53 protein-coding genes and 1 pseudogene (1 of these 54 cut by a window edge) are annotated in these 55,840 nt (G+C 67.4%); 33 read left to right on the top strand and 21 right to left on the bottom strand.

The window, feature by feature from the left end; all coding sequences use genetic code 11:
• Positions 1–138 carry the 5' portion of a sigma-70 family RNA polymerase sigma factor gene (locus AC07XB_RS27810; protein WP_492370848.1) on the bottom strand. 381 nt of this gene lie to the left of the window's left edge, so 138 of the gene's 519 nt are visible here — the first part of the coding sequence; it begins with the start codon at positions 136–138; its stop codon lies beyond the left edge, outside the window.
• A 262-nt stretch (positions 139–400) separates the two neighbouring features.
• Here AC07XB_RS27810 and AC07XB_RS27805 point away from each other — a divergent pair, with 262 nt between their 5' ends.
• On the top strand, positions 401–1,402 hold the full coding sequence (locus AC07XB_RS27805) for a Bug family tripartite tricarboxylate transporter substrate binding protein (protein ID WP_492831544.1): 1,002 nt from the start codon (positions 401–403) through the stop codon (positions 1,400–1,402).
• Between the two features lie 118 nt (positions 1,403–1,520).
• Here the strand turns inward: AC07XB_RS27805 and AC07XB_RS27800 are convergent, their stop codons facing one another.
• On the bottom strand, positions 1,521–3,758 hold the full coding sequence (locus AC07XB_RS27800) for an NADP-dependent isocitrate dehydrogenase (RefSeq protein ID WP_477132391.1): 2,238 nt from the start codon (positions 3,756–3,758) through the stop codon (positions 1,521–1,523).
• A gap of 286 nt (positions 3,759–4,044) precedes the next feature.
• The gene (locus tag AC07XB_RS27795) at positions 4,045–4,263 is read right to left on the bottom strand and encodes a hypothetical protein (protein ID WP_492370850.1); all 219 of its coding nucleotides are present in this window, start codon (positions 4,261–4,263) and stop codon (positions 4,045–4,047) included.
• Positions 4,264–4,598: 335 nt separating this feature from the next.
• Between AC07XB_RS27795 and AC07XB_RS27790 the strand changes: the two genes are divergently transcribed.
• From AC07XB_RS27790 to AC07XB_RS27780, 3 genes are read left to right on the top strand one after another with little or no spacing between them, the layout of a single operon-like run.
• Positions 4,599–5,177: a DUF2760 domain-containing protein gene (locus AC07XB_RS27790; RefSeq protein ID WP_492831543.1), complete on the top strand. Its 579-nt coding sequence runs from the start codon at positions 4,599–4,601 to the stop codon at positions 5,175–5,177.
• Positions 5,174–7,021 (top strand): Hsp70 family protein, encoded by a 1,848-nt coding sequence (locus AC07XB_RS27785; RefSeq protein WP_492370852.1) that lies wholly within the window; start codon positions 5,174–5,176, stop codon positions 7,019–7,021. The genes AC07XB_RS27790 and AC07XB_RS27785 overlap by 4 nt, the downstream gene beginning before the upstream one ends.
• Positions 7,022–7,030: 9 nt before the next feature.
• Positions 7,031–9,832 carry an Hsp70 family protein gene (locus AC07XB_RS27780; RefSeq protein WP_492831542.1) on the top strand — a complete coding sequence of 934 codons (2,802 nt, stop codon included), beginning with the start codon at positions 7,031–7,033 and terminating at the stop codon, positions 9,830–9,832.
• Between the two features lie 28 nt (positions 9,833–9,860).
• On the opposite strand, the gene AC07XB_RS27775 is transcribed toward AC07XB_RS27780, so the two are convergent.
• Complete coding sequence (locus AC07XB_RS27775; protein WP_492370854.1) at positions 9,861–10,565, bottom strand: Crp/Fnr family transcriptional regulator; 705 nt, start codon at positions 10,563–10,565, stop codon at positions 9,861–9,863.
• A gap of 200 nt (positions 10,566–10,765) precedes the next feature.
• On the opposite strand from AC07XB_RS27775, the gene AC07XB_RS27770 reads away from it, so the two are divergent.
• The 4 genes from AC07XB_RS27770 (at position 10,766) to AC07XB_RS27755 (ending at position 14,576) form a co-directional block, all read left to right on the top strand.
• On the top strand, positions 10,766–11,524 hold the full coding sequence (locus tag AC07XB_RS27770) for a Coq4 family protein (RefSeq protein WP_492370960.1): 759 nt from the start codon (positions 10,766–10,768) through the stop codon (positions 11,522–11,524).
• 300 nt (positions 11,525–11,824) lie between these two features.
• Complete coding sequence (locus tag AC07XB_RS27765; RefSeq protein ID WP_043354992.1) at positions 11,825–12,256, top strand: HU family DNA-binding protein; 432 nt, start codon at positions 11,825–11,827, stop codon at positions 12,254–12,256.
• 94 nt (positions 12,257–12,350) lie between these two features.
• Positions 12,351–12,830, top strand: a complete 480-nt coding sequence (locus AC07XB_RS27760) for an SRPBCC family protein (protein ID WP_492370855.1) — start codon at positions 12,351–12,353, stop codon at positions 12,828–12,830.
• Between the two features lie 201 nt (positions 12,831–13,031).
• Positions 13,032–14,576: a methyl-accepting chemotaxis protein gene (locus AC07XB_RS27755; protein ID WP_253930815.1), complete on the top strand. Its 1,545-nt coding sequence runs from the start codon at positions 13,032–13,034 to the stop codon at positions 14,574–14,576.
• Between the two features lie 51 nt (positions 14,577–14,627).
• Here the strand turns inward: AC07XB_RS27755 and AC07XB_RS27750 are convergent, their stop codons facing one another.
• Positions 14,628–15,188 carry an NADPH-dependent FMN reductase gene (locus AC07XB_RS27750; RefSeq protein ID WP_492370856.1) on the bottom strand — a complete coding sequence of 187 codons (561 nt, stop codon included), beginning with the start codon at positions 15,186–15,188 and terminating at the stop codon, positions 14,628–14,630.
• 197 nt (positions 15,189–15,385) lie between these two features.
• On the opposite strand from AC07XB_RS27750, the gene AC07XB_RS27745 reads away from it, so the two are divergent.
• Positions 15,386–16,561, top strand: a complete 1,176-nt coding sequence (locus tag AC07XB_RS27745) for an ABC transporter substrate-binding protein (protein ID WP_492831541.1) — start codon at positions 15,386–15,388, stop codon at positions 16,559–16,561.
• On the opposite strand, the gene AC07XB_RS27740 is transcribed toward AC07XB_RS27745, so the two are convergent.
• The 8 genes and pseudogenes from AC07XB_RS27740 to AC07XB_RS27705 form a co-directional block, all read right to left on the bottom strand.
• The gene (locus tag AC07XB_RS27740) at positions 16,542–17,141 is read right to left on the bottom strand and encodes a DUF6869 domain-containing protein (protein WP_492370858.1); all 600 of its coding nucleotides are present in this window, start codon (positions 17,139–17,141) and stop codon (positions 16,542–16,544) included. The genes AC07XB_RS27745 and AC07XB_RS27740 overlap by 20 nt on opposite strands.
• Before the next feature lie 136 nt (positions 17,142–17,277).
• Positions 17,278–17,979 carry an ABC transporter ATP-binding protein gene (locus tag AC07XB_RS27735; protein ID WP_492807279.1) on the bottom strand — a complete coding sequence of 234 codons (702 nt, stop codon included), beginning with the start codon at positions 17,977–17,979 and terminating at the stop codon, positions 17,278–17,280.
• Positions 17,972–18,055 carry an ABC transporter ATP-binding protein C-terminal domain-containing protein gene (locus tag AC07XB_RS27730; RefSeq protein WP_416053253.1) on the bottom strand — a complete coding sequence of 28 codons (84 nt, stop codon included), beginning with the start codon at positions 18,053–18,055 and terminating at the stop codon, positions 17,972–17,974. Before AC07XB_RS27730 ends, AC07XB_RS27735 begins: the two co-directional genes overlap by 8 nt.
• Positions 18,056–18,211: 156 nt before the next feature.
• Positions 18,212–18,724: pseudogene (locus tag AC07XB_RS27725) on the bottom strand (ABC transporter ATP-binding protein); the annotation flags it as partial.
• A complete protein-coding gene (locus AC07XB_RS27720; RefSeq protein ID WP_492831540.1) occupies positions 18,721–19,737 on the bottom strand; it encodes a branched-chain amino acid ABC transporter permease in 1,017 nt (338 codons plus the stop codon). The gene AC07XB_RS27720 and the pseudogene AC07XB_RS27725, both read right to left, overlap by 4 nt.
• Positions 19,734–20,600, bottom strand: coding sequence for a branched-chain amino acid ABC transporter permease (locus tag AC07XB_RS27715; protein WP_492370861.1), 867 nt, complete (start codon positions 20,598–20,600; stop codon positions 19,734–19,736). The genes AC07XB_RS27720 and AC07XB_RS27715 overlap by 4 nt, the downstream gene beginning before the upstream one ends.
• 79 nt (positions 20,601–20,679) lie before the next feature.
• Positions 20,680–21,870 carry a 4-hydroxybenzoate 3-monooxygenase gene (gene pobA / locus AC07XB_RS27710; protein ID WP_492370862.1) on the bottom strand — a complete coding sequence of 397 codons (1,191 nt, stop codon included), beginning with the start codon at positions 21,868–21,870 and terminating at the stop codon, positions 20,680–20,682.
• 165 nt (positions 21,871–22,035) lie between these two features.
• Positions 22,036–22,500, bottom strand: a complete 465-nt coding sequence (locus AC07XB_RS27705) for a DUF3995 domain-containing protein (RefSeq protein WP_492831539.1) — start codon at positions 22,498–22,500, stop codon at positions 22,036–22,038.
• A 140-nt stretch (positions 22,501–22,640) separates the two neighbouring features.
• Between AC07XB_RS27705 and AC07XB_RS27700 the strand changes: the two genes are divergently transcribed.
• The 8 genes from AC07XB_RS27700 (at position 22,641) to AC07XB_RS27665 (ending at position 30,105) form a co-directional block, all read left to right on the top strand.
• A complete protein-coding gene (locus AC07XB_RS27700) occupies positions 22,641–23,576 on the top strand; it encodes an aldo/keto reductase (protein WP_492831538.1) in 936 nt (311 codons plus the stop codon).
• Positions 23,577–23,583: 7 nt separating this feature from the next.
• Complete coding sequence (locus AC07XB_RS27695) at positions 23,584–24,951, top strand: NTP/NDP exchange transporter (RefSeq protein ID WP_492370865.1); 1,368 nt, start codon at positions 23,584–23,586, stop codon at positions 24,949–24,951.
• Between the two features lie 126 nt (positions 24,952–25,077).
• Complete coding sequence (locus AC07XB_RS27690) at positions 25,078–25,356, top strand: hypothetical protein (protein ID WP_492370866.1); 279 nt, start codon at positions 25,078–25,080, stop codon at positions 25,354–25,356.
• A 124-nt stretch (positions 25,357–25,480) separates the two neighbouring features.
• Entirely contained in the window at positions 25,481–25,852 is a 372-nt protein-coding gene (locus AC07XB_RS27685) for a mechanosensitive ion channel protein MscS (protein ID WP_492370867.1), read from the top strand.
• Positions 25,853–26,286: 434 nt separating this feature from the next.
• Entirely contained in the window at positions 26,287–27,273 is a 987-nt protein-coding gene (locus AC07XB_RS27680) for a Bug family tripartite tricarboxylate transporter substrate binding protein (RefSeq protein WP_492832616.1), read from the top strand.
• Positions 27,274–27,314: 41 nt separating this feature from the next.
• Positions 27,315–28,667 (top strand): acyclic terpene utilization AtuA family protein, encoded by a 1,353-nt coding sequence (locus tag AC07XB_RS27675; RefSeq protein ID WP_492832614.1) that lies wholly within the window; start codon positions 27,315–27,317, stop codon positions 28,665–28,667.
• Positions 28,668–28,701: 34 nt separating this feature from the next.
• Positions 28,702–29,049 (top strand): AtuA-related protein, encoded by a 348-nt coding sequence (locus tag AC07XB_RS27670; RefSeq protein ID WP_492370870.1) that lies wholly within the window; start codon positions 28,702–28,704, stop codon positions 29,047–29,049.
• A gap of 81 nt (positions 29,050–29,130) precedes the next feature.
• Entirely contained in the window at positions 29,131–30,105 is a 975-nt protein-coding gene (locus AC07XB_RS27665; RefSeq protein ID WP_492832612.1) for a bifunctional helix-turn-helix transcriptional regulator/GNAT family N-acetyltransferase, read from the top strand.
• Positions 30,106–30,156: 51 nt separating this feature from the next.
• Here the strand turns inward: AC07XB_RS27665 and AC07XB_RS27660 are convergent, their stop codons facing one another.
• The gene (locus tag AC07XB_RS27660) at positions 30,157–30,903 is read right to left on the bottom strand and encodes a flagellar brake protein (RefSeq protein WP_492832610.1); all 747 of its coding nucleotides are present in this window, start codon (positions 30,901–30,903) and stop codon (positions 30,157–30,159) included.
• Between the two features lie 306 nt (positions 30,904–31,209).
• Here AC07XB_RS27660 and AC07XB_RS27655 point away from each other — a divergent pair, with 306 nt between their 5' ends.
• Positions 31,210–31,899 carry a flagellar brake protein gene (locus tag AC07XB_RS27655; RefSeq protein ID WP_492370872.1) on the top strand — a complete coding sequence of 230 codons (690 nt, stop codon included), beginning with the start codon at positions 31,210–31,212 and terminating at the stop codon, positions 31,897–31,899.
• Between the two features lie 21 nt (positions 31,900–31,920).
• The gene (locus AC07XB_RS27650) at positions 31,921–32,436 is read left to right on the top strand and encodes a hypothetical protein (RefSeq protein ID WP_492370873.1); all 516 of its coding nucleotides are present in this window, start codon (positions 31,921–31,923) and stop codon (positions 32,434–32,436) included.
• Between the two features lie 51 nt (positions 32,437–32,487).
• On the opposite strand, the gene AC07XB_RS27645 is transcribed toward AC07XB_RS27650, so the two are convergent.
• Positions 32,488–33,267, bottom strand: a complete 780-nt coding sequence (locus tag AC07XB_RS27645) for an IclR family transcriptional regulator (RefSeq protein ID WP_492807271.1) — start codon at positions 33,265–33,267, stop codon at positions 32,488–32,490.
• 326 nt (positions 33,268–33,593) lie between these two features.
• On the opposite strand from AC07XB_RS27645, the gene AC07XB_RS27640 reads away from it, so the two are divergent.
• The 4 genes from AC07XB_RS27640 (at position 33,594) to AC07XB_RS27625 (ending at position 36,688) form a co-directional block, all read left to right on the top strand.
• Positions 33,594–34,700, top strand: a complete 1,107-nt coding sequence (locus AC07XB_RS27640) for an S-(hydroxymethyl)glutathione dehydrogenase/class III alcohol dehydrogenase (RefSeq protein WP_253930794.1) — start codon at positions 33,594–33,596, stop codon at positions 34,698–34,700.
• 8 nt (positions 34,701–34,708) lie between these two features.
• On the top strand, positions 34,709–35,560 hold the full coding sequence (gene fghA, locus AC07XB_RS27635; RefSeq protein WP_492832608.1) for an S-formylglutathione hydrolase: 852 nt from the start codon (positions 34,709–34,711) through the stop codon (positions 35,558–35,560).
• A 54-nt stretch (positions 35,561–35,614) separates the two neighbouring features.
• Positions 35,615–36,160 carry a VOC family protein gene (locus tag AC07XB_RS27630; RefSeq protein ID WP_492832606.1) on the top strand — a complete coding sequence of 182 codons (546 nt, stop codon included), beginning with the start codon at positions 35,615–35,617 and terminating at the stop codon, positions 36,158–36,160.
• Positions 36,161–36,313: 153 nt separating this feature from the next.
• Positions 36,314–36,688: a hypothetical protein gene (locus AC07XB_RS27625; RefSeq protein WP_492370877.1), complete on the top strand. Its 375-nt coding sequence runs from the start codon at positions 36,314–36,316 to the stop codon at positions 36,686–36,688.
• Between the two features lie 7 nt (positions 36,689–36,695).
• Here the strand turns inward: AC07XB_RS27625 and AC07XB_RS27620 are convergent, their stop codons facing one another.
• Positions 36,696–37,694 carry a GlxA family transcriptional regulator gene (locus tag AC07XB_RS27620; RefSeq protein ID WP_253930791.1) on the bottom strand — a complete coding sequence of 333 codons (999 nt, stop codon included), beginning with the start codon at positions 37,692–37,694 and terminating at the stop codon, positions 36,696–36,698.
• A 209-nt stretch (positions 37,695–37,903) separates the two neighbouring features.
• Here AC07XB_RS27620 and AC07XB_RS27615 point away from each other — a divergent pair, with 209 nt between their 5' ends.
• The 7 genes from AC07XB_RS27615 (at position 37,904) to AC07XB_RS27585 (ending at position 45,330) form a co-directional block, all read left to right on the top strand.
• Positions 37,904–38,968: an ABC transporter substrate-binding protein gene (locus AC07XB_RS27615; RefSeq protein ID WP_492832604.1), complete on the top strand. Its 1,065-nt coding sequence runs from the start codon at positions 37,904–37,906 to the stop codon at positions 38,966–38,968.
• On the top strand, positions 38,949–39,983 hold the full coding sequence (locus tag AC07XB_RS27610; protein WP_492832602.1) for an ABC transporter permease: 1,035 nt from the start codon (positions 38,949–38,951) through the stop codon (positions 39,981–39,983). Before AC07XB_RS27615 ends, AC07XB_RS27610 begins: the two co-directional genes overlap by 20 nt.
• The gene (locus AC07XB_RS27605) at positions 39,977–40,807 is read left to right on the top strand and encodes an ABC transporter ATP-binding protein (protein ID WP_416052454.1); all 831 of its coding nucleotides are present in this window, start codon (positions 39,977–39,979) and stop codon (positions 40,805–40,807) included. The genes AC07XB_RS27610 and AC07XB_RS27605 overlap by 7 nt, the downstream gene beginning before the upstream one ends.
• 3 nt (positions 40,808–40,810) lie before the next feature.
• On the top strand, positions 40,811–41,755 hold the full coding sequence (locus tag AC07XB_RS27600; protein ID WP_492832600.1) for a substrate-binding periplasmic protein: 945 nt from the start codon (positions 40,811–40,813) through the stop codon (positions 41,753–41,755).
• A gap of 56 nt (positions 41,756–41,811) precedes the next feature.
• On the top strand, positions 41,812–43,113 hold the full coding sequence (locus tag AC07XB_RS27595; protein WP_492370880.1) for an acyl-CoA dehydrogenase family protein: 1,302 nt from the start codon (positions 41,812–41,814) through the stop codon (positions 43,111–43,113).
• A gap of 7 nt (positions 43,114–43,120) precedes the next feature.
• Positions 43,121–44,614 (top strand): FAD/NAD(P)-binding protein, encoded by a 1,494-nt coding sequence (locus tag AC07XB_RS27590; protein ID WP_492807263.1) that lies wholly within the window; start codon positions 43,121–43,123, stop codon positions 44,612–44,614.
• 254 nt (positions 44,615–44,868) lie between these two features.
• Positions 44,869–45,330, top strand: a complete 462-nt coding sequence (locus AC07XB_RS27585) for a hypothetical protein (protein ID WP_492807261.1) — start codon at positions 44,869–44,871, stop codon at positions 45,328–45,330.
• A 49-nt stretch (positions 45,331–45,379) separates the two neighbouring features.
• Here the strand turns inward: AC07XB_RS27585 and shc are convergent, their stop codons facing one another.
• The 4 genes from shc to AC07XB_RS27565 form a co-directional block, all read right to left on the bottom strand.
• Positions 45,380–47,293 (bottom strand): squalene--hopene cyclase, encoded by a 1,914-nt coding sequence (gene shc / locus AC07XB_RS27580; RefSeq protein WP_492832618.1) that lies wholly within the window; start codon positions 47,291–47,293, stop codon positions 45,380–45,382.
• Between the two features lie 128 nt (positions 47,294–47,421).
• Positions 47,422–47,997: a TetR/AcrR family transcriptional regulator gene (locus tag AC07XB_RS27575; RefSeq protein WP_492370884.1), complete on the bottom strand. Its 576-nt coding sequence runs from the start codon at positions 47,995–47,997 to the stop codon at positions 47,422–47,424.
• 186 nt (positions 47,998–48,183) lie between these two features.
• Complete coding sequence (locus tag AC07XB_RS27570) at positions 48,184–48,954, bottom strand: substrate-binding domain-containing protein (protein WP_492370961.1); 771 nt, start codon at positions 48,952–48,954, stop codon at positions 48,184–48,186.
• A 240-nt stretch (positions 48,955–49,194) separates the two neighbouring features.
• Positions 49,195–50,154, bottom strand: coding sequence for a LysR family transcriptional regulator (locus tag AC07XB_RS27565; protein WP_492370885.1), 960 nt, complete (start codon positions 50,152–50,154; stop codon positions 49,195–49,197).
• Positions 50,155–50,426: 272 nt separating this feature from the next.
• Between AC07XB_RS27565 and AC07XB_RS27560 the strand changes: the two genes are divergently transcribed.
• The gene (locus tag AC07XB_RS27560; protein WP_492370886.1) at positions 50,427–51,623 is read left to right on the top strand and encodes a GGDEF domain-containing protein; all 1,197 of its coding nucleotides are present in this window, start codon (positions 50,427–50,429) and stop codon (positions 51,621–51,623) included.
• A 4-nt stretch (positions 51,624–51,627) separates the two neighbouring features.
• Here the strand turns inward: AC07XB_RS27560 and AC07XB_RS27555 are convergent, their stop codons facing one another.
• On the bottom strand, positions 51,628–52,665 hold the full coding sequence (locus AC07XB_RS27555) for an AraC family transcriptional regulator (protein ID WP_492832597.1): 1,038 nt from the start codon (positions 52,663–52,665) through the stop codon (positions 51,628–51,630).
• 213 nt (positions 52,666–52,878) lie between these two features.
• Between AC07XB_RS27555 and AC07XB_RS27550 the strand changes: the two genes are divergently transcribed.
• Complete coding sequence (locus AC07XB_RS27550) at positions 52,879–54,012, top strand: acyl-CoA dehydrogenase family protein (protein WP_492832595.1); 1,134 nt, start codon at positions 52,879–52,881, stop codon at positions 54,010–54,012.
• A gap of 88 nt (positions 54,013–54,100) precedes the next feature.
• The gene (locus AC07XB_RS27545; protein WP_492832593.1) at positions 54,101–55,621 is read left to right on the top strand and encodes a CoA-acylating methylmalonate-semialdehyde dehydrogenase; all 1,521 of its coding nucleotides are present in this window, start codon (positions 54,101–54,103) and stop codon (positions 55,619–55,621) included.
• Positions 55,622–55,840 lie beyond the last annotated feature (219 nt).

The following is a 55,840-nucleotide window of genomic DNA, read 5'->3' as shown; positions in this document are numbered from 1 at the left end:
ATCCTGTGCCAGGTCGGCGGCGTCAAACGCGTTGCCAAGCTGACGCCGCAGCCAGCCCTGCAGCCAGCGATGGTGATCGCTGTAGAGGGCATGGACATGCTGCTGTGACTGCTGTAACGCGGATTCTGCGGCGGCCATCGCTTCCCTTGCGTAGTGAAGTGTCTGGCACGGCCAAACTTAAATGAGAATGGTTCGCATTATATGGCACGGAAAATGATTAGTGCAACCAACGGCACAGCCAGACGCACATATTGCAACGCAGCATCTGACGTAGAATCGACGCGATAGCCCGGCAAAGCCATCTAGTCCCGACATACCCGCCATTCTTTGATGCTTAACGTGTTTTTATCTGCTCACGCCAGCCTGCAGGTGCTACTACCCGACGCCAGTTGACCTGCCCATGGACCTGCTTTTTCCCTTAGACCCGTTGCGCCGGCTGGTCACCACTTCGCTACTGGTGGCCGCCTCGGTGCCCAGCCCGCAGACACAGACCGCCCCCGAAGCATTCCCACGGCGGACCGTGCACCTCGTGGTTCCTTTCACGGCGGGCGGCACCACCGACATCATTGCCCGTGTCATTGCCGATAAGCTGCGCACCCGACTGGGCCAGCCCGTGGTAGTCGACAACCGGCCGGGTGCCTCCACGATGATCGCGGCGGAGCTGGTCGCCAAGGCGCCCGCCGACGGATACACGCTGCTACTCGCCAGTTCCACCACGTTCAGCATGCTCCCCGCGCTGCGCACCAGCCTGCCCATCCCGGCGGAAGGGGCCTGGGCGCCGATCGGCATCATCGCGCAGGCGCCGGTCATGCTCACCACCCGATCGGACTCCGGCATCAAGTCGTTCGCGGACATGCTGGCGCGTGCAAGCGCCCAACCGGGCACCGTCACCTACGGCACCACCGGCCCGGGCACCGCGCAGTACATTGTGGGCGCCATGATCGAGGCCGACCTGCATGCGGACATCACCCCCGTGTCATATCGCGGCAGCACGCAGATCCTCGCCGACGTCATTGGCGGGCAGATCGACCTGAGCCTCGACCCCATCGCCGTTGCCCAGCCTTACCTCGAGTCTGGCAAGTTGCGCCCGCTGGCGATCAGTGCCGGGGCGCGCTCCCCGCAGTATCCGGGCGTGCCAACCTTTGCCGAACTCGGCATCGCCATGCCCGGCAATGCATTCTGGTTCGGCATTGCCGCGCCGCGCGCCACGCCGCCAGCGGTGGTGGAGCGGCTGGAAAAGGAATTGCAGGGGGTGCTTCTGGACCCTTCCGTGGAGGCAGTCTTCCAGCGGCAGTCGATCTGGGTCATGCGCGGCAACGCGGAGGATTTCCGCCGGCGCGTGCAGGGCGAGATAACGCAATATCGTCGACTCGCAAAGGACGGCAGGGTGAAGCTCGAATAGCAGAAGCCCCGGGTACCTGTTACCAGGTATCCGGGGCTCCCATGGCGGCTCGCCTTTCCCAACGCGTGGCTGCCGCCGGCGGCCGCCCTGCGCGACAGGGCGGCCAGGCTTGCATCGATTACGCCTTGACGGCTGCCAGCGCGGCGTTCAGCGTCTTGCTGGGGCGCATCACGATGTCCAGCTTGGCAAAGTCGGGCTTGTAGTAGCCGCCGATATCGGCTTCCTTGCCTTGCACGGCCGACAGCTCGCCAACGATGACCTGCTCGTTGTCGGTCAGTTGCTTGGCCAGCGGCGCGAACTGCGCTGCCAGGGCAGCATCGTCGGTCTGTGCCGCCAGTTCCTGGGCCCAGTACATGGCCAGGTAGAACTGGCTGCCGCGGTTGTCCAGCTGGCCGGTCTTGGGCGACGGGTTCTTGTTGTTGTCCAGCAGCTTGCCAGTGGCGGCGTCCAGCGTCTTGGCCAGGATCTTGGCTTTTTCGTTGCTGGTCTTGATGCCGAGTTCTTCCAGCGACACCGCCAGCGCCAGGAATTCACCCAGCGAATCCCAGCGCAGGTGGTTTTCTTCCACCAGTTGCTTGACGTGCTTAGGCGCCGAGCCGCCCGCGCCGGTTTCATACATGCCGCCGCCGGCCATCAGCGGGACGATGGAGAGCATCTTGGCGCTGGTGCCCAGTTCCATGATCGGGAACAGGTCGGTCAGGTAGTCGCGCAGGATGTTGCCGGTCACCGAGATGGTGTCCAGGCCGCGGATGACGCGTTCCAGCGTGTAACGCATGGCGCGCACTTGCGACATGATCTGGATGTCCAGGCCGGTGGTGTCGTGATCCTTCAGGTAGGTCTCGACCTTCTTGATCATCTCGGCTTCGTGCGGGCGGTACGGGTCCAGCCAGAAAATGGCCGGCATGCCGGAGTTGCGCGCGCGCGTGACGGCCAGCTTGACCCAGTCGCGGATCGGTGCGTCCTTGACCTGGCACATGCGCCAGATGTCGCCCTCTTCCACGTTCTGCACCAGCAGCACTTCGCCGGTGGCGATGTCAACGATGCGGGCTTCGCCGGCCTCGGGCACTTCAAAGGTCTTGTCGTGCGAGCCGTACTCCTCGGCTTGCTGCGCCATCAGGCCGACGTTGGGCACGGTGCCCATGGTGACCGGGTCGAAGTTGCCGTTGGTCTTGCAGAAGTTGATGATTTCCTGATAGATGCGGGCAAACGTGCTCTCCGGGATCACGGCCTTGGTGTCCTTCGGACGGCCATCGGCGCCCCACATCTTGCCGCCGATGCGGATCATGGCCGGCATCGAGGCGTCCACGATCACGTCGTTGGGCGCGTGCAGGTTGGAGATGCCCTTGGCCGAATCCACCATCGCCAGCTCGGGACGGTGTTCGTGGCAAGCGTGCATGTCGCGGATGATTTCTTCGCGCTTGGAGCTCGGCAGGCTTTCCAGCTTGTCGTACAGGTTGACCAGGCCGTTGTTGACGTTCACGCCCAGTTCGTCGAACAGCTTGCTGTGCTTCTCGAAGGCTTCCTTGTAGAAAATCTTCACGGCGTGGCCGAACACGATGGGGTGCGAGACCTTCATCATGGTGGCCTTCACGTGCAGCGACAGCATCACGCCGGTCTTGCGCGCGTCTTCCATCTGTTCTTCGTAGAAGTCGCACAGCGCCTTCTTGCTCATGAACATGCTGTCGATGATCTCGCCGTCCAGCAGCGACACCTTCGGCTTGAGCACGATGGTCTTGCCGCTCTTGGTGACCAGCTCCATCTTGACATCGCGGGCGCGGTCCAGGGTCATGGACTTTTCGCCATGATAGAAGTCGCCGTGCTTCATGTGCGCCACGTGCGTGCGCGAAGCCATGCTCCACTCACCCATGCTGTGCGGGTTCTTGCGTGCGTAGTTCTTGACGGCAGCCGGCGCGCGGCGGTCCGAGTTGCCTTCGCGCAGGACCGGGTTCACGGCGCTGCCCAGGCACTTCGAATAGCGTTGGCGGATGGCCTTCTCGGCATCGGTCTTCGGGTCTTCCGGGAAATCGGGAACCTTGTAGCCCTTGGCCTGCAGTTCCTTGATCGCGCTGACCAGCTGGTGCACGGAGGCGCTGATGTTGGGCAGCTTGATGATGTTGGTGTCCGGCTGCAGGGTCAGTCGGCCCAGTTCGGCCAGGTTGTCGGGCACGCGTTGTGCCTCGGTCAGGAATTCGGGGAATTCGCCCAGGATACGGCCCGCCACCGAGATGTCGCTGGTCGTCACGTTGATGCCGGCCGGGGCGGTGAAGGTGCGGATGATGGGCAAAAAGGCACTGGTCGCCAGCAGCGGAGCTTCGTCGGTCAGCGTGTAGATGATGGTGGGTTGCTGGGTACTCATTGCTTATCTCAGGATCAAGAAATAGGTTGGAGAACGCCACCGGCTGGGTCACAGCCCGGCAGGAATGCCCGAATTTTGCCTGAATTTTCTCCAGGGGGGTCTGAACCGCACGGGGTTTTTGCTTCGCAATCGCAAAACGCAAGTTCTGCGTGGGGGCAAGGCTAGCGCTGCGTGGCGCGTGCAGGGGCGGACAGCGCGCCGGCATTTGCCCCCACGCCGCGCACATCTGGCTGGCCAACGGGCTTAACTGCGCTTAAAGCCAGCTAACATGCACAAAACCGCTGCGCTAGTCCCAAAAACTGCGGAATGCGGCGGCAGCGATCACGGGGACCGTCAGCACCAGCGGAATGGCAAAGTACGGAACTTCGAGATCTACGCGCCACTTGTAGATAAGCCAGGCGATGCCGGCCGCGAGCGTAACCAGGCCCACGAGCGCCGCGAGAACGTTCAGTACCCTGTCGGACGGGCGCCTGCGCGTCCGTTCTTTGGTGGAAAGCGCTTTCATCCCAGCTCCAATGCAGATCGTGACGGGCATTTGTTCTATTTTGCTCTATTAAAGGCTACTCCGGCGCCCTGCGTAAGGGCGAGTCATGGCGGGCAGCATGGTGAGAGTCTTGGCGCTTTGTGGGCCGCATTGGCCGGATCATGGGCGCCTTAGGGCAAAATACCGCCTTGAGCGGCCCGGCCGGGCCCGAAGAACAAGATGCTGACGGGCGAGCCCGCCACTGCGCGCACCACGCCGTTGCCTGCCGGCAAGCGCCTGCGCTGCGGCAGGGCGGGCCCAGTACAGCATCGCCAGGGGACAGCTCGTCCTTCAACAGAGCACATCTGGAGCCATTGATGACCGACTCGAACATGTCTTTCCTAGGCAGGATTTCCCTTGCCGTGGGCACGTTTTTCAACATCCTGGGCGACCGCGAGCTTGCCGCGGGCGTGCGGCGCCTGCGTGACGGCACGGGGCCTGGCGCAAGTCCAGCGCCCGCTGCACCCGTTCCTGCCCCCATGGCCGCGGCACCGGCCCCGAGCGCGCTGAAAGAAGCGAGCCCCGAGGCCGCGCTCCAGCTGCTGGGCCTGCTCCAGCGCGACGCGCGCTTCATCGATTTTGTCGAGGAAGACATCGCCGGCTATTCCGACACGGAAATCGGTGCCGCCGCCCGGCTGGTGCATGACGGTTGCCGCGCCGTGCTGCGCGAGCATTTCACCATCCGGCCGGTGCGCGAGGAAGCCGAGGGCAGCCGCGTAACGGTGCCCGACGGGTTCGATCCCACCGCCATCCGGCTGACCGGCAACGTGGTCGGCAGCGCGCCGTTCAACGGCAGCATCAGCCACCGTGGCTGGCGCGTGGCGGAAGTCCGCCTGCCCCGGCTGGCCGAGCGCCATGACGCCACCGTGATCGCCCCGGCCGAGGTCGAGCTATGAGCGACCCCCGCTACTCGATCGGCATCGACCTGGGCACGACGCATTGCGCCCTCTCCTACGTCGACCTCACCGCCAGTGACGGCGAGAAGACCACCCAGGGCGTCCTGCCCATCACACAGCTCACCGCACCAGGCGCGATCGAAGATTGCGACCTGCTGCCGTCGTTCTTGTACCTGCCGCATCCGAGCGAGCTGGCTCCGGGCGACCTGGCCTTGCCGTGGAACGCCGCGCGGGACTTCGCCGTGGGCGAGCTGGCGCGCAGCCGTGGCGCGGCCACGCCGATCCGGCTGGTATCGAGCGCGAAGAGCTGGCTTTGCCACCCCGGGGTAGACCGCCGCGCGGCGATCCTGCCGAACGACGCGCCGGCGGAAGTGCCGCGCGTGTCGCCGCTCGAGACTTCCGTGCGCTATCTCTCGCACCTGCGCGAAGCGTGGGACCACGCGCATCCCGACGCCCCGTTCGGTGAGCAGGACATCACCGTCACCATTCCCGCGTCGTTCGATCCGGCCGCGCGGGAACTGACGGCAGAAGCCGCCGAATCCGCGGGCTATGCCCGCATGACCCTGCTGGAGGAGCCTCAGGCCGCGCTCTATAGCTGGATTCAGAAGAGCGGCGGCCAGTGGCGCAAAGAGGTCAAGGTGGGCGACATCATCCTGGTCGTCGACGTGGGTGGTGGCACCACCGATCTTTCGCTGATCGCCGTGATCGAGCGCGAGGGCAACCTGGAGCTGCACCGCGTCGCCGTCGGCGAGCACATCCTGCTGGGCGGCGACAACATGGACCTGGCGCTGGCCCACGTGGTGGCGCGCAAGCTCGCGGCCCAAGGCACGCAGGCCGACCCGTGGCAACTGCGCGCGCTCACCTATGCCTGCCGCAGCGCCAAGGAAACCCTGCTCAGCGACCCAACCACGGACGCGGTGCCGCTGGTCGTGCCGAGCCGCGGCTCCAAGCTCATCGGCGGCTCGATCCGCACGGAGCTGACCCGCGCCGAGCTCACCCAGATCATCCTGGAAGGCTTTTTCCCGCAGGTGGATGGCTCTGCCCGCCCGGTCAGCCGGGCACGCGCCGGGCTGACGCAACTGGGCCTGCCGTACGCGCAGGACCCGGCCATCACACGACATCTGGCGGCGTTCCTGGGCCGCCAGGTGGCAGCGCTGGCCGAGATGGAAGGCCTGGCAGGCAAGGCGGCGCCGGGCGCGACCTTCCTGCATCCCACGGCGGTGCTGTTCAACGGCGGCGTGTTCAAGTCCGCCCTGCTGGTCGAGCGCATCCTGCAGACGCTCAACGGCTGGCTCGCCGCGGAAGGCGCGGCCCCCGCGCGCCTGCTGGGGGGCGCCGACCTGGACCTGGCTGTCGCGCGTGGCGCCGCCTACTACGGCTACGTGCGCCGCGGCAAGGGCGTGCGCATTCGCGGCGGCACCGCGCGGGCCTACTACATTGCGGTGGAATCGGCGATGCCCGCCATCCCGGGCTTCGAGCCGCCCATCCAGGCGCTGTGCGTGGCGCCCTTCGGCATGGAGGAAGGCACCGAGGCGCCGTTGCCGGAGCAGGAATTCGGGCTCGTGGTCGGCGAACCCGTGCACTTCCGCTTCTTCGGCTCGTCGGTGCGCCGCCAGGACCAGGTAGGCACCCTGCTCGACTTCTGGGGGCCCGAAGACCTGCAAGAGCTCGATGAAATCCAGGCCACGCTGCCGCCCGAAGGCCGCACGCCTGGCGAAGTCGTGCCGGTGAAGCTGCATGCCCGCATCACGGAGGCCGGCACGCTGGAGCTGGAAGCCGTGCCCCGTGGCACAGGCGAGCGCTGGAAGGTCGAGTTCGACGTGCGCGGCAACGCGAATGCCTGAGTGCCATGCATGAAGCGGTATAGCGTCGGCATTGACCTGGGCACGAGCAACACGGTCGTCGCCTATGGCGAGGCAGGGTCGGAGGACATCCGCGTCTTCGACATCGATCAACTGGTGAGCCTGGGAGAGGTGGCCACGCGGCCACTCCTGCCGTCCGTGCGGTACCACGCGGCGCCGGGGGAGCTGAATGCCAGCGATCTGCAGTTGCCGTGGCAAGTTGCCAATGGGACGGATGGTGCCGATGGAGCCGCATCGGGCCATGTCGTGGTGGGCCGCCTTGCGCGCACGCTGGGCGCGCAAGTGCCCGGCAGGCTGGTCGCCAGCGCCAAAAGCTGGCTGTCGCATGCGTCGGTCGACCGCGTGGCGCCGATCCTGCCGTGGGGCGCCGCCGACGAAGTCGGCAAGGTGTCGCCGGTGGCGGCCAGCGCCAGCTACCTGGCGCATGTGCGCGCGGCATGGAACCACCGTTTCCCCGATGCCCGGCTCGAGGATCAGGACGTGGTGCTCACCGTGCCCGCCTCGTTCGATGAAGGCGCGCGCGCCCTCACGCTGGAAGCCGCGCGCATGGCCGGACTGCCCGCGCTGCGCATGCTGGAGGAGCCCCAGGCGGCCTTCTACGACTGGGTGTTCCATCATCGCGAAACGCTAGCGGCCGACCTGGCGCAAACGCGGCTGGTGTTGATCTGCGATGTCGGCGGCGGCACCACCGACCTGACCCTGATCAAGGTGGAGGTGCAGGACGGCCAGCCGCAATTGACACGGATCGGGGTTGGCAATCACCTGATGCTCGGCGGCGACAACATGGACCTCGCCCTCGCGCATCTGGTCGAGTCGCGCATCGCCACGGCGCACTCGCGCTTGTCGGCGGGCAGCCTGTCGCAGTTGGTCGAGCGATGCCGTGCCGCCAAGGAGCAACTGCTCAGCGCGCAGGCGCCGGAGGCGGTCACGATCACGCTGCTCGGTTCGGGCTCCCGGCTGATCGGCGGCGCGCGCTCCGTCGAAGTCACCCGGCAGGAGATCGAGCAGATCATTGTCGAGGGGTTTTTCCCAGCCGTCTCGGCCGGCGAAAGACCGGGGCGCTCACGGGGCGGCATCGTCGAATTTGGCCTGCCCTATGCGGCCGACCCGGCGATCACCCGGCACGTTGCGGCCTTCCTGGGCCAGCACGCGGCCCAGTCGCGCATCGCGAACGCACAGGATGCAAGAGAAGCGCCAGACGACGCGCCACCGATGCCCGACACCTTGCTGCTCAACGGCGGCGTGTTCCGCGCCGAGGCGCTGACGGGGCGTTTGTCGAGCACGCTTGGCGCCTGGCGCCGAGCGCCCTTGCATGTGCTGCACAACGACAACCCCGACGTGGCGGTCGCCCGTGGCGCGGTGGCGTTCGCGCTTGCCCGCGCCGGGCATGCGCCGCGCATCGGCGGGGGCTCGCCGCGCAGCTATTTCCTCGTGCTGGACAACGGTGATGCCGCGCAGGCACAGCGCGGCATTTGCCTGTTGCCGCGCGGCACCGAAGACGGCCAGGAGATCCATCTCAAGGATCGCACCTTCTCCCTGCGCCTCGGGCATCCGGTACGCTTCCACCTGGTCTCCTCCGTCGCCGACACGCCCTATCAGCCGGGCGAACTGGCCGACCTCGCCAGCGGCGATTTCGTCCGCCTGCCGCCGATCGCCACCGTGGTGCAACCGCGCGGCGCCAGCGACGCGCGAGACACGCTGGTGCAACTCACCACATCGCTTACCGAAGTCGGCACGCTGGAGGTGCACTGCAGCGAGATCGCCAATCCTTCACAGCGCTGGCTGCTCGAGTTCCAGCTGCGCGGCGATGCCCCGGCGGCAGACACGGCGACCCACGCGCCGCATCCCTCCCTGGCCCAGGCCATCGAATGCATCGACCGCACCTTTGGCGCCCGCTCGCAAGACGTTGGCCCCAAGGAAGTCAAGCGGCTGCGCGCGCAACTGGAGCAACTGCTGGGCACGCGCGACCAATGGGACAGCGCGCTGCTGCGCGCCCTGTTCGGCACGTTGTGGGAACGCGCGCGCCGCCGCCGCCGCACGGCAGACCATGAACGCCTCTGGCTCAACCTTGCCGGCTATTGCATGCGGCCTGGGTTCGGCTACCCGCTGGACGAGTGGCGCGCCGGGCAGCTCTGGTCATTGTTCGAGCAGGGCATCCAGTACGTCAACGAGAGCCAGATCTGGTCGGAATGGTGGACGCTGTGGCGCCGCACCGCCGGCGGCCTGGACGAAAGCGCGCAGTTGCGCTTGCTGGACGACATCGCCTTCTACCTGCAGCCCCCCGGCACGGCGCGCTACAAGCGCCCCGCCGGCGCCGCCAAGGCCGGCTACGCCGACATGGTGCGGCTCGCGGGATCGCTGGAACGCGTGCCTGTCGAGCGCAAGATCGAAGTCGCCGAGTGGCTGCTCGCCCGGCTCAAGAAACCCTCGGAGAACCTTCAAAGCTGGTGGGCCGTGGGCCGCATCGGCGCGCGCCGGCCGTTCTACGGCAGCGCGCACAGCGTCGTGCCGCCAGAGGTTGGCTCGCAATGGCTGGAGGCGATTCTTGCGCTCGACTGGAAGAAGGTCGAGCCGGGCGCCTTCGCCGCCGTGCAGATTGCCCGCATGACGGGGGACCGGTCGCGGGACCTGCCGCTGGATATCCGCATGCGCGTGGTCAGCCGGCTCGAGGCCGTCAACGCGCCACGTAGCTGGATCGACATGGTGCGCACAACGGTGGAACTCGATGAGGCCGATGAAGGACGGGTCTTTGGCGAGTCGCTGCCAGCGGGGTTGACGCTGATCGTAGCCTGAGTGCGATCGCGGCGGGCCGGCAAATGACCTAGCCGACCTCCGCGAATCTTCGCAGCGACGCGAGATCCAGGATCTCGATGGACCCCCGCGTGCGCTGCACCAGGCCCTGCGCCTCGAAATCCCGGAGAATCTGGTTCACCGTTTGCCGCGAAACCGACAGCATCAAGCCGAGTTGCTCTTGCTGCACGTTGATCACCCGCTTGCTCAGGCCATGGCGCTCGCCATAGCCGCCGGCGATGGCCAGCAAGCGGCGCGCCAGCCTGACCGGCACAGGCATCAGCACCGACGACTCAATCGCTTCAAACGCCAGCCTGAGCTTTGGGGCCATCAGCAAGCCCACCGCTTTCCAGTGCACCGGATTTTCGTCGAGAAACCGCACCGCATCCTGCTGGTCGATATGCAGCAGCACCACGTCGGACTCGATCCAGGCATCGTGGGCGCGCGGCAAGGCGTCAAACAAGGCAACCTCGCCGAACCATTGCGGCGTTTCCGCAAAAGCCAGCAGTGCCTCCTTGCCATCGGCGGAGGAACTGGTCATGCGGATGGCGCCAGCCACCACAAAGTACAGGCCATCCGCCGGGTCCCCGTGCGCGAACAAGCGTTGGCCCGCAGCTAGCGACCTGACCTTGGCGTGCGCGACGATCCACCGTTGAAAATCAGCGGCAAGACCGGCGAACCATACGCTGGATCGCAGGGCAGCGAGGTGGTCTTCGGGGGTGGATGACTTTGACACAGCGCCAATCGTAGTCTTATGTCAGGAAGACGACATTGTAGTCCGCCATTCCCTGCAAAGATCGCTCATTGCGATCAGGGACCTGGATGAAAACCCTGGACACCCTGAAAACCCCGCAAGCCCTGAAGACCCGAAGCACCGGCGACTTCGCCATCCCGGCAACAACCGCCGGCAACAAACCCGATAAGAGGAACGAGGCAATGGACGTAGCGACCTCCCCCGCTCTGTATAAGCGTGACTTTCCAGCCGCATTCCGTGCGATCCGCAAGCTGCTGGCAAACGGAGACGACACCACGCAAGTGTTTCTCATCATGCGCGCCCTCAACGGCCCGTCCGCGCCAAAGAACTACGCGCGGCTCCTGAGGACCACGAGCGGGCGGCGGCTGGCTTATCTTCGCGTCGAACTGACGGAGCGCTTCTCCGACCCGGCGTTCATCGCCAGCTTCGCACCCGGCACGCTCGGCGCCGCCTACCGCGCGTTCCTGGAGCAAACGGGCTACAGCGCCGCCGGACTTGCCGCGATTTCAAACCTCAACAGCGAGCCGCTGGTCGAGGATCCCTACGCCTGGTTCGGCAGGCGAACCCGTGACATCCACGACATCTGGCATGTGCTGACCGGCTACAAGGCCAACGAGAACATGGGCGAAGCAGCGCTGGTGGCGTTCAGCTACGCACAGACCGGCGCCCTCGGCTGGGCATTCATCGCCGTTGCTACCGCCTTGCAGAGCCTGCGCAAGACCGGCAACACCGCGTACTTGCGCGCCGTCGTCGAGGGCTATCGCCATGGACGCAAGGCGAAGTGGCTGATGGCCGAGGACTACGAGACGCTGCTGCATGAGCCGCTCGAGGCAGCGCGCGCGCGGCTGGGCATTCTCGAACCCGTGCTGTACCAGGCAGCCAGCAAGGCCGCGCAATGCCAGCCACAGGGCGCGGCTTCGCAATCGCTGTTTTCCGACTAAGCTCCGGGCGCTGCCTATGGGCCTATGGGCCTATGGGCCTGTGGGCCTGTGGGCCTGTGGGCACTCCTGCTGCGTTTCTGGCGAATTTCGTATTTTATCAATCGCATCGGGCGCATCCATCAAAATGGCATCCCGCATCCATCCGTAATTTCCGCAGCCGGGACCCAAAGCACTGTCCCTTGTCTATTGTCGATTGTGATTGCAGACGTTTGGCAGGCGCCAGCGGGAATGCTATGCTCCCCATACGCTTGCTGCCGTCGGCAGCAAGCGTCATTCAACGAACACAAGACTCCATAATCCATGGCTACCAAAGCAAATGCTGTCGTAAAGACCACCGCCAAGCCTGCCGCCAAGAAGGCGGCGCCGGCAAAGAAGGCGGCTCCGGCAAAGAAGGTCGCAGCGGCCGCGCCGGCGGTGAAACCCCTGAAGGACACGTTCAACAAGTCCAGCCTGGTGGCCCACCTGGTGGCCCAGACTGAACTGGATGCCAAGACGGTCAAGACCGTGCTGGTCCATCTGGAAAACACCATCCTGAGCGCGGTGCACAAGAAGGGCGCCGGCGAATTCACCCTGCCGGGCCTGTTCAAGGTCGTGGCAACCCAGGTTGCCGCCACCAAGAAGCGCTTCGGCAAGAACCCGTTCACCGGCGAAGACCAGTGGTTCGCTGCCAAGCCGGCGACCGTCAAGGTCAAGGTTCGCCCGATGAAGAAGCTGAAGGACGCCGCGCTGTAAGCTGAGCGGGCAAACAGAACGCAGCTGAAACAAAAGGGAGCCCGCGTGGCTCCCTTTTGCATTGCAGGTCAATACCCGATATCGAGCACACGCGATGAAGATCAGGTCCGAGTGGATTTTTGAGTGCGAGCCACGGCATGTCTGGCCGCACTTCCTTCATGCCCGCATGGATGCGTCGCGCCCGCTGCTGTTCTGGCTGGGCATTCCAAAGCCAATGAGCTGCCGCGTCCTGGAGGGCGTCGCGGCGGTCGGGAACACGCGGCAATGCACCACGGACCGGGGCACCATCGACCAGCGCATCCTGCAACTGGAGCCGGACCGGCTGCTGCAGTACCAGATGCAGGAAAGCACAGTCTGGTGCCGTGCCTGGGTCGGCAAGCTGATCGACACCTTCAGCCTTGAGCCGCTGGGCGATGGCAGGACACGGGTACGGCGCACGACCGAATTCGAAGCCAAGGGATTCCTGAAGGACATCAGGCTCGTCGGTCTCTGGGCGGCGCTGCGCCAGGCGCATGCTTATGCCGCGCGAAACTGGCAGCGGCTGGCACTGCAGAGCCTGCGCGAATCCGCCTGAGCACGCCATCCTCGCCAGGCCGCTCTCGCGGCCTGCCGGCCGGGCGACAAGCCCCGCCACTCAAGTTCCCACCTCGATAGCCGATATTCACCATAGTCCGCAGATGCGTTCGCGATAAACGGCGCGGCTGACAATAGAGCGAATCCAGGTCCTATGGGCCAGCATTTCGCCGCCTTATTATTTCCATTCAGGTAGAAGAAAATGAAGAATCTTGGAATTGGGGTACGCCTTGGCATTGGCTTTGGCGTGGTGCTGCTGCTGTCAACGCTCATGACCGTGTTCAGCATCCTGGGGCTGCAGGACGTGGCCAGCCACACGCACGACATGATGCAGCAGCCGCTGGCCAAGGAGCGCGTCGTCAGCGACTGGTATCGCCTGATGCATACGAGCGTGCGTCGCACCACCGCGGTGGCGCGCAGTGCCGACCCGAGCCTGGGCGCATTCTTCGCCGCCGAGACGAAGGGGTCGGTCGACGCCATCGCGGCGTTGCGCGACAAGATCGAGCCGATGCTGTCCTCCGACGCGGAGAAGGCGGCGTTCAAGACGATCCAGACCGTGCGCAAGCCGTACAACGACTCGCGCGACAAGATCACCAAGCTCAAGGAAGCCGGCCAGACCGACGAAGCCAACCAGGTGCTCGAGAGCGAGTTCGTGCCCGCCGGCAATGCCTACCTTGCCGAGATCCAGAAGCTGCTGGATATCCAGCGCGCCAGCATTGACCAGACCGCATTGGACATCAACGAGATCTACCTCTCCGCACGCAATCGCCTGATCGCGCTTGGCGTGCTGGTGCTGGCCATTGGCGTGGCGTTCTCGGTATGGCTGACCGCCGGCATCACCGCGCCGCTGCATCGCGCCGTGGGCTTCGCGCGCAAGGTGGCGTCTGGCGACCTGACCAGCCACATCCGCTCGGATAGCAAGGACGAGACTGGCCAGCTGCTGCGCGCCCTGGGCGACATGAATGGCAACATCCTGCGCATCGTGACCCAGGTGCGCACCGGCACCGAATCCATTGCGTCCGGCACGAGCCAGATCGCCGCAGGCAACACGGACCTGTCCCAGCGCACGGAAGAACAAGCGTCGTCACTGCAGGAAACGGCCTCCAGCATGGAGGAGCTGACCAGCATCGTCCGCCAGAACGCGGACAACGCCAAGCAGGCGAGCTCGCTCGCCGTCAACGCCTCCGAGATCGCGATCAAGGGCGGTGCGGTGGTTGGCCAGGTGGTCGACACCATGCAGGAGATCAACGGTGCTTCGCGCAAGGTGGTCGACATCATTGCCGTGATCGAGGGCATCGCCTTCCAGACCAACATCCTCGCCCTCAACGCCGCGGTGGAAGCCGCCCGCGCGGGCGAGCAAGGCCGGGGCTTTGCCGTGGTGGCCGGCGAGGTGCGCAGCCTGGCGCAGCGCAGCGCGACCGCCGCCAAGGAGATCAAGTCGCTGATCGGCGACTCGGTCGAGCGCGTGGAAAAGGGCTCGCAGCTGGTCACCAAGGCCGGCCAGACCATGGATGAGATCGTGGGCGCGGTAAAACGCGTGACCGACATCATGGGCGAGATCAGCGCCGCCTCGGCCGAGCAGAGCGCCGGCATCGAGCAGGTCAACCAGGCCGTCACCCAGATGGACACGGTGACGCAGCAGAACGCCGCGCTGGTGGAGCAAGCCGCGGCCGCAGCGGGATCGCTGGAAGAGCAGGCCCAGCGCCTGAAGGAAGCGGTATCCACGTTCCGCCTCGTGGCTGCCTGAACCGCCCGCCCCTCCTGGTCCTCCTATGGCGCGCCGCGAGCCGCTTGCCGGTCACGCCAGCGGAAAGGTGGCAACTGCCGTCGTCTTGTGAAGGACGACGGCATCGTACAGCGCCACCAGCGCTTCTTGAATGGCAGCGGCAATGGCCGGCGTCGATACCATGCCATCCTCATCCAGCCTGGCGCCCAGCAATGGCACGGTGATCGACGCCGGCTCGATAATGACGGCGGCCATCGTCTTCAAGGTCTCGCGCAGTGCCGCATCGGCATGGTGCGCGCGCGGCGATGCATTGAGCACGGCGACCGGCTTGAAGGCGAACGGCTCGTAACCCACCAGCCAATCCAGTGCATTCTTGATCGTGCCGGTCACGCCGTGCGCGTACTCGGGGCTAGCGATCAGCAGCGCGTCCGCCTGCGCCACCTCGGCAAACAAGCGTGTCACGCTGGCATGCGGACAAGCCTCGTCGTCCGGGTTGAACAGCGGCAACGCCCCAAGACCGCTGAACACTGCAACCGACACATTCGCTGGCGCCAGCCGCGCGGCCGCGCGCAGCAGCGCGGAATTGATGGACACAGCCCGCAGGCTGCCGGATAGCGCAAGTACTTTCATCATTCCCGATTTGCACCGCATGGGTGGTGTCTGAGCCAGCGCGCATTCTATGCCGAATGCGCCTGGCTGCCCGCAGCCCTTTGCGCAAGCCCCGATTGCACCAAACCGCCCCGCCCCCTAAACTCCTGTGCCAGTGCCCCGCGCCAGCACCCGCCCGGCCCCTTTGCGGGACCAGAGCGCACTCGACCAGGAGACCATCGATGACCTTTGCCCCCTTGCTGCGTGCCCTCGCGGCTTGCAGCGTGCTTGCCATGGCGCCAACGCTTGCCCACGCCGCCGATCCCGTCAGGATCGGGCTGATCGCGCCCTTCTCGGGCAGCTTTGCCGACTATGGCAAGCAGATGGAAGGCGGCATCAAGGCGTTCCAGAAGCTCAATGGCGATACCGTGGCGGGGCGCAAGGTGCAGATCATCAGCAAGGACACCACGGGCCCGGCCCCGGATGTGGCCAAGCGGCTGGCACAGGAGCTGGTGGTGCGCGACAAGGTCGACGTGCTGGCCGGCTTCGGCCTCACGCCCGAGGCCCTGGCAGTGGCGCCGATTGCAGAGCAAGCCAGAAAGCCGATGGTGATCTTCAACGCGGCGTCGTCCTCGATCACCACCAAATCCGCGTATATCGCGCGGGTGTCGATGACCTTGCCGCAGATCTCGGCGCCGATGGCCACCTGGGCCATCAAGAACAAAGTGCGCAAGGTAGCGACGCTGGTGGCGGACTACGCGCCGGGGATCGACGCGGAGACCGCGTTCAAGACCAATTTCATCGGCGGCGGCGGACAGGTGGTCGAATCGATCCGGGTGCCGCTGCGCAACCCGGAGTTCGCGCCGTTCATCCAGCGCATCAAGGATGCCAAGCCGGAGGCGGTGTTTCTGTTCCTGCCCGCCGGCGAGCAAGGCGTGGCGTTCATGAAGGGCTTTCGCGAGCGCGGCCTGGCCGAGGCCGGCATCCGCGTGATCGCCACCGGCGACCTGACCGACGACCATGTGCTGCCAGCCATGGGCGACGCCACGCTGGGCGTGATCACGTCGTTCCATTACTCGATGGCGCACGATTCGCCCGAGAACAAGGCCTTCTTGAAAGCCTTTGCCGAAGCCAATCCCGGCGCCGGCCGGCCTAACTTCATGGCCGTGGCCGCCTATGACGGCATGCGCGCAATCTACGACGCGCTGAAGAAGACCGGCGGCGCGACCGACGGCGACAAGTTCGTCGCGGCGCTCAAGGGCATGAAGATCGTCAGCCCGCGCGGCCCGATCATGATCGACCCGGACACCCGCGATGTAGTCCAGACCGTCTATATCCGGCGTGTGGAGAAGGTTGGCGGCGAGCTCTACAACGTGGAGTTCGACAAGTTCGACAACGTCAAGGATCCGGGGAAGTAGGCCAGGCGGCGTGATGCGGCGAGTCTGCGTGCATCGCGCCTTCACGCTGCCGGAACTGCGATGGCGAGGGCACGACACGGGCGGGCTGTCTGTGGGTCTCGCGGGACACGCCTGCCTCGCCATCGGGCTGCGCCGCTGCGCCCTGCACATCCCAGCCACGCTGCTCGTAGCATATCCACATCGCACGCTGCGGCACTTCGTTGAAATTGCTGTCGCTGGCGGCCAGCACCCGCGCCCAGACCTCGGGCGTGGAACTGCGCCAGACGCCGCACAGCAGGCGGCGAAAGCGCGGGGCGCGCGCGGCCTCCTGCTCGATGCGGCCGATGAAGGCCGGGCCGTGATATTCGATCAGGTCTTCGAGCTCGCCTGCAGCGAGCGCGGCAAGGACACGGGGACTATCGGTGCGGGCCAGGACTTCCTGCACCAGCCGCCATAACCCTTCGGGGTCGTTGACGCCGAGCCAGTCGCAAGCCTGCCAGACCCAGAACGAGCGCACCTCGTGCCGGCCAATGGCCGGGTCGTAGCGGCTGTAACGCTGGATATAGGCGTTGACGAGCCGATTCTGCTCATGGGTTTCCATAGTTCCCCGTGACTACCCGCCTGCGAAAAATGGGCACTGCCGCTGGCCGAAGGCGGTGTTGCCGTCAACGGCCGCTGACGGCCACCAACGCTCGCCGCCTATCGCTTGCCGCCGGTTGACCATACCGGGGTTGGGCTCAGGCAACCGTCAGCAACCTGTCCAGATTGCCCTTGTCCGCCAGCAGCTCCGCGCTGGTCGACTCAAACACTACCTTGCCGCGATCGAGCACCATCGCGCGCCGCGTCATGCCAAGCGCCAGGCGAGCGTGCTGCTCCACCACGATCACAGCCATGCCGCCTTCCTCGATCAAGCGGCGGATCACATGCTGCAATTCCTGAACAATGATAGGCGCCAATCCCTCCATCGGCTCGTCGAGTAATAGCAGGGCCGGGTTTACCATGAGCGCCCGGCCAATTGCCAGCATCTGCTGCTCTCCCCCCGACAACTGGTTGCCCAGGTTTGCGCGCCGTTCCTGCAGCCGGGGAAAGACTTCGTAGACCCGAGCGACATTCCAGTGGCCCGGACGTGCCACCGCCGTCAGGTGTTCCTCCACGGTCAGGGACGGGAACATGCAGCGCTCCTGCGGCACCCATCCCAGGCCGGCGGCGGCGCGCTGATGCGCCGCCAGCCGCGCCAGGTCGCGCCCGCGCCAAGACAGGCTGCCGCGCCGCTGCCGGGTCAGGCCCATCAACGTCATCAGCAGCGTGCTCTTGCCCACCCCGTTGCGGCCCAGCAAGGCCAGGCTCTCGCCGGCATCCATCGCCAGGTCGATGCCGTCGAGCACGACGGCGTCGCCATAGCCCGCACTCAGCCCCTGCACCCGCAGCAGTTCAGTCATGGGCGGCCTCCCCGAGGTATACCTCCCTGACGCGGGGATCGGCGCCGATCTCGGCCGGCGTGCCCTCGGTCAGCACGCGGCCACCCACCAGCACCGTAATGCGCTCGGCAAAGCGAAATACCAGGTCCATGTCGTGCTCGATAAACAGGATGGTGATGTCGCGCGGCAAGCCGGAGATCACGCCGAACAGCTCTGCGCTCTCCCCGGCCGGGATGCCCGCCGCGGGTTCGTCCAGCAGCAGGATGGCGGGCCGGGTGGCCAGCGCCAGCGCGATTTCCACCAGACGCTGCTTGCCGTATGGCAGGCTGCGCGTCTCGGTATCGGCCTCGGCGTGCAGGCGCAGGCTGGCCAGCACCGCCATGGCCTCGTCGGCCAGTGCCCGCTGCGAAGCCACGGTGCGATGCCAGATCCGGGTGGCACCGCTGCGCTCGGCCACCGCCAGCACCACGGATTCGAGCACCGTCAGGCCGGGGAACAAGGTGTTGATCTGGAAGGTCCGGGTCATGCCGCGCCGCACCCGTGCGTGCTGGGGCAATTGCGTGATATCTTCGTCGCCCAGCCAGATCCTCCCGCTGCTGGCCGGCAAGGCGCCGGTGAGCAGGTTGATGAAGGTGGTCTTGCCGGCGCCGTTAGGCCCGATCAGCGCATGGCGGGCGCCCGGCGGAAACTGCAGGGAGATGTCGCTGTTGGCGGCAAACCCGCCCCAGGACCTGGACAATCCCTCGGTACGCAGCAACCTGGTCATGGCCGCCCTCCTCCCGGCTTGCGGCGCATGGCACGGCGCAAGGTATCCAGCGCGCCCATCAGCCCGCCACGCGCAAACAGCACGATCACCACCAGCAGCAGGCCAATCCAGAACTGCCAGTACACCGGATTGATGCCCGCCAGCACATCTTGCGCGACCATGAACACGGCCGCCCCGAGCAGTGCGCCGTACAAGCGGCCCGCGCCACCCAGCACCAGCATCACCAGCAGTTCCGCCGAACGCGGGAAGCCCAGCACATCCATGCCGACGAACTGTGTCGTCTGCGCCAGCAGCCCACCGGCCACGCCGGCCAGCGCCGCCGCCACGGCGAACACCGCGCCCAGGCGGCGCGGCACGTCGACACCCAGCGCCGGCATGCGGCGCACGCCTTCGCGCATGCCGCGCAGCGACAGCCCGAAGGGCGAAGCCACCAGCCTGCGCACCAGCACGAACAACAGGAACGTCACCACCAGGCTGTAAAGGTAGGCGGTCTTGCCAAACAGGTCGAACTCGAACAGCCCAAGCAACGGCGCCATGGTGACGCCCGACAGGCCATCCACGCCGCCGGTCAGGAAGGCCGCCTTGTTGGCCGCCTCGAACAGCATCAGCCCGATGCCCAGCGTGACCATGAGCCGGGTCAGGTCGCCGCCGCGCACCACCAGGAAACTTGCCAGCCAACCCGCCAGGCCAGCCACCGCGCCGGCCGCGAGCAGGCCCGAGACCGGCTCGCCCCAGCCATGCGCGGCCAGCAGCCCGGCGGTGTAGGCGCCCAGGCCGAAGAAGGCCGCATGTCCCAGCGAGACGATCCCGGCGTAGCCCAGCAGCAAATCCAACGACAGCGCGAAGAGCCCGGTGATCAGCACCTGGCTGCCAAGGATCAGGTAGCCGGGCAAGAGGAAGAACACTGCCACCGGCACCAGCCAGAACACGATCTCGCCAACGCGCCAGCGCCCGTCGGGCAGATGGGTACGCCGCTCGATCGCGCGATTCGGCAGCTCGTCAACAGCGCTCATGCCCGCCTCCCGTAAAGGCCGGCTGGGAACAGCACCAGCAGCAGCACCATCAGCGCGTAGATGACAAAGGCGCCTACCGCCGGCACGTAATACTTGCCGGCCACATCGGCCACGCCAAGCAGCAGCGCCGCCACCAGCGGGCCGCGGATGGTGCCCGCGCCGCCCACCGCCACCACCAGCAGGAAATACACCATGTACTTGAGCGGGAACGACGGATCGAGCCCCAGCACGTCGATGCCCAGCCCGCCGCCCAGCCCGGCCAGCCCGGACCCAAGCGCGAAGGTCAGGCTGAATACCCGCTCCACGTTGATGCCCAGGCCGCGCGCCGCTTGCTGGTTGTCCACCGCCGCGCGCACCTGCGCGCCAAAGCGCGTGCGCGCCACCAGCCAGCCCAGCGCCGCGGTGATGACCACCACCACGCCGATCAGGAACAAGCGATAGGCGCCAAGGTCCAGGCCCGCCACGTGCACCTGGCCGAGCAGGAAGTCGGGCAGCGCCACCGGCTGCTGGCCCGGCCCGAACACGTAGGTGGCCCCCGCGATCGCCATGAAGGTCAGCCCGATCGAGAACAGCACCTGGTCGAGATGGCTGGCGCGGTACAGCCGCCGGTACAGGGTGCGCTCCAGCACCCAGCCCACCACCGCGGCCCCCACGAAGGCTAGCGGCAGCGTCGCCAGGAAGGGCACGCCGGCCCGGGTCATCAGGACCACCGCCACGTAGCCGCCGAACATGGCGAACGCGCCGTGGGCCAGGTTGACGAAATTCATCAGGCCCATGGTCACCGACAGCCCTACGCTGATCAGGAACAGCAGGCAGCCATAGGCCAGCCCGTCGAACAGCACGCCGAGAAAACTGGCGATCATCGTCGGCCCTCCCCCGGCCACGGTGGCGCGCAACCAAGCTTTGTCATGACATCTCCTGTATGGCGATCGGGACGGGCACTCAATCGCCCTCGAAGGTGGTGAATGGCAGCCCGACATAGTTTTCCGCGAGAGCCGCGGCGGCGGCGGGCGAAGCGGCAACGTATTCCAGCTCGGCTTGCTGCAGCCGCGCCATGAAGGGGGTCTGGTCGGCAAAGCGATGCAGCAACGCGGTCATCCACCAGGAAAAATGCTCGGCACGCCAGACCCGCCGCAGGCACGTGGCGGAGTATGCCGCCAGCAGGTCGTCGCGGCGCTCGCCATAGTGCGCGGCCAACGCGCGCGCCAGCGTGCGCACGTCGGCCACGGCCAGGTTCATGCCCTTGGCGCCGGTGGGCGGCACGATATGAGCGGCATCGCCGGCCAGGAACAGCCGGCCGTATTGCATGGGCTCCACCACGTGGCTGCGCATGGGCGTTACGCCCTTCTGCAGCACGGGGCCCTCGTTGAGCCGCCAGCCGTCGCCGGTCTCCAGGCGGGCGTGCAGTTCCTGCCAGATCCGCGCGTCGGGCCACTGGGCGAGATCCTCGTCGGGCCGGCATTGCAGGTAGAGCCGCGTGATCTGCGGCGAGCGCATCGAAAACAGCGCGAAGCCGCGCGCATGGCTGGCATAGATCAGTTCCTGCGCGGCGGGCGCGGCCTCGGCCAGGATGCCCAGCCACGCAAACGGATAGCGCCGCTCGAACACCTGCAGCGCAGCCGGCGGAATTGCCTCGCGCGAGACCCCATGAAAGCCATCGCAGCCGGCGATGAAATCGCAATGCAGCGTGTGGCGCTTGCCGCCGTGGGTGAACGTGACGCTGGGCTTGCTGCTGTCAACGCCATGCAGGGCCACGCCGCTGGCCTCGAACAAGATGGGCGCGCCATCCGCCAAGCGCGCGGCGATCAGGTCCTTGACCACTTCGTGCTGGCCATACACGGTAATGGCGCGGCCGCCGGTTGGCCCGGACAGGTCGATGTGGTGCCGGACCCCGTCGAACAACAGGTCGATGCCATGGTGGCGCAGGCCCTGGCGCTGCAGGCGCTCGCCCACGCCGGATGCCACCAGCAGGTCGACGGTCCCCTGCTCCAGCACGCCCGCCCGGATGCGTCCTTCCACATGCTGGCGGCTGCGGTCCTCGATGACCACGGCATCGACACCGGCGCGGCGCAGCAGATGGCCCAGCAGCAGGCCTGCCGGCCCGGCGCCGATGATCGCGACCTGGGTGCGCATCGTGGTCTCCCGTCCCCCGTTTTTCGTTGCCTGCGTGGCCCGCCGGATGGGCCGTGGCGGCAGCGCCCGGCCTCTGGTGCTGGGCATTGTCAGACGCGCCACTTCATTTTGCAATCGGGGGTTCTTGCGATACGGCGCAGGCGGCTGCCAGGAATGCGGCGACGCTCAGGGCGGGAGGATCGCCACGTACGCCAGGCCAGCGGACAGCGTCAGGCACAGGGGAGAATAGACCCGCGTATCCAGCCAGGCAAACGAAGAGCCGGTGATGCGCTTGAAGAAGCCAACCAGCCGAAAATCGCCCACTGCCCTGGCCAGCATGGCCAGCGCGACCAGGCCGATGGCCCATTGCAGGACCGGCCCGGTGCAAGGCGCCGTGGCCAGCCCGGCGCGCGCGCCCACCATCAAGGCCACCACCGTCAGGCCGACGGCAACCAGCAGCGTGCCCGTGCGCGAGGGCGTGAAGGCGGGCACCATCGCGCTCGCCGTTGCCGGTGGCGCAATGTCGCCGGCGGCTACCTTGCGCGGCACACGGGGAACAGCGGCATCCTTTGCCAGGCGCCCGCCCAGCGCCCAGTAGACATGCACACCGGCAAGCAAGAGGTAGGTGCAGGCGACCAGCAGAGCGACCATGGCGGCAGGTTTCCTATCTGTGAGAATATGATCCGGATCGAGGCAACAGCTTAAGCTAGCCGGGCCGCTGCGCGGCGCGCAGTGACTAAATGCCGCAGCCCCGGCCGCCAGGTTCCGGGCCCACCAGCAAGGAGATCGTCATGTCATCCGATAGACGCCGTTTTCTTGGCCACGGCGCGCGCCTTGCCGCCGCACTTAGCCTGTCCTGCGGCGCCTGGCCCGCCAGCACGCTCGCGGCGCCGCCCGCTGCCGGGCCATTGCGCCGGGCACTGCCCGGCGGCCACGAAACCCTGCCGGTGATCGGCATGGGCACGGCCAATACCTTCAACGTGGGAACCGAACGCGCCGAACGCGCCCCGCTGGCCGAGGTCCTGGCCTTGCTGCTGCAAACGTCCGGTCCGGTGATCGACACCGCGCCCAGCTATGGCAGCGCGCAAGGCGTCACCGGCGACCTGCTGCGCGACGCCAATGCCCGCAGCAAAGTCTTCCTGGCCACCAAGATATCCAGCCCGGCCGGCGGCGCGGCGCAGGCGCAATGGACACAGTCGCTGCGCGACCTGCATTGCGATACCGTGGATCTGCTACAGGTCCACAACCTGATCGACTGGCGCGACAACCTGCGCTTTGCGCGCCAACTGAAGGATCAGGGCAAGACGCGCTATGTCGGCATCACCCACTACCGCGAGGACGCGCATGAGGCGCTGGCGCAGATCGTGCGCAGCGAACGCCTGGATTTTGTGCAGCTGAACTATTCCCTGGCCGAGCGCAATGCCGAACGCGCGCTGCTGCCGCTGTGCCAGGAGCGCGGCGTGGCCGTGCTGGTCAATCGCCCGTTCCAGGACGGGCGCCTGTTCCGCGCAGTCAAGGACCGGCCGCTGCCGCCCTGGGCCGGCGAGATCGACTGCGCGTCCTGGGGCCAGATCTTCCTGAAATTCATTGTCAGCCACCCCGCGGTGACGGCAGCGATCCCAGCCACCTCCAAGCCCCGCAACATGCAGGACAACCTTGGCGCGGGCCTTGGCCGCATGCCCGATGCGCGCCAGCGCGAGCGCATTGCCGCGCTGCTGGCCGCCTGAACCCATCATGGCAGACCCCATAAACTCCGCGGACCCCAGGCAGGCCACCCGGCACGGGCTTGGCATCCAGCCCGGTGAAGGCAACGCCGTCGCGGCTGGCTTCCTGTTCTTCTTCTGCCTGTTCGCCAGCTACTTCATGCTGCGCCCGGTGCGAGAGACCATGGGCATTGCCGGCGGCGTGCAAAACCTGCAATGGCTGTTCACCGCCACCTTCGTGGTCATGCTGGTGGCCATTCCCTTCTATGGCTTGTGCAGCGCGCGGCTGCCCCGCCGGCGTTTCGTGCCCTGGGTCTATGCGTTCTTTATTGCCAACCTGCTGGGTTTTGCCGTGGCCACGCGTGGCGCGCCGGACAACATCTGGCTGGCGCGCGTGTTTTACGTCTGGCTATCGGTGTTCAACCTGTTCGTGGTGTCGGTGGCGTGGAGCCTGATGGCGGACGTGTTCCGCCCCGGCCAGGCGCGCCGGCTGTTCGGCCTGCTGGCCGCCGGCGCCAGCGCGGGCGGCCTGGCTGGCCCGCTGCTGGGCGGCTGGCTGGTGACGCGCATCGGCCTGACCGGGCTGATGGTGCTGTCGGCCGCGCTGCTCGCGGCCACGCTGCCCGGCGTGGGCTACCTGTTCGGCTGGCGCAAGCGCGCCGGCGCGGGCGTGCCGGTGACGGACGATCCGGTGCCGGCGCAAGACCCGGCCCGACCCATCGGAGGCGGGCTCTGGGCAGGGCTGACGCTGGTGGCGCGGTCCCGTTACCTGCTTGGCATCAGTCTGTTCGTGATCCTGCTGGCCACGGCCAGTACTTTCCTCTACTTCGAGCAGGCCAGGCTGATGGCGCAGACCTTTCCCAGCCGCACGCAGCAGACGCAGGTGTTCAGCGCCATCGATGCCATCGTGCAGGCGCTGACCATCCTGGTGCAGGTGCTCCTGTCGGGGCGCATCGCCAGGCGCTATGGCGTGACCTCCCTGCTCACGGCGGTGCCGCTGGCGGTGGCGGCTGGCTTCCTGGTGCTGGCGCTGTGGCCCACCTTCGGCGTGCTGGCCGGGGTGATGATCCTGCGCCGCGTGGGGGAATACGCCTTGCTGCGCCCGGGGCGGGAGATGCTGTTTACCGTGGTGGATGCCGAGACCAAGTACAAGGCGAAGAATGTGATCGACACCGCCGTCTATCGCGCCGGCGATGCCGTGAGTGCCTGGTTCAAGACCGCCATCGATGCGCTTTCCGGCCACCCGGCCGTGGTGGCGTTCACCGGCGCCGCGCTGGCGCTGGGATGGGCGTGGCTGGGATGGTGGCTTGGCCGGCAGCATGAAGGCCAGGCCGGGAACGCGCCGGCGGCGGCCCGCGTCGGGATGACGCCGGTGCCGCGTGATGGCAGCGGCGCTTAAGTAGCGCTAGTTGATGCAGGGAGCTACAAACACGATACGCGAATCAGGCTTTGTCCTACACCGCATCCACCGTCACAGTGCGGATAATTGTGACTGTTGTGACGGATTATTTTTTGAGGAGTACTGATGAAACCCGGAATTCCAAGCCTCAAGGCAGTCGCGCTGGCAGCCGCCCTTGCCCTGGGCGGCATCGCCCACGCCCAGCTTGCACCGCCCCAGCCGCAGCAGCCACAGGGCGAGCGGGCCACGGCAACGCCCATGCCGGCCCAGCCTGCGCGCCACAAGAAGCATAAGCACAAGCACCATCACAAGAAGGCGCCGCCGCCGGCCGCCCCGGGCGCAGACGCCGCGCCGCCGCCTCCGGCCCCGCAATCGCCCCCGCCGCCGCCGCGCCCCGCCCCCTGATCGGCGTGATCACGGTGGTATTGGCGTTACATCTGCTAACCGCGCCAATCTATTCCGCAGACGCCTGACCCTTAAGATGACGTCATGGCCAGCCGCCCCCGCTGGCCGTCTCAAGGAGTCAGTCATGCGCAACACCCATCGTGCCACCCGCGCCATCGGCGCGGGCCTCATCGCCGCCGCGCTGCTGGCCGCAGGACCTGCCTCTGCACGCGACCGCTACCACGATGGCGGCTACCACGGCGGTGGCGGTTCCGCCGGCGCAGTAGCACTGGCCATCGGCGCCTTGGTCGGGCTGGCAGTCGTCGGTACCGCCGTGGCCAGCCAGCCGGTCGTGGTAGCCGCGCCGCCCCAGCCGGCATATGGCCCCCCGCCGGGATACTGCTATCGGGATTACGATCGCGCGTACGTGCCATGCGCGCCGCAGCCGGCGCCCTATTACTATCAGCAGGCGCCGCAGCCGCAATACCAGGGGTACCAGGGGTATCAAGGGTACTGAGCGCGGTTACCCCCAAGCACCGCACCAATCCCCCATCGTCACCATCTCCCGGATCGCCTGCCCGGTGCGTAGCCGGCCGAAGCCATCATTGATGCCTTCGAGCCCGAGCGTGCCGGTCAGCATACGGTCCGCCGGCAGCTTGCCCTGGCGGTACGGCGCGATATACGCGCGAGGCGCCCGCCGTCAGCGCGCCCAGCACGGCCCGCTTCATCGGCAGCTCGCACAGTACCACCGGGACCAGGGCCACAGGGCCCCTTGGCAAAGCATCGAATTTTCATTCAATGAAAATCTATAGTCTTTGTTTGACCTTCAAACTGGCTAATGCATAAGATCACCCAAAAGAAATTTCATTAAACGAAATGCTGTGGCGCACCCGCGCACACGGCAAAACCACCGGGCACTGCCGTCACGGCAGCGCCTGCGAGGAGACAACGATGCACCGACGTGCCACCCTGCGCCTGGCGGCCATGGCCTGTGCCGCCCTGTGCGCCCAGCTTGCGCTGCCGGCGCGCGCAGCGGACAACTACCCCGCCAAGCCGCTGCGGCTGGTGGTGCCTTTCACCCCCGGTGGCACCACCGACATCCTCGCGCGCCTGGTGGCGCAGAAACTGGGCGAGCCGCTGGGACAAACCGTGGTGGTGGACAACCGGCCCGGCGCCGGCGGCAACATCGGCGCCGAGGCCGTGGCCAAGGCCGCCCCGGACGGCTACACGCTGCTGATGGGCACGCTCGGCACCCAGGTCACCAACCAGTTCATCTATGCGCGCATGCCTTACGACTCGGCCAAGGACTTCGCGCCGGTGACGCTGGTCGCCAACTCGCCCAATGTGCTGCTGACCAATGCCACGCTGCCGGTCAAATCCGTGGCCGAACTCATCGCGCTGGCCAGGCAGCGGCCCGGCGGCCTCAACTACGCCTCCACCAGTACCGGCGGCTCGCCGCACCTGTCCGGCGAATTGCTCGACAGCATGGCCGGCGTGAAGATGCAACACGTGCCGTACAAGGGCGCGGCGCCCGCCATGACCGACCTGCTGGCGGGCCAGGTCAACCTCATGTTCGACAACCTGCCCTCGGCGCTGGCGCAAATCCAGGCCGGCAAGGTGCGCGCGCTGGCGGTGACCAGCCCTCAGCGTTCTCCCATCCTGCCGGATGTGCCCACCGTGGCGGAATCCGGCCTGCCCGGCTACGTGGTGAACTCGTGGTTCGGCCTGCTGGCCCCGGCCGGCACGCCACCCGCGCTGGTGGCGCGCCTGCAGCAAGCGGTGGCCAAGGTGCTGGCCACGCCCGAGGTCAAGCAGCGCATCGAGCAGCTTGGCGCGGTGCCCGGCGGCGACTCGCCTGCCGCCTTTGCCGCGGTGATCCGCGCCGATACCGAGAAATGGGCGCGCGTGATCAAGAGCGCAGGCATCCAGGCCCAGTAAGCCCAAGATTCCACGCAAAACGACAAACCAAGGATCCCGTCATGGCAACCAAGACCCTGCGCATTGGCTCAGGCTCCGGCTGGTGGGGCGACCGCGTCGAACCCGCGGCCCTGAGCGCGCAGCACGGCAAGCTCGATTTCCTCTGCTTCGAAACCATGGCCGAGGCCACCGTCTGCGCCGCGCAGGTGCGAAAACGCCGCGACCCCGCCTTCGAAGGCTACGACACCTACCTCGACGAGCGCATGCGCGCCGTGCTGCCGCACTGCATCGCCAACGGCACGCGCATCGTGAGCAACCAGGGCTGGATCAATCCGCTGGGCGCGGCGCGGCGCATCGCGCAGCTGTGCGCAGAGCTCGGCCTGCCCGGCGTGAAGATCGCGGCGATCACCACCACCGACCTGACCGGCACCATCTGCGACCAGCAACTGGAGATCCTGGAGACCGGCGCGCCCATCGCCACCCTGCGCGGCTCGCTGATCTCGGCCGAGCCATATGAGGGTGCGGAGCCGATCGTGCGCGCGCTGCAAGCCGGCGCGCAAATCGTGGTGACGGGCCGCGTGGCCGATCCCTCCCTATTTCTCGCGCCGATGATGCATGCGTTCGGATGGCAGCCTGAAGATACCGAGCTGCTCGCGCGCGGCAGCGCCATCGGCCATTTGCTGGAATGCGGCGCACAGGTGACCGGCGGCTATTTTGGCGACCCGGGCTACAAGGACGTGCCCGAGCCGTGGAACCTCGCCTTCCCGATTGCCGAGGTGGACGCGAGCGGCACGGCCGTGATTTCCAAGGTGGCAGGCACCGGCGGCCGCATCGACCTGCAGACCGTCAAGGAGCAGATGTTCTACGAGGTGCACGACCCGCGCCGCTACATCACGCCGGACGTGGTGGTGGACTTCACCACGGCGCAGCTGGAGCAGGTTGCGCCCGACCAGGTGCGCGTGAGCGGCATCAGCGGATCGCCGCGCACGCCCACGCTCAAGGTCTCGCTTGGTTGCACGGAGGGCTTTATCGGCGAGGACATGTTCTTCTACGCCGGCCCCGGCTGCCTGGAAAAAGCGCAGCTGGCCAAGACCATCCTGGCGCACCGGTTCCAGATGGCCGGGCTGGACGCGCAAGCGCTGCGCATCGACTTCCTCGGCGTCAACGCCATCCACGGCGAGGCCTCCCCGGCGCCGGCCTGTGAGCCCAACGAGATCGCCGTGCGCGTGGCCGCGCGCACCCTCACCCGCGCGCAAGCCGCCAAGGTCGGCCGCGAGATCGACAGCATGGCCGTGTGCGGCCTGGCCTCCACCGGCAAGCGCGTGCCGCACCAGGAGCGCACGCGCGAGATCATCGGCGTGTGGTCGGCCTTGGTGCCGCGCGCGCAGGTCAGTTCCGAGATCCATTTCCTTTGATCCATTTCCTTTGATCCGCTGCGAGGCACATCCCATGAAAGTTCTGCTAAGGCGCGTGGCACATACGCGGTCCGGCGACAAGGGCGATATCTCGAACACCTCGGTGATCGCCTACGACGCCGCGTTCTACCCGTATCTCAAGGCGCAACTCACCGCCCAAGCCTTCAAGAGCCTGTATGGCGGCGTGGTCGCCGGCAAGGTCGAGCGCTTCGAAGCCGATGGCTTGCAAGTGCTCAACTTCGTCGCGCATGGCGCACTGGGAGGCGGCGTGTCGCGCAGCCTGGCGCTGGACAACTACGGCAAGGCGCTAGGCAGCGCGGTGCTGCGATTCGAGGTGGAGGTGCCGCAGGCCTTGGCCCCGTTGTTGCGCGGACCGGCGTAGGCCGGCCTCTCCGGCTGGGTTCCTTGAAAAACTTGCGATCCGCAACTATTATGGTTGCGATACGCAACCAATGGAACCACCATGGATATCGTCGAGCCCCTGCCCGAGTCGCGTGATGCCACGATCGCCGCGCTCAGGGTGTTCTCCAGAAAGCTGGTCCGTGAGCTCGGCTTCATGCGGACCACGCTGGCCGATAGCCAGCTTGCGCCCTCCGCGGTGCACGCCATCATCGAGATCGGGCTGGCGCCGGGGCTGCAGGCGCGGGATCTGGCCAGTATCCTGCGGCTGGACAAGTCCAATACAAGCCGGCAGCTCGCCAAGCTCGAATCGTTGGGTCTCGTCGTCCGCACGGCCGCGACCGATGATGCTCGCTCGTCCCATCTGAACCTGACCGACGCCGGCAGGCACTTGCACCACCAGATCGATGGCTTTGCCACGGAACAGGTCTCCAGCGCATTGCGGCGGCTGACCCCGGCCGACCAGCAAGCGCTGGTCCGGTCCCTGTCGATCTATGCGGATGCGCTTGCCGCGGACAACGCGCAAAAGACCACCGGGGACGATGCCGGCGCGGGCAGCGGGATCCAGGAAGGCTACCGGCCGGGCTGCATCGGCGACATCGCCAGCCTGCATGCCCGCTTCTATTCGCAACTGGTGGGCTTCGGCAGCTTCTTCGAAAACAAGATGGCCACCGAGCTGGCTGGTTTCGCGACCAGCCTGCCATCGCCGGACAGGCAACTGTGGCTGTGCCTGGAAGGCGGCCGGTCGCTGGCCAGCATCGCCATCGATGGCGAACCGGGCGGGATTGCCCACCTGCGCTGGTTTATCGTCGACAACGCCTTGCGCGGCACCGGCGTCGGACGCCAGTTGCTGGAACGCGCGCTGGATTTCGCGGATGCACGCTACAGGCAAACCTACCTGTGGACGTTCAAGGGCCTCGACGCGGCGCGCCATCTCTATGAGTCCCACGGGTTTCAACTTGCGCAGGAGGCGCCAGGAGAGCAATGGGGGGCTGCCGTGACGGAGCAGCGCTTTGTGCGCAATGCCGCCAAGCGATGAGCTTGATGTCCGACCATTGCCGCAGCGATGCTGAGCGGCCGGCTTACCTGCTTACTCGCGGCCGGCCAGCTCCAGCGCAAACACAACGCGCTGCAGCCACTTCGCGGCCTGGACATCCATCTGGCCAAAGCGGCAGCCAAAATGATGGTGCGCCTCGTCGCCACGCCAAGCCTTTCGATGCCGCACCACCTGTAATGCCAGGTTCAGCCCGCCCAGCTCGCCAAGGTCCAGATGGCATTCAGCGATCCAGGTCCCGACCGGCAAGCGCTGCGGGCCGACTCTGCGGGAGCGCAAGCCCACGCCGGACACCGACACGTCGGTGACTTCCATCTCCACGAGCTGGCCGTCGCTTAACAGGATCTGGCAGCGGCACTGTTTTTCCTCGTGCGGGCGGACGCGGAAATGCCTGCGGCGCGGGACTTGATAGATCCCGGTTGGGTAAGGGACGAGAAACGCCGGTCCGCCGTCGAAACGGGTGACGGCGGCAGAAGCGATGCGCAACTGGAACGTGATGTCGCCCATCGACGCCGAAGCCGCCATATCGCTGGCGTTCAGGATTGCCTCCAGCTCCACGCCATTGCGGCACCACGCGAGCACGCAGGTGTCTTTGGATGGATCGATAAACAGAAAGCTCGAAGCCACCCGGCACTGCTGCGCAGGATGGAGATGGAGCCGGATGCGCTTGCGAACCAGATCCTGCAGGATCTCAAGTACCTGGTCCGGATCGCTGATCCGCTCGACATCGCCGTTTGCCGCCGATGGAAACGGCAAGGACGTGCCTATGGCTGCCGAAGCCATGGTGATGGTGCCGGGTGGCCCAGGAGCATTGCCGCGCGCGCGCTACGATTCATCGCAACTAACTCATTCAAGACATTGGATATTGGATCGGACAACGCTGCGCGCATCCAGCTTCGAGGCTGCACTTCCCTGCTGTGTATCATTCATTTATTCGTTTGCATGCCGACGGCTCTAACGGCATTGCGAGCACGTTCTTTAGGCATCCGTCGCGCTCTCGCCCGGACTAAAGATTGGCAGATTCCTGCCGTTAGGCAACGTTTAGCAGCCATGCTTGCGGCCGCCTTTGCCTGTCAGCCACACCAGCCCATGAATAGACTTGATCCCGCTTCGATAGACCCGCCGTCACCGGATGGATACCAGCACGCGCTTGCGGATGAGATCCACGACATGCTGGATGTCCTGGCTACGCAGGAGCGCTACCTCGACTTGCGCTTGCCGGATGGGCGCACCTTGCGCTCGCGGGTATTGTTCGTGGATGTCGCAGCGCGCCAGTTTACGCTTGAGGGATGCGAGAACGAATCTGACAACCAGGCGGTATTGGCCAGCGCACAGAGCGAGCTTTCGACCGTGCTCGACGATGTCTCGGTCACGCTTGCCCTGGGCGCCGCGAAGCGCTGCGTATTCGCCGGTGCTACCGCATTCGCCGTGCCGCTCCCGGAGATGCTGTCCCAGGTGCAGCGGCGGCGCGACTACCGGGCAGAGACGCTGGACTACAACTACACGTTCGAGGCCCCGTTGCCTGACGGCACCGCACTCGTCCTGGACATTGCCGACTTATCGGCTTCCGGCGTGGGATTGCGCTCGCGCACGCCAGGGACAACTGCACTGGCCGTCGGGGCGGTGCTCCCCAGAGGCATCCTCAGCTTTGGCTCGCTGGCCAGGCTCGAAGTCAGCGTGCGCGTGGTGCGTTACCAACTGGTGAATACAGCCGATGATGTGGTACACCACTACGGCTGCGAATTCGTCGCGTTCGATCAGGCTGCCTTGCTCGCCTGAGCCCCCCTCCCGGAGCCATCCATGTACCACTCGCATCGCGTCTTCGGCGCCCTGCTGCTTTCGATGTTCTCGCTGACGGCAACGGCGCGCGACTCCCTGTGCACGAAGGACGAACAAGTTGCGTTCTCCTGCACCGTCAAGGGCAACAAGCTTGTATCGCTCTGCGCCTCGCCGGACCTGTCCAAAACCAAGGGGTATGTGCAGTACCGCTTTGGCAAGAAGGGCGCCGTCGAACTGGCGTACCCGAAACTCACGGATGATCCGCGCAAGCACTTCCGCTGGGGTGTCACGGCTTACTCAGGCGGCGGCACCGATTACTTCAGGTTCTCCAACGGCGGCTACGACTATGTGGTCTATGCCGGCAGCGGCAAGGGCTGGGAGAAGGAAGGGCTGGTCGTGGAGAAAGACCAGAAGCGCATCGCCAGCCTGCCTTGTCGCGATGGCGGGCTGGGTCCCGATAACTGGGCGGTGATGTATTCCGCAGGCTTGCCGGAACTGGACCAGGGCAAGCCGGCGGAACAGTTCGACATGCCTTGAGGCACGCCGGCGCAGAGACGCGCCGCGCAGACGCACTATTGCACTATTGCACTAGTCTCCCAGCGCCCGGCGCGCCCATGCGCCCGTGATACGCCGCGCCTCCTCCTTTAGCCGGCGCGCCATCTTCGCCTCGCGAGACAAGATCCGCTCGCTCAGTGCCGCCACGCTCAACGCGCCCAGCGGGCGGCCCTCGTAGTCAAGCAGCGGCACGGCGATGCCGCCCATCTTGTCGACCACCCAATCCAGGAACAAGGCATAGCCGCGCGCACGGGCGGCCTCGATCTGCTCGCCGATCACCTCGGCAGTGAGGCGCGGGTAACGCGCGCGCTGCGCCTTGCCAAGCCGGGTCCGCGCGGTGCGCTCGGCTTCCGGCATCCAGGCGAGCACCGCCAGGCTGCCTGCGCCCACCCCGAGCGGGCGGCGTGTGCCGATCTCGACATAGTTGGCGCGGATCGGGAATGTACCCAGCTCGATATCCGCCACCACCGATTCGCCCCGGCTGGCCAGCGTCAGCACGGCGGTATCCTCGAACTCCTCCACCAGCCGCTCCAGGCTCGGCCGCGCCAGCGCGCGCAGGTCGACCCGGCGCTGGGCCACGTCAGCCAGCTGGAATATCTCCGGGCCAATGCCAAAGCGCCGGCTGGCATCGCGAGTGACAAAGCCTTCGGCCACCAGCAACTCCAGCAGGCGCGACGCGGTGGCCGGGTCCAGCCCGGTGGCGCGCGCCACGTCGGACAGGCGACGCACTTGCGGGTCGGACAGGGCACGCAGGATCCAGAGGGCGCGTTGCACTGGCGAGGCGCGGGAGGTGCGCTCGGCGTCGTGACTCATGTCCGCTCCTTGCGGGTGGTGGGCGAGGCGGACAGGCAATACGGCAAGGACATTGAGCGTGGGCGGCGGCGCGTGGGTGGAACCGGCATTTAAGCCGTAGCCGCCGCCCCGGTCAACCAACCCGGCCGGCCAACCCCCGTTTTTGGCCAAACAGGGGGCGCCCAGGGCCAAATCCGCCGCTTCGGGCGTCCATGGCCAGCCGGATCGACGTATAGTCTCTGCTGACGAAAGACGCCGCGCCCGGGCTTGTACCGCGCGGCGCGGACTTGCGTCCCCAGACATCGGGCCGGCGCCCTGGCTGCCAGCCACTACCAAGGAAAACCATCATGAAGACCAAAGCCGCCATCGCCTGGAAAGCCGGCGCCCCGCTGACCGTGGAAGAAGTGGACCTGGACGGCCCGCGCGCTGGCGAAGTGCTGGTGGAGATCAAGGCCACGGGTATTTGCCATACCGACTACTACACACTGTCGGGCGCCGACCCGGAGGGCATCTTCCCGGCCATCCTGGGCCACGAAGGCGCCGGCATCGTCACCGACGTGGGCCCGGGCGTGACCTCGCTCAAGCCGGGCGACCACGTGATCCCCCTCTACACGCCGGAATGCCGCCAGTGCAAATTCTGCCTGTCGCGCAAGACCAACCTTTGCCAAGCCATTCGCTCGACCCAGGGCAAGGGCCTGATGCCCGACGGTACCTCGCGCTTTTCCATCGATGGCAAGCCGATCTTCCATTACATGGGCACCTCCACCTTTGCCAACCACATCGTGGTGCCGGAAATCGCGCTGGCCAAGATCCGCCCGGACGCGCCATTCGACAAGGTTTGCTACATCGGCTGCGGCGTGACCACCGGCGTGGGCGCGGTGCTGTTTACCGCCAAGGTGGAAGCCGGTGCCAACGTGGTGGTATTCGGCCTCGGCGGCATCGGCCTGAACGTGATCCAGGCGGCCAAGATGGTGGGCGCGGACAAGATCATCGGCGTGGACCTGAACCCGGGCCGCGAAGCCATGGCACGCAAGTTCGGCATGACGCATTTCATCAACCCGAATGAAGTCGAGAACGTGGTGGACCATATCGTGCAACTGACCGATGGCGGCGCCGACTACTCCTTCGAGTGCATCGGCAACACCAAGGTCATGCGCCAGGCGCTGGAGTGCTGTCACAAGGGCTGGGGCAAGTCCATCATCATCGGCGTGGCCGAGGCCGGCGCGGAAATCTCCACCCGGCCGTTCCAGCTGGTGACCGGGCGCGAATGGAAGGGATCGGCCTTCGGCGGCGCGCGCGGGCGCACCGATGTGCCCAAGATCGTCGACTGGTACATGGAGGGCAAGCTCAACATCGACGACCTGATCACCCACACCCTGCCGCTGGAGCGCATCAACGAGGGCTTCGACCTGATGAAGCGCGGCGAGTCGATCCGCTCGGTCGTGCTGTACTGAGGCCGGCCATGCTCGAGCTTCTCTCCGAGCACGGCTGCTTCGGCGGCGTGCAGCGCTTCTATCGCCATGCATCGGCCACCATCGGCCTGCCGATGCGGTTCTCGGTGTTCCTGCCCGCGCAGGCGCTGGTCCAGCCCGAACAGCGCCTGCCCGCGCTCTTCTACCTGGCCGGCCTGACCTGTACCGAGGAAACCTTCATGATCAAGGCCGGGGCCCAGCGCTATGCGGCCGAGCACGGCCTGATCCTGGTAGCGCCGGATACCAGCCCGCGCGACACCGGCATTGCTGGCGAGGCTGAGTCGTGGGATTTCGGCGTGGGGGCGGGCTTCTACCTGGACGCCACGCAGGCGCCGTGGAGCCAGTACTGGCGCATGGAAAGCTACGTGACGCAAGAGCTGTTCGACCTGGTCACCACGGTGCTGCCCGCCGATGCGCAGCGCGTTGGCATCTTCGGCCATTCGATGGGCGGGCACGGCGCGCTGGTGCTGGCGCAGCGTCACCCCGGGCGCTTCCGGTCGGTGTCGGCGTTCGCGCCAATTGCCGCGCCCACGCGTTGCCCCTGGGGCGAGAAAGCGCTCAGCCGCTACCTGGGCGAGGATCGCGCCAGCTGGGAACAGTACGATGCCTCGGCGCTGATGGCGCGCCAGGCAAAGGCACCCTTCCCCCGCGGCATCCTGGTCGACCAGGGCCTGGCCGACAAATTCCTCGCCGAGCAGTTGTATCCGGAGGTCTTCGAAGCCGCGTGCGCCGCCATCGGGCAGCCGCTGCTGCTGCGCCGGCACGAGGGCTACGACCACGGCTACTACTTCATCTCCACCTTGATGGAGAACCATATCCGGCACCACGCGGCGCAGCTCTGAAGTGCGCCGCCGGCGGGGGCGCGGCAAGCTGCCGCTCCCCTGCACGCACGAGCCATGTCGACATCGATCCGCGGCGCCGATGGCGACGTACTGACCCAACACGACAATGTCTGGATCGTGATGCGTGTGCAGCAGCGCTGGGGCATTTACCTGCGTTCCTACTCAAAACAAAAAGCCAACCACAGCCGCTCGTCCGGGCCTGGCCTGGCCTGGCCTGGCGGCACCCATACTATGAGCAACCTGTCCGCCATCGAACTCAAGGCCTTCGTGCCCGCCCGCGATTTCGCGCTCTCCAAGCAGTTCTACCAGGACCTGGGTTTCGTCATGCCGTGGAGCGACGACAGCCTGGCCTACCTGCATCACGGATCGTGCAGCTTCATGCTGCAAAATTTCTATGTGCGAGACCTGGCCGAGAACCTGATGATGCACCTGCTGGTGGAGGACGTCGGGGCCTGGTGGGACAAGGTCAACGCGCAGGACCTCGCCGGGCGCTACGGCGTAAGGCTGGTGCCGCCGCAGGACCAGCCGTGGAAGATGCGGGATTTCGTGCTGCTGGACCCATCCGGGGTGCTGTGGCGTATCGGGCAGAACCTGGAGTAGAACCGCTTCGCTTTGGGCAGGCGGCGCCGCTTGGTAATACGTTGAAACAAGCTGGTGGCCGCTGAAACGGAATCCGTCGGGCGCCGCGTTGCCCGCCGGCACGCCATGCTGCTAGCATCCCCCGGGAACGCGACAACCCCGAAGGACATCACGATGCTCCGCAGCGCCCGCACTTTCCGCCTGATTCCCGTGGCTGCCACGTTGCTGCTCTCCTGCGCCGCCTTTGCGCAAGGCTCGCCCGCCGGCGGCGACGAAGCCATGAACGCGATCCAGAGCAACTTCGCGCGCATGACGCCTTCGCCGCGCACGGTGGACAGCATCAACCAGGAGTTGCGGCAGAACCACGCCGCGCCGGTCGGGACCAGCGGGCGTGGCGGCGGCCGCGGCCGGGGTCGCCAGCGCTCGCAAGACAGCACGCAGAACGGCATCGGCGGCACGGGCGCCGCCGATACGCCGGCGAGCCAGGATCCGGGCCTTCACGCCAATGCGCCCGCCGCGGCCGCATCGCCTGCCACAGGCAATCAGTAACCCTGCGCTATGGCTGCACGGCCCCAAACCGCTCGCGATACTCGCGCGGCGTGATACCTAGCTGGCGCAGGAACGCGCGCCGCAGCCCTTCATCCGACCCGAAGCCCGTGCGCGCCGCAATGGCCTTGAGCGGCAGCTCACCCTGCTCCAGCAGCCGCCGCGCCCCTTCGATGCGCGCCGACTCGATGAACGCCATCGGGCTGGCACCCGCCTCCCGCGCAAACACGCGCCGGAAATTGCGCTCGCTCATCGCCACCCGCCCCGCCATTTCCTCCAGCGTGAAATCGTGCGCCAGGTCGGACAGGATCCAGTCCTGCACCCCGCGAATGCCGGCATGGCTGGTCGCCTGGCTGGCCAGGTGCAGGCTGTACTGCGATTGCCCGCCCGGGCGCTTGAGGTAGACCACCAGCTCGCGTGCCAGGTATAGGGCCAGGTCCCGGCCAAGATCCTCTTCCACCACGGCCAGCGCCAGGTCGATGCCGGCGGTCACCCCGGCGGACGTCCACAGGTTGCCCTGGCGGATGAAGATGGCATCCGCATCCACCTCCACGGCCGGAAAGCGCTGGCGCAGCAGCGTGGCCACGCTCCAGTGCGTGGTGGCGCGGCGCCCGTCCAGCACGCCCGCCGCCGCCAGGAAGAAGGTGCCCGAACACAGCGCAATCAATCGTCCGATGCGTGGCGCCACGGCGCGCGCCCACGGCACGATGCCCTCGGCGTCTCCCATGGCCCGCTCAATGTCGCGCGCGCCGACGATCACCGCGATATCCGGCAGCAGCACGGGATCGAGCCGCGCCGTGGCCTCCAGCGTCATCAGCGTGTCCGAGCGCACCGGGCCGGCCTCCAGCGCCACCACCCGCGTGGCATAGGCCGGTGGCTGCCCGAGCTGGGCCAGCCGCACATTGGCGTAGTCGAACACCGTCATCGGGCCGATCGCCTCCATGGCCTTGAAACCGGGGTACACCACGATATCCACCCGCCTTGGGGCGGCGACTGCCTGCGCTTGCATCGATCTGACCGGAGTGGAAAGCGGCGATCTTAACCCAGCGGGCCATCGGCCACCGCCTCGGTACAAGCATATGCAGCGGCCGCATTAGTCGCTGGGCGTGCAAGCTTGTGCCAACAAATTCGTTCTATTGCAGTGAACCTGTTCTTAGCATGGTGCATATCGTCCACATCCCACCACATCGGGCATACCGCCGCCTAACGAGGAGTGTCATGCATCAAGAGCCAGAGCAACCGTTGGCCGACCACCGTCCCGCGTCCGCGGACAACCCGCGCAGCACCGCCACCCTGAGCCGCCGCGGCTGGCTACAGGCAGCCGGCACGCTGGCCGTGGCCAGCGGCATCGCGCCCTTTGTCTGGACGTCCCGGGCCAGCGCCGCGGGGCCGCTCAAGCCGATCAAACTGGCCTGGAACGCCAGCGGCGTGTGCCTGGCGCCGGTCGCCGCGGCGGTGAAGGAAGGCATCTTCCGCAACCATGGGCTGGAGGTGGAGCTGATCAACTTCGGCGGCTCCACCGACCAGTTGCTGGAAGCCATTGCGACCAAGAAGGCGGATGCGGGCGTGGGCATGGCGCTGCGCTGGCTCAAGCCGCTGGAACAGGGTTTTGACGTGAAGCTGACCGCCGCCACCCACGGCGGCTGCATGCGGCTGCTCACCCTGCGCAATTCCGGCGTGACCGACCTGAAGAGCCTCAAGGGCAAGACGGTGGCGGTCAGCGACATGGCCAGCCCGGCCAAGAATTTCTTCTCCATCCTGCTGGCCAAGCGCGGCATCGACCCGGTGCGCGACGTGCAGTGGCGCCAATACCCGGCGGACCTGCTCGGCATCGCGCTGGAAAAGGGCGAGGCCCAGGCCGCCGCCGATGGCGATCCGCGCACCTACCTGCTGCGCAAGGAACGCAGCCTGGTCGAGGTGGCCACCAACCTGTCGGATGAATACGCCAACCGCTCCTGCTGCGTGCTGGGGATTCGCGGCAGCCTGCTGCGCGAGGACAAGCCGGCCGCCGCCGCGCTCACGCACGCCGTGCTGCAGGCGCAGGACTGGACGGTAGCCCACCCGGAAGAAACCGCCCGGCATTTTGCCGAGTTCGCCAAGGTGCCGCAGGCCGATGTGGTGGCCATGCTCAAGAGCCACACCCACGGCCACCATCCGGTCGGCGCGGACCTGAAGAAGGAACTGGCGCAATACACGGACGAGCTCAAGCTGGTGTCGGTCATCCGGCCGGGCACCGACTCCAACAAATTCGCGGAGCGCATCTATGCCAACGTTCTCGGCTGAAGGGCAACACGGTGCGCATGGCTTGCAGGATGCGCACGATGATTTCCTGGCCGTGCCCGCGCCCGCCGTGCCGCGCGTCTGGCTGGGTGGCGCGCTGGCCGCGGCGGCCTGGCTGAGCGTGGCGGCCATCGTCAAGTTCTGGCCAGAGCCGGAGGATTGGCCGCTGACCCATGAGACCGCCTCGCTGTTCGCGGGCATTGCCGTGGTGCTGCTGGTGCTGGCCTTCGTGCAGCACCGGCTGGGCAGCATTGGCGCCTCGTTGCGCCGCGCAGGGCCATGGCTGCTGGTGCTGGCGGTGCTGACCTTCATCTGGGAAGTGGTGACCGCCAAGCTCGGGCTGCTGCCGCGCCCCTTCTTCGCGCCGCCGCAGGCGCTTGTCGAAGTCTTTGTCGAAGACTATGCACGGCTGGCGGAGGCGGTGGCGCATTCGTTGCGCCTGCTGGCCACCGGCTACCTGCTGGGTGCGCTGGCGGGCTTCCTGACTGGCGTGTCCATCGGCTGGTCGACCCGCGCGGGCTACTGGGTCCATCCGGTGCTGCGCCTGCTGGGCCCGCTGCCGGCCACGGCCTGGCTGCCGATCGTGTTCTTCGCCTTTCCCAGCAGCGCCAGCGCCGCGACCTTCCTGGTGGCGCTGGCCACTTGGTTCCCGGTCACGGTGCTGACCTGGTCAGGCGTGGCGGCGGTCGACCCGGCGTACTACGACGTGGCGCGCACGCTCGGCGCCAAGGAGCGCTTCCTGGTGCTCAAGGTGGCGGTGCCCGCGGCGCTGCCCAGCGTGTTCGTTGGCTTGTTCATGGGCCTTGGCGCGTCGTTCTCCGTGCTGGTGGTGGCCGAGATGCTGGGCGTCAAGTCCGGGCTGGGCTGGTATCTGCAATGGGCCCAGGGCTGGGCCGCCTACGCCAGCATGTACGGCGCGCTGCTGGTCATGGCGATCATCTTCTCGGGGCTTATCACGCTGCTGTTCCGCTCACGGGATCGCCTGCTGGCATGGCAAAAAGGAGTGGTCAAATGGTAAGCGCCGTGCTCGACAAACCCGCCCAGGCCCAACCTGCGCAAGCCGCCACCGGCAGGGACAGCGCCAGCAACGGCGTGCGCCTGACGATCGACCAGGTGAGCCACCATTTCACGCTGCGCGACCAGGTATTGCCGGTGCTCAGCCGCGTCAGCCTGACGGCCGAGCCGGGCGAATTCGTGGCCCTGCTCGGCCCCAGCGGCTGCGGCAAGTCCACCCTGCTGCGGCTCGTTGCCGGGCTGGAGCCGCCGCGGCGCGGCACGCTGGCAGTGGATGGCGTGCCGATCGGCGGGCCGGACCCGAGCCGGGTGGTGGTGTTCCAGGACCCGACGCTGTACCCGTGGCGCACCGTCTGGGACAACGCCGCACTGGGCCTGGAGGCGCGCGGCTTGCTCGGCAGCCAGCGCGAGCGCGTGGACGATGCGCTGGCGCGCGTCGGCCTGACCGAGTTCGCGCGGGCCTATCCGCGCCAGCTGTCCGGCGGCATGGCGCAACGCGCCGCGCTGGCGCGCGCGCTGGTCAACGAGCCACGCTTGCTGATCCTCGACGAACCGCTGGGCAAGCTCGATTCCCTCACGCGCCTGAGCATGCAGGGCGAACTGGTTTCGCTATGGCAGCGCTCGCGCTTTACCGCGCTGCTGGTCACCCACGACGTGGAAGAAGCACTGCTGCTGGCAACCCGCGTGATCGTGTTCAGCGAACGCCCCGCCCGCATCACGGCGGAAATCAAGATCGATCGCGACTACCCGCGCCACCGCGACGATCCCGAGCTGATCCGGCTGCGCCGCGAGATCCTGGGCCTGCTGGGGCTGGGCCAGGGATGGTAAGCCATGCCCGATGAACTCTGGCATCTGAACGGCACCGGGTGGCTGGGCCCGCATGCGGTGCAAGGGCGCAACCCAGCGCGCGCCCTGCCCCGCATCCCGCCGGCAGCGCTGCGTGCTGCGCGCCGCGCGGCAGGCACCATGGCACTGGCCGCCGGTGCCATGGCCATGCCACTTTGGCTGTTCACGGGTGCACCCTGGCAAGCACAACCGGCCGAGCCCGGCCCACTGCTCCTGCAGGCCCGGGCGCGCGGCGAGCTGGTGGTGGGCGTGCACGCTTATCCGCGCCCCACGCCACCGGGCCGGCCCCTGATCGCGGAGCCCGACCCGGGCGAGGCCGCACTGGCCGCCGAGCTCGGCCGCGCGCTGGGCGTACCGGTGCGGCTGCGCCATCTGCCCGTTGCGAGCTTCGGCAACGGTGCCAACACGGATATCGACCTCGCCTTCGGCGCGCCGCAGGACGCCGCACGTCCGCGCGCGGCTGCCGTGCCGGCACCGGCCACGCCGCGCGGCACCTTGCTGACGCTGCGCTACACGCCGGTCAGCCGGCTCGACGCCCTCAATGGCAAGACGGCCTGCGTGAGCGCGGGCAGCCCCTTCCAACCCGCGCTGGCGCGCGCCGGCGCCGTGCTGCGCAGCTATCCCTCCGCGCTGCAGGCACTGCTGGCGTTCCGCCGCGGCGAGTGCGCGGCGGTGGCGGAAGACGCCACGCTGGTCGCCCGGGTGATGCGCTTGCCCGAGTGGCGTTTCTTTACCGCGGCGCCGCTGGTGCTCGACGGCGAGGGCGCGGCGCTGGCGCTGCGCCAGCCGGACGCGCAATCCGCCCGCTACCTGGCGCAATGGCTGGCGCGCTGGCAGCGCGACGGGCGCCTTGCACGGCTGCGCGACGCGGCCGCCGGCGACGCCGCTTTCAACATGATGCTGGTGGAGAGCGGGCTGATTTGCCACTAAGCCCCCGCCAAGCAACACCAAAGACAAAACAGCACAAGCACACGACAGGAGCAACCATGAGCTTGCAGTCCACCGGCACCACCAGCCGGCAGCGGATTTCCCAGTGGCATCGCGAGAACGGCTTTGCCTCAGCCGAGCCGGCCACGCCACTGCCCGACGCGGCCCGCACGCTTGCCTCCGACGAAGCACTGCGTGCCTTGTCCGAACGCTTTGCCGCGCGCGCCGCCGCCCATGACCGCGATGGCAGCTTCGCCTTCGAGAACATCGCCGAGCTCCACCAGCTCGGCCTGCTCGCGCTGACCGTGCCGCGCGCGCTTGGCGGTGCCGGGGCGGGACTCGCCGACGTCCGCCGCATCGTCCATCACGTTGCCGCCGGAGATCCGTCTACCGCGCTGGTGCTGGTGATGCAGATCCTTGGCCACCGCAACCTGGCGCAGGACACGCAATGGCCGGCGCCCGTGCGGGAGCAGGTGCAGCGCAGCGCGGTGGAGCAAGGCGCGCTGATCAACTCGCTGCGCGTGGAGCCCGAGCTGGGGTCTCCCGCGCGCGGCGGCCTGCCGGCCACGGTGGCGCGCCGGCACGGCGATGGCTGGCGCTTGTCCGGCCACAAGATCTACTCCACCGGCATCCCGGCCCTGAGCTGGCTGGCCGTATGGGGACGCACCGATGAGCCGGTCCCGCGCACCGGCGTGTTCCTGGTGCCGCGCGATGCGCCCGGCATCACCGTGGTGCCCACCTGGGACCACCTCGGCATGCGCGCCACCGGCAGCCACGACGTGGTCTTCGACAACACGCCGCTGCCCGCCGCCTACGCGGTCGACCTGCGCCTGCCCGCCGCCTGGGGCGAGCGCTACGACCCGGCCTGGGCCGTGTGGACGTCGACCCTGCTCGGCACGCTTTATGACGCCGTGGCGCGCAGCGCCCGCGACTGGTTCGTGGCATGGCTCAACCTGCGCGCCCCTGGCAGCCTGGGCGCGCCGCTGGCCACCTTGCCGCGCTTCCAGGAAGCGGTGGGCCGCATCGACGCCTGGCTGCTGGCCAACCGCATCCTGCTGGAGCGCTTCAGCGCGGATGCCGATGCCGGCGCACCGGCCAGCGCCAGCGACAGCAACCTGCTCAAGCTCAACGTGACCGACAACGCCATCGCCGCCGTCGAGCTCGCGCTCAGGCACGCCGGCAACCCCGCCCTGTCGCGCGGCAACCCGCTTGAGCGCCACTACCGTAACGTGCTCTGCAGCCGCATCCACACGCCGCAGAACGACGCGATCCTGGCCGGCGCCGGCGCGCAGGCCCTGCACGCGGCGGCCGACATCGCAACCCACGCCGCGGCAGCCACACCGCCCGGCACCCAAGCCTGAGGCCATCATGACCCGACCCGATTCCCAGCCGCGCCGCATCGCCATCGTCGGCGGCGGCATGGCCGGCACCCTGAGCGCCATCCGCCTGCTGCGCGACAGCAGCGCCCCGCTTGCCATCCACCTGTTCGAGCCGCGCGCCGAGCCGGGGCGCGGCCTGGCCTACAGCACGCAGGACCCGGCCCACTACCTGAACGGGCCCGCGCTGAACTTCAGTCTTTATCCCGAAGCGCTGGAGGACTTCTCGCAATGGCTGGTGCGCCACGGGCATGCCAGCGCAGCCGAGGCCGACAATGCCTTCGCCCCGCGCAGCGTCTATGGCGACTACCTGCGAGACACCCTGGCGCGCGCCCTGGCCGGGGCCGCCGGACGCGTCACGCTGGAGCATGTACGCACGGAAATCACCGACGTGACCATCGGCGTGCCGCACCGCGTGCGCGGCGCCGACGGCCGCGCATGGGACGCCGACCACATCGTTCTGGCCACCGGCGTGCAGCAGGCACGGCCAGCGCTGGCACAAGACGACACACTGGAAACCGACGGCCGCTACATCCCGGATCCCTGGCAACCCGATGCACTGGCCCGGCTCGCAAGCGCGCGCGATATCGCCTTGATCGGCACCAGCCTGACCATGCTCGACGTGGTTGCCACGCTGGAGCGGCTCGGTTTCACCGGCACCTACCACGCGTTCTCGCGGCGCGCGCTGGTGCCCTGGCTGCGCCACAACGCCGGCCCCTGCGACGACTTCCTCGCCGCTGCCGGGCCCGAAGCGCTCGCCGCGCCCACCGCCCGCAGCGTGGTCCGCTGGGTGCGCCACCAGCGCGACAAGCTGGCCACCCAGGGCCTCGACTGGCAGAGCGTGCCGCCCGCGCTGCGCACCTACATCGCCCCGCTGTGGGCAGCCGCCAGCGTGCCGGAGCGCCAACGCTTCCTGCGCCACGTGCGCCCCTTCTGGGACAACCTGCTGCATCGCGCGGCACCGCCCACGCACGCGGTCTTCGAGGCAGTGCGTGCGCAGGGCCGCCTGCATGTGCACGCCGCCCGCGTCACCGCGCTCGAAGCCGTGGCCGGCAAGAATGAAGTGAATAACGCCAACGGCTGGCAACGCGGCCCCGCAGGCAAGGCGGAGAAACACGTCCGGGTGGCTCTGCACCTCTCCCGCGAACTGCAAGCCCCGGCCACGGTGGACGCCGCCATCAACTGCACCGGCGCGGAATACGGCTGGCACGCCGGCAACACCCGGCCGCTGGTGCGCAGCCTGCTGGCGCGCGGCCTGGTCCGGCCAGCGGCAGCCGGCTCCGGCCTGGACGGCGACGCGCACGGCCGCGTATTCGATCGCGGCGGCCGCCTCGTGCCGGGCCTCAGCGCACTGGGCGCGCCGCTGCGCGGGGCGCTGTGGGAATCCGGCACCATCATCGACGTGCGCAACCAGGCGGCAGCGCTGGCGGCGCGGCTGGTGGAGGAACTCGGACTAACGGCCGAGATCGAGGCGCAGGCAGCCTAGCAGGCTGGTGGGCTGGCATCCGGCCAAAGGGCAGGCGCACCCTGAAAGCGGCAACGCTTGCCAAGCGCACCCGCCGTTGGCATATAATCTCGCCTGGGCGCCGGCAGGGCGCCCGCTCCCGCAAAAGCCAGCGCACCTGCCTGCCCGTACCGTACGGCGCCGAGCGATCCAGCCCGGCACCGCCAGTTCGTTGCAAGAACCACACCGTTGACCTTTTTTGCCGCCGCGGGAAACGGCATTGCAAAGGACATGACATGTGGCTCACAACGCTCAACACACCAGCTCGCGCCCCCAATAGCGACTTCCTGCGCCGCCATGCACGCAGGCTGCTGCGCCAGCTCCACGCCGAACAAGCCATGCAGGCGCTACCGGTAATCCGGCGCATCCACCGCGCGCAGGTACGCATGCAAAGCGTCGCGGAACTCTACCGGCTGCGCCACACCCTGCAGCTCAAGCATTGCCTGCAACTGCTGGCGGCCGAACTGGGCTACGCCAGCTGGTCCGCATGCAAACGCGACATCGACGGCCGGCCCGCCAGGGTACTGGACCGCTACCGCCTTGACCTTGGACAGTTCGGCGACTACCAGCAACTCTGGTTCGCCGACCGGCAAGGCGCCCAGGCATGGCAAGTCTCCAACGGCGGTTACGTGGTGGCGTATGGCGAGCAAGCGGCGGTACTGCTGACGGGCAACGCCATGCCGGCGATGCGCGACTGACCGGGGGGCCGTATGGGGCGCCTCGGGGCACCTCCGGGCACCTCGGCGCCTACTTCGCCGCCGGGCGCCTTGCCAGCTGACGGTAGCGCGTCAGCGCCCATAGCGGGAAGTAGGCGGTGTAGCCGTGGTACTTCAGGTAGTAGATGCGGGGGAAGCCCGGCGCATTGTGCGACGGATGCTGCCAAAGGCCGCTGCCAGCCTGGCAGTCCAGCAGGTAAGCAATGCCCCTGCGCACTGCGGGCGTATCCACCTCGCCCACGGCGAAGAGGGCCAGCAACGCCCAGGCGGTGCTGTTGGGCGTGCTCTCGCCCCCATTGGTGCCGGCCAGCGAGCCATCGAAGTAGCTATCGTTGGTCTCGCCCCATCCACCGTCGGCATGCTGGCAGCGTAGCAGCCAGTCGACTGCCTTGCGGATATAGGGCTGGCGCACGTCCTCGCCCACCAGCGCCAGGCCCGCCAGCACGCTCCAGGTGCCATAGATATAGTTGCTGCCCCAGCGTCCCCACCAGGCGCCGTCGGCGCGTTGCGTGCGGCGCAGATAGGCCACGCAGCGCTCGACGGCGTCGGCGTGCGCTTCGCGGTTTCCGCTCAGGCCGATGCATAGCAGCACACGCCCGGAAACGTCCTCGGTGGGCGGATCCAGCAGGGCGCCGTGGTCGGCGAAGGGGATGCGGTTCAGGTAATCGCGATCGCAATTGGCATCGAAGGCGCCAAAGCCGCCATTGCGCGATTGCAGGCCTACCATCCATTTCACGGCGCTCGCGACCGCGTCCTGGTAGCGCTCGGGCTGGCCGATCCGGCGCGCGTGCACGGCCAGCATGGCGGCTACCACGGCGCTGTCGTCGATGTCCGGGTAATGGGCATTGGCGTACTGGAACGCCCAGCCGCCGGGCTGCACGGAGGCCGGCACGTGCTTGCCCCAATCGCCGCGCAGGTCTCGCACCTGCCGCGCTTCCAGCCAGTCGTAGGCGCGCTGCACCGCCTGCTGCGTGCACGCGTCGGTGCCGGCGTGCTGCAAGGCCATGATGCTCCAGGCGGTATCCCACACCGGTGACAGACAGGGCTGGCAATAGGCCGAGCCGTCGGCGCGGCGCACCACGAGCTTGCGGATCGCGGCCAGGCAGGTAACGCGTGCCGGATCGGTCTTTGGCACGCCAAGCAGCGTCATCATCTCGTACCAGTACACCATCGGCGGAAAGATCCCGCCCAGGCCATCCTCGCCGTTCATGCGCTCCACGCACCAGGCTTGCGCGCGGGCGATGGCCCGCCGGCGCACCGCGGCGGGAATCCACGGCTCGATCGTGCGTGCCAACTTGTCGGCCACCAGAAAGGCCTTGCGCATCAGGCCCTCGCGGGAGAAATAGTGCCGCTCGTGCTCGGGCGGCGTGACGAACAGCTCGCTGACCCCGACACGGTGCGGATTGATGGCCTTGGCCCGCAACGAACACAGCACCGTCAGCGGCACCAGCGTGGAGCGCGCCCAGTAGGCCATCTTGTCCAGATGCACCGGCGCCCAGCGCGGGAACAGGATGAGCTCGACCGGTACGAAGGGCGTGGCGCGCCAAGGCACCTGACCGAATGTGGCCAGGAGGATGCGGGTGAAAACATTGGCCTTGGCGGCCCCGCCCTGCGCCAGGATGGCGCGGCGAGCCTGGGCCATGTGCGGGGCATCCGGGTCGTCGCCGGCCGCCTTCAGCGCGAAATAGGCCTTGACGCTGCATGACACGTCGAGCGCGCCGCCGTGGTACTGGTCCCAGCCACCATGACGGTCTTGCCTCTGGATGCTTCGCAGGTAGACCGCCATCGCCGCCTGCAAATCGGCGTCGATTTCGTCCACGAAGTGCATCATCAGGATGTACTCCGCAGTAATGGTGGCATCTGACTCGAGCTCGAAGCACCAGTGGCCATCGCGATGCTGGTGGCTCAGCAGGGCGTCTCGGGCCGCGTCGATGGCCCGGTGCAAATTCGCGTCGGCGCCCGGCGTGGCCGGCGTGGGCGCGCCGGCGTCCTGCCAGGGGCCAAATTGAGCGCTTGGCTGGGTATTCAGTTGGGTATTCAGTGAGGTACTCAATTGAGCGTTCGATCATGCGTTCATTGCGGCTGGCACCGCGTCATCTGGTCCAGCTGGCGCAGGACCTCGACCCTCAGCCCGGGTTCCATCGACTGGCTGCCCAGCAGGTCGGCGAGCCACAGCCCGTCAGCCGCCAGGCGGCAAATCATCAGCCTCGCCGCCTCCGCCGCGGGCAGCGGATCGGGGCGCGCGATTTCGGCAATGCGTGGTGCCCAGCGATCGCGTGTATCGGCATCGGTCAGCATCAGCGCCAGCAGCAGATGCAGATAGCTGGCGGCGTCCTCTTTCCGCTCTTCCTGCAACGTCGCCCGCATATAGGCCCGCGCCGCGCGGCCCTCGGCCTGCGTGTCGCTGGCGATCGCAGCGGCCACATCGGTGTTGAAGGTCTCAACCGCATCGTCGAAGAGCGCGTCCAGCAGCGCCTGCTTGTTGCGGAAATGATGCTGCAAGCCACCCTTGCTGACGCCGGCACGCGCCGCCACCGCATCCAGCGTCACGGCGCGCAGGCCGGATTCGAGGGCGAGCTGCGCCGCAGCGTGCAATAGCTGCGGGCGCAGCACGTCGGGCTGCTTCTTTCGGCGGTGTGCTTGTGTCATGGGCCCGGATCATACCATCCAGACGGATTGTTTTGAATCCGGTTGCACGGCGCGCCAAGAACCCGTTTCAGGATGAAGTCTCCTCGCGCCGGAGCAGCCCCGCCGGCGCCGCTTCGCCGCCGTTCCGGATTGCCAGGGCAAGCGCCAGGGCGAACGCGCAACCAACGCCCGCCCTGCCTCTCACACTCACTGCCTCCGCGTATCCCCAACGACCGGATCCATGCCGCTGCGCTCGATCTCGCCCCGCGCCGCGGGCGAAGCCAGATAGCGAATCAACGCGCGCCCGGCCTCAGGATGCTCCGCCCCCACCGGTACGCCGGCGGCAAATGTCGTGATTTTCTGCAAAGGCTCGGGAATCTTGCCAACAAAGCTGGCACCCTTGACCGGCAGCAGCTCGCTGACCTGCTGCAGCCCGATCTGGTATTCGCCCTGCGCCACCACGCTGCCAACCGGCGTCTTCTCGATCTTGTGGGCTCGGCCCTTGACCTGCGCCTCGATGCCTAGCTTCCTGAACATCTCCGTCTCGACATACACGCCGCTGGCGCTGTCCGAGTAGGCGATGGACCTGGCATCCAGCAGGGTCTTGCGGAATGCGTCGACGGTGCTGATATCCGGCTTGGGCGCGCCCTCGCGCACCGACAGGCCGATGCGCGAATCGGCCAGGTCGACCCGGCTGTCCGGCAGCACCTTGCCTTGCTTGATCAGGTCATCCAGCGCATAGGCCACCATGATCACCACGTCGGCATGCTCGCCGCGCGCGAGCCGGTTGGGAATGGCCTCGGGCGACTTGCCCATCGAGGGGCCCCATGCGGTGGACAGCGTATTGCCGGTGGCCTTCTCGAAGCCCGGGCCGAGCGCCTTGTAGGCCGCGGTAAAGCCGCCCGAATTCATGACCTTGACCTCGTCGGCCAGCGCATTGCCGGCGGCCAGCGCCATGCTGGCCACGCCGGCCAGCATGAGCGCCAGCCATGGCTGCTTGTGTTGCCGAGGGAGATGGGAAGGGGAAACAGGCTTGCGGGCTGCCTTGACGGGGGACGGCACGGCAATGGTCAGCATGGTCGGCGTGGTCATATGCGCTCTCTGTGGGCATTGAAATGGAAATCGGCCTGCCCGCTTCAGTCTCCGCGGCGCAGGCCGACCATTCTATGCAAGCACCGCGCACGGCGATAATGCAATGTTTCTTGGATTTGATCGGTTTTACGCATCAATACCGGCGCTGCCGCCCCCGCCTTGCGCCGATGTGGCCGCGCTCCGGCCACGCCGTGCCACCGCCTGCCCGACCATGTCGTACAGCGCTTGCGCATGCGCCGGCAACGTACGCCCACGGCGGCGCAGGATGCCCAGCGTGCGGGACACGGCAGGATCGCGCAGGGGGACCGCGACCAGCGTGGCGCGCTCGCCACCGGGCAGCGCCAGGCGCGGCACGGCCGCTACCCCCAGCCCGGCCTCCACCAGCGCGAGCACGCTGCTGACATGGCGCACTTCGTAGAAGGCGGCCGGCCGCAGCGGCAGCTCGGCCAGGGCAAGATCCAGCATCAGCCGGTTGCCGCTCGACTTGGCTAACGCTACCAGCGTGTGGGCGCCAAGTTCAGCCCATTTCACCGAGCGGCGCCGGGCCAGCGGATGGTCGTGTCGGCAAGCCAGCACGAAAGGATCGCGCAGCAAGGGCTCGAACAGCAGGTCGGCCTCCTGCGTGCCGATGAAGTTCAGGCCAAAGTCCGCCTCGCCGCTGGCCACGCTGTGCAAGACGACGTTGGCGCCTTCGTCCACCATCTTGACGCGGACGTTGGGGAATTGCGCATGAAAACGCGCGATCACCGCCGGCAGGAAGTAATGCGCCGCCGACGGCACGCAGGCAACCGTCACCTCGCCTGAGCGCGTCGCGGCCGCGTCGCCGATGCCCATCAGGGAAGATTCCACTTCCGCCAGCAGCGCGCGCGCCTTGCCGACAAACTCCCGGCCCACCACGGTCAGGGTGACGCGGCGCGTGGTGCGCTCGAACAGCCTGACATTGAGCGCCTGCTCCAGTTTGTCGATACGACGCGACAGGGCCGGCTGCGACAGGCTGAGAGCCTCGGCGGCAGCGCGGAAGCCGCCTTGCTCCACCACGGCCACCATCGCCTGCAGGTCGCCGAGGTCAAATCTGATCGGTTGCATTGTGTTCCAGGCTAGGGCAGTGATGAAGGGATCAGGCAGGCATTGATGCGCCCCGCCGATCAAAGCGTTCCGCCCCGCATTCTAGCCGTCCGGCCCCGGCGCGTCCTCTCGCACCGGCCTCCCGCAGGCGGTTGTCCGACACCCCACGTGCGTAGGTGAATGGGGACAACGCCATTGAGGTATTCTCGCGAGCTTCGCCGCCAGGCCCGGCGAGACTACCCGCCTCACCAAGCCTCATCACGCCCACCCACTGCACCGGAGGAAATTTGCAGATGTCCGACCCGTTCGCCCTGCTAGCCGTTACGACGCTCCTTAGCGTCATGATGCTGGCGATCGTCTGGTCGCTGCGGCGCTGCGGCCAGCCGGGCGTGACGCTGTGGTGGCAAGCCAACCTGACGGCCATGGTCGCGCTGCTGCTGATTACACTGCGCGACAGGATCCCGGATGCGCTATCGATCGTGGTGGCCAACGGCGCGCTGGCTTGGGGGCTGGCATTGTTTCATGCGGGCATCGCCCGCTTCTGCGGGCGGCAGCCACCCTGGCGCGCGATGATCGCCGGCACCCTCGCCGTGGTGGCCGGCGTCGTGACGTGGCGCTATGTATTCAATGATTTCAATACCCGCGTGGTCATCGTCTCGGCATTCCACGCCACATTCTGCGCCTGCGCAGGGTACGTGCTGGTGCGCTACCGCCCGCGCGCTCGCCCGGCCAGCCATTACCTGACCACCGCCGGGTTCGCCTTCTTCCTGTCCGCGGCGCATGCATTGCGGGGCGTGCTGTCCGCGCTCTCGGTCATGGACCACCCTGCCACGACGAGCACGCCCGGATTGAATGCCGCCTTCCTGGTGCTCGGCGCGCTGGCCATGCCGGGCCTCACCATGGGCGCCGTGCTGATGATCCACGACGCCATGGTGCGCCAGCTCGAGGCCGTGGCCAACACGGATTTCCTGACCGGCGTGATGTCGCGCAAGGCGTTCGAGAACGAGGCCGCGCGCGAGCTGGCGCGCGCCGGGCGCGGCGGCCCTCCGCCCGTGCTGCTGATCATCGACATCGACCACTTCAAGGCGGTCAACGACACCTTCGGCCATGCCGCGGGCGACGCCGTGCTGGTGGAGTTCGCGCGCCTGGCCGCCGCCAGCCTGCGCGCGCCTGACAGCATCGGCCGCATGGGCGGCGAGGAATTCGTCGTGCTGCTGCCCGCCAGTTCGCTGGAAGCGGCCCGCCCTGCCGCCGAGCGCATCCGCCTGCTGGCCGAAGGTAGCCGAGTCAGTGGCCCGTTCGGCACCGTGCACTACACGGTCAGCGGCGGCTATGCCCGGTGGCACCCCGGCGAGAGCCTGGCGCAGCTCACCGCGCGCGCCGATACGGCGCTCTACATGGCCAAGCTATCGGGACGCAACCGCATGCTGGCGCATGTGCCTGCCCCGGCAGCAGCCAGCGCGCCCTCCGAACTGGTCACTAGGCACTGACGCTCTAAGCCTGCAACGGCGTGCCCCGGTACGCCCCGGGCCGCAGCCCCGTCCAGCGCCGGAACGCGCGATGGAACGCACCCGGCTCGGCAAAGCCAAGCTCGGCCGCGATTTCCGCCAGCGGACGGCTGGAATGGCTCAGCGCTTCGATGGCCAGGTCGCGCCGCATCTCATCCTTCAGTTGCTGGTAGGTCCCGCCCTCCTCCATCAGCCGGCGCCGTAGCGACGATGACGACATGTGCACGTCGTGCGCCAGGCGGTCGAAGGTGGGCCACTGCTCCGGCGGCTGCGAGCGCAACTGGCGCCGCACGCGCGCCATGATGCTGGTGCGGTCGGTGTATTTCACCACCACGTTGTGCGGTGCGTCGCGCAGGAAGGCCTTGAGGCTGCGCTCGTCCTGGTGCACCGGCTGGTCCAGCCAGGCCGCGTCGAACACCAGCGCCGTGGCCGGCTGGCCGAACGCCAGGTGGCGCGAGTACATCAGGCGGTATTCGGCGCTATAGGCCGGCTCCGGATAGCTGAACGCCGCCAGCAGCACGGGCACCCGCCGGCGCAGCAGCCAGCTCATCAGCCCGTGCAGCATGATCAGCATGGTCTCCTGCGCGAACACGCTCGGCGGCTGGCTTGAGGTGGCCGTGAGCACCAGCGCAGCCCGTGCGCGCTTGCCGGCGCCCGGCTCACCGCCCACGCCTTCGCGCTCCAGCCGCACGCCGATATCGTCCAGCAGCAAGCCGAAGTAACGCACCACCCTCTCCAGCCCCTGCGCCAGCGTCTTGCTGCCCACGATGGCGTGGCACAGCATGGCAAAGCTGCCGCACTTCATGCGGCGCGAGTCCTGGCCAAAGAATTCATCGTCCAGCGCGGCGGCCACCTCCATCCACAGCGCGCTATAGCTTGCCGCTGACACACGCGCCTGCGGCACCGCCAGCAGCGCGGGCACGATGCCCGCCGCCTGCAGCACCGGCTCCGGCGCGATGCCGCGCGCGCGCAAGCCCGCGATGGCGTGATGCACGAAGCAGATGGCGACACTGTGTTTTTCCATGGAAAGGCAAGGATCGGGAACGGATGGCTTGCTGGCCCAGGCTTGCCGGCAGTGGCAAACGAGTTCAGCAAGGTTGGCGGATTCTGGCATAGGAGCGCCTCGCCTGTCTTCCTACACTTGCTGCCAACACTCCCGCCCAGTGCGGGCCACCAGACCGCCAGCCTCACCCGGATCGCGTGCCCCCACGCCAATCCCGGCCCAACCCGAGCCGCCATGCACCACGAATTCAGCGAACAGCAAGCCATGATCCGCGACACCGCTCGCGCCTTCGCCAGCGAGCGCCTGGCGCCCTGCGCCGCCGAGTGGGACCGTGCCGGCCAGTTGCCGCCGGAGGTGGTGGCGGAGATGGGCGCGCTCGGGCTGCTCGGCATGATCGTGCCGGAGGAATGGGGCGGCACGTATACCGACTACATCGCCTACGCGCTGGCCATCGAGGAAATCGCCGCAGGCTGCGCCGCCTGCGCCACCCTGATGAGCGTGCACAACTCGGTGGGCTGCGGCCCGATCCTGCACTACGGCACGCAGGCGCAAAAAGAGCGCTACCTGCCGCGCCTGGCCAGCGGCGAAATCATCGGCGCGTTCTGCCTGACCGAGCCGCAGGCCGGCTCGGAAGCGCACAACCTGCGCACCCGGGCGCACGCCACGGACAATGGCTGGGTACTGTCAGGCAGCAAGCAGTTCGTCACCAACGGCCAGCGCGCAGGCGTGGCCATCGTGTTTGCCGCCACCGAGCCGGCACAAGGCAAGCGCGGCCTGTCGGCCTTCGTGGTGCCCACCGATACGCCCGGCTTCTCGGTGCACACGCCCGAGCGCAAGATGGGCATCCGCGCCTCCGACACCTGCGCCATCACGCTGGACGACTGCCACGTGCCGCACGACGCGCTGCTCGGCGAACCCGGCGAGGGACTGCGCATTGCCCTGTCAAACCTGGAGGGCGGGCGCATCGGCATTGCCGCGCAGGCACTCGGCATCGCCCGCTCGGCCTTTGAGGCCGCCTGCCGCTACGCTGCCGAGCGCGTGCAGTTTGGCCGCCCGCTGCGCGAGCATGCGCCCATTGCCAACATGCTGGCCGACATGGCCACCGAGCTCAACGCCGCACGCCTGCTGGTGCACCGCGCCGCGCACATGCGCACGGCCGGCCAGCCCTGCCTGTCGGAAGCCTCGCAGGCCAAGCTCTATGCCTCCGAGCTGGCCGAGCGCGTGTGCTCCAAGGCGCTGCAGATCCATGGCGGCTACGGCTACCTGGAAGACTACCCGGTCGAGCGCCATTACCGCGACGCCCGCATTACGCAGATCTACGAAGGCACCAGCGAGATCCAGCGCATGCTGATCGCCCGCACCCTTTGAGCCGCTTGCCCGACGACTTGCCTGACCACTTGCCCGAACACCTTCCTGTCTTGCACCACCCACACTTAGAACCGACGGAGACCACCCCATGAGTGCCCAGAACCCCAACGCCGCCGTGCCCACCGTCAAGCTGTTGATCAACGGCGAGTGGGTGGAGTCCGCTGCCACCGAATTCCGCCCCGTGGTCAATCCGGCCACCCAGCAGGTGCTGGCGCAGGTGCCGCTGGCCACCGCGGCCGAGGTCAATGCCGCCGTGGGCGCCGCGCACCGCGCCTTTGCCACGTGGCGGCACACGCCGCTGGGCGCGCGCCTGCGCATCATGCTCAAGTACCAGGCGCTGATCCGCGAGCACAGCAAGCGCATCGCCGCCATCCTCACCGCCGAGCAAGGCAAGACCCTGGCCGACGCCGAAGGCGACATCTTCCGCGGGCTTGAGGTCGTGGAACACGCGTGCTCGATCGGCACGCTGCAGCAAGGCGGCTTTGCCGAGAACGTGGCCGCCACTGTCGACACCTACACCCTGCAGCAGCCGATTGGCGTGTGCGCCGGCATCACGCCGTTCAACTTCCCGGCCATGATCCCGCTGTGGATGTTCCCCATGGCGATCGTGTGCGGCAACACCTTCGTGCTCAAGCCATCGGAGCAAGACCCGCTGTCCACCATGGAACTGGTCAAGCTGGCCATCGAGGCCGGCGTGCCCGCCGGCGTGCTCAACGTGGTCCATGGCGCGCGCGAGGTGGTGGACGCGCTGTGCACGCACCCGGACATCAAGGCGGTTTCCTTCGTCGGCTCCACCGCCGTGGGCACCCACGTCTACAACCTCGCCGGCGCGCACGGCAAGCGCGTGCAATCGATGATGGGCGCCAAGAACCACGCCGTGGTGCTGCCCGACGCGCACCGCGAGCACACGCTCAACGCGCTGGCCGGCGCAGCCTTCGGCGCGGCCGGCCAGCGCTGCATGGCGACTTCGGTAGCCGTGCTGGTGGGCGCCGCGCGCGAATGGCTGCCCGAACTGGTGGAAAAGGCCGCCACGCTCAAGGTCGGCGCCGGCAACGAGCCTGGCACCGACGTATGCCCGGTAGTATCCATCGCCGCCAAGCAGCGCGTGCTCGGCCTGATCGAAGCCGGCGAACGCGAAGGCGCCACGCTGGCGCTCGATGGCCGCAACGTGCAGGTAGCCGGCTACCCCGAAGGCAATTTCATCGGCCCGACCGTGTTTGCCGATGTCACCACCGAGATGTCCATCTACACGCAGGAGATCTTCGGCCCGGTGCTGGTAGTGATCAGCGTCGACACGCTGGACGAAGCCATCGCCCTGGTCAACCGCAACCCCTTCGGCAACGGCACCGGCGTATTCACGCAAAGCGGCGCGGCCGCCCGCAAGTTCCAGAGCGAGATCGACGTCGGCCAGGTCGGCATCAACATCCCCATCCCGGTACCCGTGCCCTACTTCAGCTTCACCGGCTCACGCGGCTCCAAGCTCGGCGACCTCGGCCCCTATGGCAAGCAAGTGGTGCAGTTCTATACGCAGACGAAGACCGTCACGGCAAGGTGGTTTGACGACGCAACGGTAAATGATGGGGTGAATACGACGATCAGCCTGCGCTGATTGGCAAGCATCGGCTTCGGCCAGCGCCCGCCCTCTCCCCCGGCCCCTCTCCCACAAGTGGGAGAGGGGAGCCAACCAGCAGGAGAGTCAGAGCACCGATTTGGTGTAGCCATGCGCGATGCGAAGCGAGCCGCCAAGGTTTACCTAGGCCGTATGGGGCGCCTCGGGATTCGGCGAAAAGAGCGGAAAAGAGGGACCCATGTCTGAGTATCGCCTTAA

Source organism: Cupriavidus sp. GW821-FHT02F09, from assembly GCF_059421605.1.
Note: the sequence above shows the minus strand (reverse complement) of the source record. Positions and strands in the feature narration are given on the sequence as shown.

Coding starts and splice junctions, on each gene's coding strand:
- AC07XB_RS27785 (WP_492370852.1), top strand. CDS start 5,174: ATGAGCGACCCCCGCTACTCGATCGGCATCGACCTGGGCACGACGCAT.
- AC07XB_RS27765 (WP_043354992.1), top strand. CDS start 11,825: ATGGCTACCAAAGCAAATGCTGTCGTAAAGACCACCGCCAAGCCTGCC.
- AC07XB_RS27685 (WP_492370867.1), top strand. CDS start 25,481: ATGCGCAACACCCATCGTGCCACCCGCGCCATCGGCGCGGGCCTCATC.
- AC07XB_RS27695 (WP_492370865.1), top strand. CDS start 23,584: ATGGCAGACCCCATAAACTCCGCGGACCCCAGGCAGGCCACCCGGCAC.
- AC07XB_RS27610 (WP_492832602.1), top strand. CDS start 38,949: ATGCCAACGTTCTCGGCTGAAGGGCAACACGGTGCGCATGGCTTGCAG.
- AC07XB_RS27600 (WP_492832600.1), top strand. CDS start 40,811: ATGCCCGATGAACTCTGGCATCTGAACGGCACCGGGTGGCTGGGCCCG.
- AC07XB_RS27750 (WP_492370856.1), bottom strand. CDS start 15,188: ATGATGAAAGTACTTGCGCTATCCGGCAGCCTGCGGGCTGTGTCCATC.
- AC07XB_RS27650 (WP_492370873.1), top strand. CDS start 31,921: ATGTACCACTCGCATCGCGTCTTCGGCGCCCTGCTGCTTTCGATGTTC.
- AC07XB_RS27660 (WP_492832610.1), bottom strand. CDS start 30,903: ATGGCTTCGGCAGCCATAGGCACGTCCTTGCCGTTTCCATCGGCGGCA.
- AC07XB_RS27640 (WP_253930794.1), top strand. CDS start 33,594: ATGAAGACCAAAGCCGCCATCGCCTGGAAAGCCGGCGCCCCGCTGACC.
- fghA (WP_492832608.1), top strand. CDS start 34,709: ATGCTCGAGCTTCTCTCCGAGCACGGCTGCTTCGGCGGCGTGCAGCGC.
- AC07XB_RS27745 (WP_492831541.1), top strand. CDS start 15,386: ATGACCTTTGCCCCCTTGCTGCGTGCCCTCGCGGCTTGCAGCGTGCTT.
- AC07XB_RS27590 (WP_492807263.1), top strand. CDS start 43,121: ATGACCCGACCCGATTCCCAGCCGCGCCGCATCGCCATCGTCGGCGGC.
- AC07XB_RS27805 (WP_492831544.1), top strand. CDS start 401: ATGGACCTGCTTTTTCCCTTAGACCCGTTGCGCCGGCTGGTCACCACT.
- AC07XB_RS27630 (WP_492832606.1), top strand. CDS start 35,615: ATGTCGACATCGATCCGCGGCGCCGATGGCGACGTACTGACCCAACAC.
- AC07XB_RS27645 (WP_492807271.1), bottom strand. CDS start 33,267: ATGAGTCACGACGCCGAGCGCACCTCCCGCGCCTCGCCAGTGCAACGC.
- AC07XB_RS27595 (WP_492370880.1), top strand. CDS start 41,812: ATGAGCTTGCAGTCCACCGGCACCACCAGCCGGCAGCGGATTTCCCAG.
- AC07XB_RS27585 (WP_492807261.1), top strand. CDS start 44,869: ATGTGGCTCACAACGCTCAACACACCAGCTCGCGCCCCCAATAGCGAC.
- AC07XB_RS27780 (WP_492831542.1), top strand. CDS start 7,031: ATGAAGCGGTATAGCGTCGGCATTGACCTGGGCACGAGCAACACGGTC.
- AC07XB_RS27680 (WP_492832616.1), top strand. CDS start 26,287: ATGCACCGACGTGCCACCCTGCGCCTGGCGGCCATGGCCTGTGCCGCC.
- AC07XB_RS27675 (WP_492832614.1), top strand. CDS start 27,315: ATGGCAACCAAGACCCTGCGCATTGGCTCAGGCTCCGGCTGGTGGGGC.
- AC07XB_RS27625 (WP_492370877.1), top strand. CDS start 36,314: ATGCTCCGCAGCGCCCGCACTTTCCGCCTGATTCCCGTGGCTGCCACG.
- AC07XB_RS27790 (WP_492831543.1), top strand. CDS start 4,599: ATGACCGACTCGAACATGTCTTTCCTAGGCAGGATTTCCCTTGCCGTG.
- AC07XB_RS27605 (WP_416052454.1), top strand. CDS start 39,977: ATGGTAAGCGCCGTGCTCGACAAACCCGCCCAGGCCCAACCTGCGCAA.
- AC07XB_RS27740 (WP_492370858.1), bottom strand. CDS start 17,141: ATGGAAACCCATGAGCAGAATCGGCTCGTCAACGCCTATATCCAGCGT.
- AC07XB_RS27615 (WP_492832604.1), top strand. CDS start 37,904: ATGCATCAAGAGCCAGAGCAACCGTTGGCCGACCACCGTCCCGCGTCC.
- AC07XB_RS27550 (WP_492832595.1), top strand. CDS start 52,879: ATGCACCACGAATTCAGCGAACAGCAAGCCATGATCCGCGACACCGCT.
- AC07XB_RS27575 (WP_492370884.1), bottom strand. CDS start 47,997: ATGACACAAGCACACCGCCGAAAGAAGCAGCCCGACGTGCTGCGCCCG.
- AC07XB_RS27560 (WP_492370886.1), top strand. CDS start 50,427: ATGTCCGACCCGTTCGCCCTGCTAGCCGTTACGACGCTCCTTAGCGTC.
- AC07XB_RS27705 (WP_492831539.1), bottom strand. CDS start 22,500: ATGGTCGCTCTGCTGGTCGCCTGCACCTACCTCTTGCTTGCCGGTGTG.
- AC07XB_RS27620 (WP_253930791.1), bottom strand. CDS start 37,694: ATGCAAGCGCAGGCAGTCGCCGCCCCAAGGCGGGTGGATATCGTGGTG.
- AC07XB_RS27715 (WP_492370861.1), bottom strand. CDS start 20,600: ATGATCGCCAGTTTTCTCGGCGTGCTGTTCGACGGGCTGGCCTATGGC.
- AC07XB_RS27570 (WP_492370961.1), bottom strand. CDS start 48,954: ATGCTGGCCGGCGTGGCCAGCATGGCGCTGGCCGCCGGCAATGCGCTG.
- AC07XB_RS27755 (WP_253930815.1), top strand. CDS start 13,032: ATGAAGAATCTTGGAATTGGGGTACGCCTTGGCATTGGCTTTGGCGTG.
- AC07XB_RS27665 (WP_492832612.1), top strand. CDS start 29,131: ATGGATATCGTCGAGCCCCTGCCCGAGTCGCGTGATGCCACGATCGCC.
- AC07XB_RS27655 (WP_492370872.1), top strand. CDS start 31,210: ATGAATAGACTTGATCCCGCTTCGATAGACCCGCCGTCACCGGATGGA.
- AC07XB_RS27555 (WP_492832597.1), bottom strand. CDS start 52,665: ATGGAAAAACACAGTGTCGCCATCTGCTTCGTGCATCACGCCATCGCG.
- AC07XB_RS27700 (WP_492831538.1), top strand. CDS start 22,641: ATGTCATCCGATAGACGCCGTTTTCTTGGCCACGGCGCGCGCCTTGCC.
- pobA (WP_492370862.1), bottom strand. CDS start 21,870: ATGCGCACCCAGGTCGCGATCATCGGCGCCGGGCCGGCAGGCCTGCTG.
- AC07XB_RS27670 (WP_492370870.1), top strand. CDS start 28,702: ATGAAAGTTCTGCTAAGGCGCGTGGCACATACGCGGTCCGGCGACAAG.
- AC07XB_RS27690 (WP_492370866.1), top strand. CDS start 25,078: ATGAAACCCGGAATTCCAAGCCTCAAGGCAGTCGCGCTGGCAGCCGCC.
- AC07XB_RS27800 (WP_477132391.1), bottom strand. CDS start 3,758: ATGAGTACCCAGCAACCCACCATCATCTACACGCTGACCGACGAAGCT.
- AC07XB_RS27545 (WP_492832593.1), top strand. CDS start 54,101: ATGAGTGCCCAGAACCCCAACGCCGCCGTGCCCACCGTCAAGCTGTTG.
- AC07XB_RS27735 (WP_492807279.1), bottom strand. CDS start 17,979: ATGACTGAACTGCTGCGGGTGCAGGGGCTGAGTGCGGGCTATGGCGAC.
- AC07XB_RS27565 (WP_492370885.1), bottom strand. CDS start 50,154: ATGCAACCGATCAGATTTGACCTCGGCGACCTGCAGGCGATGGTGGCC.
- AC07XB_RS27720 (WP_492831540.1), bottom strand. CDS start 19,737: ATGAGCGCTGTTGACGAGCTGCCGAATCGCGCGATCGAGCGGCGTACC.
- AC07XB_RS27770 (WP_492370960.1), top strand. CDS start 10,766: ATGGACGTAGCGACCTCCCCCGCTCTGTATAAGCGTGACTTTCCAGCC.
- AC07XB_RS27760 (WP_492370855.1), top strand. CDS start 12,351: ATGAAGATCAGGTCCGAGTGGATTTTTGAGTGCGAGCCACGGCATGTC.
- AC07XB_RS27795 (WP_492370850.1), bottom strand. CDS start 4,263: ATGAAAGCGCTTTCCACCAAAGAACGGACGCGCAGGCGCCCGTCCGAC.